The sequence below is a fragment of the Sphingomonas sp. 77B genome (assembly GCF_056497825.1).
The window spans coordinates 55,907-112,368 of record NZ_JBWMBY010000001.1; the positions used below are offsets into that span (position 1 = coordinate 55,907).

Below are 56,462 nucleotides of genomic sequence, written 5' to 3' on the forward strand. Positions count from 1 at the left end.
CGCCAGTCCGGCGATCGCGACAAAGGCGCCGCGATCGGCCCATTCGCCCCGACCGAGCATGAAGCTCTGTTCGGGCCATTGGATATATCCCAGGCCCTGACCGATCCATAATCCCCCCGTCAGCGCCAGCATGACGCCGATGGCGATCAGGATCGGCCGGACCCGGTTCATGGCTTAGCGCTTCTCGACGGGAACGTAGGAACGCTGCGTCGGGCCGGTGTACAGCTGACGCGGACGGCCGATCTTCTGGTCGGGATCGGTAATCATCTCGTTCCACTGCGCGACCCAGCCGACGGTGCGGGCGAGCGCGAAGAGCACGGTGAACATCTCGGTCGGGAAGCCGATCGCCGAGAGGATGACGCCCGAATAGAAGTCGACGTTCGGGAACAGCTTCTTCTCGACGAAATAATCGTCGTTCAGCGCGATCTCTTCGAGGCGCAGCGCGGTCTCGAACAGCGGATCGTTGACCTTCAGCGCGTCGAACACTTCGCGCACGGTCTTCTGCATCACAGTCGCGCGCGGGTCGTAGTTCTTGTAGACGCGGTGACCGAAGCCCATCAGGCGGAACGGATCGTTCTTGTCCTTGGCGCGCGCGATGAATTCCGGGATACGATCGGGCGTGCCGATCTCGCGCAGCATGTTGAGCGCGGCTTCGTTCGCGCCGCCATGCGCCGGACCCCAGAGGCAGGCGATGCCCGCCGCGATGCACGCGAACGGATTGGCGCCCGACGAACCGGCCAGACGCACGGTCGAGGTCGAGGCGTTCTGCTCGTGGTCGGCGTGCAGGATGAAGATGCGGTCCATCGCCTTTTCGACGGCCGGGTTCACCTCATACGGCTCGGCCGGAACGCCGAAGGTCATGCGCAGGAAGTTGCCGGTGTAGGACAGCGAGTTGTCCGGGTACAGGAAGGGCTGGCCCACGCTATACTTGTACGCCATCGCCGCGATCGTCGGGATCTTGGCGATCAGGCGGTGCGACGCGATCGTGCGCTGCACCGGGTCATGGATGTCGGTCGAGTCGTGATAGAAGGCCGACAGCGCACCGACGACGCCGCACATGATCGCCATGGGATGCGCATCGCGGCGGAAGCCACGGAAGAACGCCGCCAGCTGCTCATGCACCATGGTGTGGCGCGTGATGGTGGTGGTGAATTCCGACAGCTCGCCCTGGTTGGGCAGCTCACCGTTCAGCAGGAGGTACGCGACCTCCATGAAGCTGCTATTCTCGGCCAGTTCGCCGATCGGATAGCCGCGGTGCAGCAGAACGCCCTGATCGCCGTCGATATAGGTCAGTTCCGACCGGCACGAGGCGGTCGAGGTGAAGCCGGGATCATAGGTGAAGGCACCCGTCTGCGCATAGAGCTTGCGGATGTCGACCACGTCCGGGCCGATCGTGCCCGACATGACCGGATAGTCAAAGCCCTTGCCGCCGATTTCGAATTTCGCGGTGTCGCTCATACTCAATGATCCTTCCTATCTGCGGTCATCTGGTCCGCGATCCGCCCCAGGCTTTCTTCACGACCCAACACAGCGAGCACGTCGAAGATCCCTGGGGACGTCTTGCGTCCGGTCAAGGCAGCGCGGAGCGGCTGGGCGACCTGACCGAGCTTTACGCCCTCGGCTTCGGCCACCTTGCGTACCGCGTCTTCCAAAAGCTCCGTATCCCAGTTGTGCACCGCGTCAAGCGCGGTGTGAACGGAAAATAGAATGCCCCGTGCCTTTTCGTCGAGCAGGCCGGTGGCGGCGTCGTCCAGGCTCAACGGACGGGCGGCAAAAAGGAAGCGCGCGCCCTCTGCCAATTCGTTCAAATTCGCGGCGCGCGGCTTCAACGCGGGCATGGCGGCGGTCAGCAGCGCGACGTCCTCGACGCCCATCCGCTTGGCGGTCAGCTCGGCTAGGCGCGCGTCGTCGGCCTCGCGGATATAATGGCCGTTGAGGTTTTCGAGCTTCCTCAGGTCGAACCGCGATGGCGCCTTACCCACGGCCGACAGGTCGAACCACTTCACCGCCTCGTCACGCGTGATGATCTCGGCATCGCCGTGGCCCCAGCCCAGGCGAAGCAGATAATTGTCGAGCGCTTCGGGCAGGATGCCCATTTCATCGCGATAGGCTTCGATCCCGACCGCGCCGTGGCGCTTGGACAGCTTGGCCCCGTCCGATCCGTGGATCAGCGGGATATGCGCATAGATCGGCTCGGCCCAGCCCATCGCCTTGTAGATCGGCAATTGGCGGAAGGCGTTGTTCAGATGATCGTCGCCGCGAATCACATGGGTCACGCCCATGTCATGGTCGTCGACCACCACCGCCAGCATATAGGTCGGCGTGCCGTCCGAACGCAGCAGAACCAGATCGTCCAGCTCGGCATTCTGCACGGTGACGCTCCCCTGCACCCGGTCGTCGATCGTCACCGCCCCCTCACGCGGGGCGCGCAGTCGGACGACGAAGGGCTGGCCCTCCGGTGCGGTCGCCGGATCGGCGTCGCGCCAGGGCGAGCGGATACGCAGCGGCTGCTTGGCGGCCTGTGCCGCCTCGCGCTGCGCCGCGATCTCGTCCTGCGTCATGTAGCAGCGATAGGCATGCCCCTTGGCCATCATCTCGTGCGCCACTTCGGCATGGCGGTCGGCCCGCGCGAACTGGAACACGGCCTCGCCGTCCCAGTCCAGGCCCAGCCAGCGCATGCCGTCCAGAATCGCGTCGATCGCGGGCTGGGTCGAGCGGGCGCGATCGGTATCCTCGATGCGCAGCAGGAACTTGCCACCTTTCGCCCGTGCGAACAGCCAGTTGAACAGCGCCGTGCGGGCGCCGCCGATGTGGAGGAAGCCGGTCGGCGAGGGCGCGAAACGCGTCACGACCCCGTTGGCGGCGATATCATCTGTTGCGCTCAACCGCGCATACTCCCAATCATGAATTTCGATGGCCTATTCAGCCGCCGCAGCCCCTAGCATCAAGCGTCCGCGCCGCCAAATGCCGCGCCTTCGCCGGGCCGAACAATGGGTCGAAGCCGAGCGGAACCAGATTCCGCTATGGACGCCGGTGATGCTGGGGGCGGGGATCGCGGCGTGGTTCGTCCTGCCCGATCCACGGGCCTGGGGCGCATTGATGCTGGCCGTGGGCGGCGTCGGCCTGGCGGCGGCGACGCTGGCCGATGGCGGGCGGGTGATGCGCGCGCTCGGTCTGGCGGCGGTGTTGGTGCTGGCGGGGATATTGCTGGCCTGGGCGCGCGCCGAGTCGGTTCGCGCACCCGTTCTCGCGCGGCCGCTCATGGCGGACATGGTTGCCGAGGTCGATGCAGTGGAGCCGCTGGCGGCGCGACAGATCGTCCGGCTGATGCTGCGGCCGGTCGAGGCCCGGGACGGACGCGGGCGTGGGGTGCGCCTGCCGCCGCGTATCCGGGTGTCGCTGGCACAGAACGATGCGCCAGTCGGACTGGGGCGGGGTGCGCGGGTCCGATTGCGGGCCCGACTGATGCCGCCCGCCGGGCCGGTCGCGCCCGGCGGTTATGATTTCGCGCGCGCGGCCTGGTTTCAGGGGATCGGCGCCACGGGACGCGGCTTTGCGCCGGTGCAGGTGCTGCATCCGGCCGATCGAGCGCCCGGTTTGCGCCAGCGCCTGTCGCAGCGGATCACGACGCAGGTTGCGGGCAGCGCGGGCGGCATCGCGGCGGCGCTGGCCACCGGCGATGTCGGCGCGATTGCCCAGGACGATGCGGAGGCGATGCGGCGCGCGGGGCTGGCGCACCTGCTGTCGGTCAGCGGGCTTCATATCACGGCGGTCGTTGGGATCGTGATGATACTCACGATCCGGCTGCTGGCGCTCTGGCCGTGGCTGGCATTGCGGGTCCGGCTGCCCTTGCTGGGCGCGGCGGCGGGGGCGGTCGCGGCGGTCGGTTATACGTGGCTGACCGGGGCGGAGGTTCCCACGATACGGTCGTGCGTGGCGGCGATGCTGGTGCTGGTGGCGCTGGCGATGGGGCGCGAGGCGATGACGCTGCGGCTGGTCGCGGCGGGGGCGCTGATCGTACTGATCTTCCGGCCCGAGGCGCTGGTCGGTGCGAGCTTCGAGCTGTCCTTCGCCGCGATCACCGCGATCGTCGCGCTGCATGAGCATCCGGCGATCCGCCGCTGGCTGGGGCCGCATCCTGATTGGCGTTGGGCGGCGTTGCGGCATGTGGGCGCGTTGTTGCTGACCGGGCTGGTGGTCGAGGCGGCGTTGATGCCGATCGCCGTCTATCACTTTCACAAGGCCGGACTTTACGGCGCGCTGGCCAATATCATCGCCATTCCCTGGACGACCTTCATCGCGATGCCGCTGGAGATGATCGCCCTGCTGCTGGAGCCGATCGGGCTGGATGGTCCGTTCTGGTGGTTGCTGGGGCAGGCGCTGGGGTTGCTGTTGACGCTTGCCCATGCGGTGTCGTCCATGCCGGGGTCGGTGGTCGCGCTGCCGGTCGCGTCGGGATGGGCGTTCGGGCTGGCTGTTACGGGCGGTTTGTGGATCGCGCTCTGGCGGACCCGTTGGCGATGGTTCGGGGCACCTGCGGTGGTGATCGGCCTTCTCGTCATGCTGGCCGCGCCGACGCCCGACCTGATCGTCACCGGCGACGGTCGTCATGTGGGCATCGCGACGAGGCAGGGCGTGGCGCTGCTCCGCGACCGGGCGGGGGATTATATGCGGACCACCCTGTCCGAACTGAGCGGCACCGATGCCGAACCGCTCGCCCTGGCCGAGCAATCGGGCGCGCGGTGCGGGCGTGATATGTGCGTGACGGGATTGCAGCGAGGCGGGCGACTCTGGCGGATCGCCGCGACGCGGAGCGGCTATCCGGTACCGTGGGCGGCCTTGATCGCGCTGTGCGGGCAGATGGACATCGTCGTCGCCGATCGTCGACTGCCCAAGGCGTGCCGACCGCGCTGGTTGAAACTGGACAATGTCGCCTTGAAGCGGACGGGCGGTGTCACGATGCGGCTCGATCCGCCGACCGTAAGGATGGTCCGCGATCCCGGCGATCGTCACCCATGGTCGACCACGGAGCATCCGGGAGGGCGATAAGATCGGTGCCCATCCCCGAAGGGCCATACTTCATCGCGATCAAGCGGTATGGGCCTCGCTCGACTCGATGTGACGCGCCGGTTCGGGGAGCGCGTCGCATTCCTCATTCGTAGCGGCGTAGAATCCCCGAGAGCTTGCCCTGCACCCGAACCTGCGCGGGCGCATAACGCTGCGGATCATAGGCCCGGTTGGCAGGGTCCAGACGGACCATCGACCCTTCGCGCCGGAAATATTTCAACGTCGCCTCGCTATCGTCGATCAGCGCGACCACGATCTGCCCGTCACGCGCCACATCGGTGCGGCGGATCAGCGCATAGTCGCCGTCGAGGATACCCGCCTCGACCATCGAGTCGCCCGACACTTCCAGCGCGTAATGTTCACCCGAGCCGAGCAGGGCAGCCGGGACGGCCAGCATCGAGCTGCCCTCGAACGCCTCGATCGGAACACCGGCGGCGATCCGGCCGTGCAGCGGGATTTCGACCACGTCGTTGGCGGGTTCGGCCATCGGACGCGTCGCCGGGGGGCGGACATTGCCCGAGGCCGGTTCCGCCGCGACAGGCTTTTCGGGCCGGTCGGGCATCCGCAGCACCTCCAGCGCACGGGCGCGGTTGGGCAGGCGGCGGATGAAGTGGCGTTCCTCCAGCGCGGAGATCAGGCGATGCACGCCCGACTTGGACTTGAGGTCCAGCGCCTCCTTCATCTCCTCGAAGGACGGCGAGACGCCGGTTTCCTTCAAACGGTCGTTGATGAAGCAGACAAGCTCATGCTGCTTTGCGGTGAGCATCGCGATCCTCCGTCCAGAACAGACGTGGAACTTATATGGAACGTTTTGGCTTGCGTCAAGCGAGCATCAGGATTTCCGCCGAGTCGCCTATTGCGGCGGCGGGGGCGTGCGGCGGTCGGATGACAAGGCAGGTCGACCGCGCGAGGGTCAGCAGCATCGAGCTGTCCTGAATGGCCGCCGCATGCACCCGCCCGTCGATCATCGCCGCCCGCAGATAGTCGATGCGCGGGCCGTTGGCGGGCAGGTCCTCGCCCAACGTGGCAGGAATGGGCCTGGGCAGCGGATCGGCCGCGCCCGCCATCTGCGCGATCAGCGGGCGGACGAACAACGTCGCGGTGACGAAGGCGGAGACGGGGTTGCCGGGCAGGCTGAGGACGACCGTCTCGCCCAGCCTTCCGGCCATCATCGGCTTGCCAGGGCGAAGCGCGATGCGCCAGAAATCGACACTGCCTCCGGCCGCCTTGAGCGCAGGCTGGACGAGATCGTGATCGCCGACGGACGCCCCGCCGGTCGTCACCAGCAGGTCCGCCTCGATCGAGGCGAAGGCGTCGCGCAACGCCTCCAGCCTATCGGGAAGGATGCCGAGATCGATAATCTCGACCGGCAGATCGGCGAGCATTGCGGCGAGCATCACGCCGTTGGATTCGGGAAGCGCCGTGGGATCGACGCTGCCGGGGGGGACGAGTTCGTCGCCGGTCGCGGCGATCGCAACGCGGACGGCCCGGCGAACGGGCAGGGTCGCGTGGCCGCCCGTCGCCGCGACCGCGATCCGTGCCGGGGTCAGCCGCTGCCCGGCGGCGATCAACGTGGCGCCCTCCGAAAAGTCCAGTCCGCGCCGCCGCACATTGCGCCCGCGATGCGCCGGGCCTTCGCCGGCCAGCATCAGCATTGCGCCGTCACGCGCGGCTTCTTCTTGGATGAGAACGGTATCGGTTCCGTCGGGCAGCGCAGCGCCGGTGAAGATACGGGTCGCCTGTCCCGGGCCGACCGACCTGGTGAAGGGGCGTCCGGCCGCGCTTTCGCCGATGACCGTCCAAGGCCCCGGCATATCGTCGAACCGAATGGCATAGCCGTCCATCGCCGACAGATCATGCACGGGCTGGGTCCGCCGCGCGGCTACGTCGCGCGCTGCCCAGCGGCCCGCCGCCTCACGCAAGGGAAGGTCGATGACGGGGCGGGGGCTCGCCAGTGCTAGGAGGCGAGACTGGGCTTCGGGGACGGGGAGAAGAATGGCGGTCGCTCCTTTTGGCCCGAAAGACGATCTGGGGCCATGTCCGTTCCCCGCAATCAAAAGGTGTCAGGCGTGCCAGTCACCCGACTTGCCGCCGGTCTTGGCGATCAGGCGAATATCACTGATCGTCATTCGCTTATCGAGTGCCTTTGCCATGTCGTAGATGGTGAGCAGCGTCACCGACACGGCGGTCAGCGCCTCCATCTCGACACCCGTCTGCCCCGCCGTGGCGGCGGTGGCGGTGGCGGTCACACCCTGTTCGTCCAACGTCAGGTCGATCTCGACCTTGCTGAGCGGCAGGGGATGGCAAAGGGGGATGAGATCGCTGGTCTTCTTGGCGGCCATGATGCCTGCCACGCGCGCGACCGCCAGCACATCGCCCTTCTGGACGCTGCCCGCGCGGATCGCGGCGGCGGCCTCGCGGGTCATCGTGATGCGGCCCTGCGCCACCGCCTGTCGCGCCGTGATGGCCTTGGCGCCGACATCGACCATGCGGGCCGAACCCTCGTCATCGAGATGGGTAAGGCCGCTCATCCGATCAGCGCGCGGGTCGCCGCCTCCACGTCATGCTGGCGCATCAATGCTTCGCCGACCAGGAAGCAATGAATGCCATGCTCGGCCATCGCATCCAGATCGGCGCGGCTCGTCAATCCGCTCTCGGCGACGAAGGTGCTGCCCCTGGGAGCGTGCGCCACCAGTTCGTAGGTACGCTGAAAGTCGACGGTGAAGTCCCGGAGATCGCGGTTGTTCACCCCGATCAGCCGTGACTTCAGTCGGGCGGCGCGCTCCATCTCGGCGGCGTCGTGCACCTCGACCAACGCGTCCATGCCGCATTCGATCGCGGCCGCCTCGATCTCCTGCATCTGGGTGTCGTCGAGCGCGGCGACGATGATGAGGATCGCGTCCGCTCCCAGCGCGCGCGATTCATGGACCTGCCACGGATCGACCATGAAGTCCTTGCGCAGGACCGGGATCGATACGGCACCGCGCGCCTGTTCCAGGAAGATGTCGGCGCCCTGGAACCAGCGTTCGTCGGTCAGCACGGATAGGCACGCCGCACCCCCGGCTTCATAGGCGCGAGCATGGGCGGGGGGATCGAAATCCGCGCGGATCAGCCCCTTGGAGGGGCTGGCCTTCTTCACCTCGGCGATCAGCGCATGGCCGGTCTTGGCGTCGAGTGCGGCACGGAAGCCGCGCGGGGCGGAGACGGTGGCGATCTTGGCGTCCAGGTCGGCGTGCGACATGGTCGCCTTGCGCGCGGCGACATCGGCGCGCTTGGTTTCCAGGATGCGGTCGAGCATCGTCATCGGTAGGCAATCCATCGATCGAGAAGCGCCGCGGCCTCGCCGGTGTCGATCGCGCGGGCGGCGGCGACCGCGCCTTGCGCAAGGTCGGCGCTGTGTCCGGCGACCAGCAAGGCGGCGGCGGCGTTGAGGAGAACCGCGTCGCGATACGCGCCCGGCTCCCCGGTGAGAAGGCGGCGAAGCGCCTCGGCATTGTGCCGTGCGTCGCCGCCACGAATGGCGGTGATGGGATGGCGGGGCAGGCCCGCATCTTCCGGGGTGATGGTGGCGGGAGCGGTGATGTCGCCGACCGAAACTGCGATGCTCGGGCCTGCGCCGGACAGCTCGTCCAGCCCTTCCTCGCCCGACACGACCAGCGCAGCCTCGGCGCCCAACTGCTCCAGCGCCTCGGCATAGACGGTCGCATAGTCGGGACGTGCGATGCCGATCAGCTGTCGCCCGACATGCGCCGGATTGGCGAGCGGACCCATCAGGTTGAAGATCGTCCGCCGCCCGATCGCGCGCCGGATCGGGGTGATCCGCGCCATGGCCGGGTGGTGGTTGGCGGCAAACAGGAAGGCGATGCCGATATCGTTGAGGCTCGCCTGCGCGACTGCCCCCGCGCGCTCCATGTCGAGGCCGAGCACTTCCAGCGTATCGGCTGCCCCCGCCTTGGACGAGGCGGCGCGGTTGCCATGTTTGGCGACCGGCACGCCGAGTGCGGCGACGACCAGCGAGACGGCGGTCGACACGTTGAGCGTATGATGCCCGTCGCCCCCGGTGCCGCAGACGTCGATCGTACCCTGGGGAGCTTCGATCGGGATCAGCCGCTGGCGCATGGCGCGTGCGGCCTCGGCGATCTCGATCGAGGTTTCGCCGCGTTCAGTCAGGCCGATCAGGAAGGCGGCGATCGCCTCATCCTCGGCGCGGCCGTCCAATATGTCGGCGAAGGCCGCCGCTGCCGTCTCACGCGACAAGGGGCTGACGGGATCAGGAAGGAGCGCGATCGTCGTCACGCCGCATCCTCGACCGGCGGGCGAAGCCGCTCGGGCAGTTCATGCGCCACGCCCGCCTCGCGCAGGAAATTGGCGAGCATCGCATGGCCATATTCGGTGGCGATGCTTTCCGGGTGGAACTGGACGCCATGGATGGGCAGCGATGCGTGGCGGAAGCCCATGACCGTGCCGTCCTCGGCGCGAGCGTTGACGACCAGCGTGTCGGGCACGTCGTTGACGATCAGCGAGTGATAGCGCGTCGCGGTGAAGGGTGAGGGCAGGCCGCGGAACAGCCCGGTTCCGTCATGCAGCACCGGCGAGGTCTTGCCATGCATCAGGCCGCCCCGCTCGACCAGGCCGCCGAAATGCTGGCCGATCGCCTGATGGCCCAGGCACACGCCCAGCAGCGGCCGCCCCGCATCGGCAGCGGCGGCGACCAGGTCCAGGCTGACGCCCGCCTCGGTCGGCGTGCAGGGGCCGGGGGAGATGAGAAAAGCCTGCGCCCCCGACGAGAGCGCTTGGCCCGCCGAGATCGCGTCGTTGCGGACCACCTCTACCTCGCTGCCCAATTCCTGAAGATAATGGACGAGGTTCCAGGTGAAGCTGTCGTAATTGTCGACGACCAGGATCATGGGAACCGCCATAGCCGATCGCGCGAGCGGTGCAACGCCCCGTTCATCCGGGTTGCGCCGGGCGGGATGATGGCGGCGATGCTGGCATAAGACCCGATCATGCGACATAGCGCCGCAATTCCGCCGGAAATCGGCCTTGACCGGGCTCCGTTCAGCATGGAGCCATGCGGGGCGTCCGACGTTGTCAGACCTGAAGGAGTTTTCGTCGCCATGGTTCGAGCCGCTGTGATTGCCGCCCTGTTGCTGACCCCCGTCATGGCCCCCGGTGTGGCGTTCGCCCAGCAGGGGGTGCAGGTGGACCAGGAAGCACAGGCCACGACCGGACAGCCGCCGAAGCGGGTTCGCAACGTCACGCTGACCGGCGATCAGAAATGTCCGCCCAGCACGGCGGATGAGATCGTGGTCTGCGGTCGCGACGACGAACCCTATCGCATCCCCAAGGCCCTGCGCGACGACAAGCCCATCCCGCCGCAGAACCAGAGCTGGGTCAATCGCGCCGCGACCATCGATCAGGTCGGCCGCGTGGCGGGCGGCATCCCCGACACCTGCTCGCCGGTTGGCACGGGCGGCCAGAGCGGGTGCAGCATCATGTGGAACCAGCAATACCAGGCCGATCGCCGCGCGCGCCGGGCCGAGGCGACGCCGCCCGCGGCCGACGGGGAGTAAGGGGGGGCTGCCAGCTCTCCTACTGGATCGCAAGACCCTTGGTCGAGGTCGTTCTTGGCTCTTACCTCCGTTCAGCCTGAGCGAAGTCGAAGGCCAAGGGAAACCCTCCCAAAATGCGTAAGCGGCCCCAACCTGAGCGTGGCCTTCGACTTCGCTCAGGCTGAACGGAGGGATTGGCTGTTGGGAGAGCGATGGCGGCCCATGAGCCTCGATCTACTGCCCGAAGCCGCCTTCGCCCGCTCTAGCCACCGCATCCCGCGCGGCGGCGAGCATCGCGCCGGCCTTGGCTTCGCATTCGCGCTGCTCATAGGCCGGGTCGCTGTCGGCGACGATGCCCGCGCCCGCCTGGACATGGATGGTGCCGTCCTTGACCACCGCCGTGCGCAACACGATGCAGGAATCCATCGAGCCATCGGGCGAGAAATAGCCGACGCCGCCCGCATAGGCACCGCGCCGTTCCGGCTCCAGTTCGGCGATGATCTGGCAGGCACGGACCTTGGGCGCGCCGCTGACGGTTCCCGCCGGAAACCCGGCGAACAGCGCGTCGAGCGCGTCCTTGTCTTCGCCAAGCCGCCCGACGACGTTGGAGACGATGTGCATGACGTGGCTGTAGAACTCGACCGTATAGCTGTCCGTCACGCGCACGCTGCCCGCGGTGGCGGCCCGGCCGACATCGTTGCGGCCGAGGTCGAGCAACATCAGATGCTCGGCGCGTTCCTTCGGATCGGCGAGCAGGCTGTCGCGGTTGGCGGCGTCCTCCGCCCGCGTCTTGCCGCGCGGGCGCGTGCCCGCGATCGGGCGGATCGTCACTTCGTCATTGCGGACGCGGACCAGGATCTCGGGGCTCGAGCCGATCAGGGAAAAGCCCGGCAGGTCGAGGTGATAGAGGAAAGGCGACGGGTTGATCCGACGCAGGCTGCGATACAGCTCGAACGGCGGTAGCGTGAACGGTGCGGAGAAACGCTGCGCCAGCACGACCTGAAAGATGTCGCCCGCCACGATATAGTCCTTCGCCCGTGCCAGCATCTCGGCATAGCGGCCGGGGGCGAGGGCAGGCTCATAGGCGGGTTCGGGCAGCTCGGCGCGTACGGGCGCGGGCAGGGTCGCGGTGGCGAGGCGCGCGGCGGTGGCGTCCAGCCGATCCTCCGCTTCGGCGATCATCCGGGCGGCGTCGCGCGACGCATCGGGCCAGACGGGCGCGACAAGATAGAGCGCATCGGCCAGCCGGTCGAACACCAGGACCATCGTCGGCCGCACGAAGATCATGTCGGGCAAGCCGAGCGGATCGACCTCCGGCTGGGGCAAAGTCTCGACCAGCCCCACCGTCTCGTAACCGAAATAGCCGACCAGGCAGGCGAGCGCCGACGGCAGACCTTCGGGCACGTCGGCGCGGCATTCGGCGACCAGGGTGCGCAAAGCCGCCAGCGTGGGCAAGGCGCACGGCTCGAACGCGTCGCGGTTCGTGGCCCACTGGCGATTGATCGCGGCGGCGTGACCATCGGCGCGGAAGACGAGATCGGGGGCAAGGCCGATCAGGCTGTAGCGCCCGCGCGTCGCGCCGCCCTCGACCGATTCGAGCAGGAAGTCGCCACGCCCCGGCTCGATCAGCTTCAGCGCGGCGGCGACCGGCGTTTCGGTGTCGGCGATCTGGCGACGCCAGATCAGCTGCGGCTGGCCGTCCGCCAGCCGCTCAGCCGCGCTGCGCTCAGTTGCTCCCATTGTTCAGCAGCTCCGAGCGGACCTTGGCAATCGCCTTGGGGTCGGTCTTGACGACGACCGTGTCGCGAACCGCGCGTGCGAATTCCGAGACATATTCGCGGCCGATCAGGCGACCGATATCGCCGCGAGCGGCGCGGATCGCGGCGTCGTTGCCGGTTGCGTTGCCCGGTTCGATCTTGGTCACGCGGATGATGTACCAGCCTTCGTTCTGCGGCGCGGCCAGCGTCCGCGCCTTGTTCTGCGGCATCGAGAACAGCAGCGCGAGCGGCGCGGCGGCGGGCGTGTTCTGCGCGGCGGCCAGATCGCGGCGCGACGCGGCGATCGGGCGAACCGGCGGCACCGCCAGCCCGGTTTCCTTCAGTGCCTGCGCCATCGGCATGCCCTTGTTCACCTTGGCGAGCACGGCATTGGCCAGCTTGCGGGCGGCGGCGCGTTCACGGTCGGCGGTCAGGTCGGCGAGGACCAGGCTACGGACCTGCGCCAGCGGACGCGGGGCGGAACGCTGGATCTGGCCGACGCCGACGACCGCGAAGCCACCATCCTGGCCGATCGGCACGATCTGCGGCGCGTCGCCGTCCTCGGCGGTGAAGGCGGCCGTAATCATCGCGCGCTGTTCCGGCGTCGGCTGGAAGGCGGGTGCCTCGGGCGCGGCGCCCTGCGCGGTGACGGCCGGGGTCGTCTCCGCCTTCAGCTTGCGGTCGGCAACCACCTCGTCGAACGTGGCGTTGCCCGACAGCGAGTCCTCAATCGCATTGCGCATCTCGCCAAGCGCGGCGGCCTGCTTCTGCTTGGTCAGTTCGGCGACGATTTCGGGCCGCGCCTGGGCCAGCGTCTTGCCGGGAACCTGGGTGATCGCATCGACCTTCGCGACCACGAAGCCCAGCGTCCCGCGAACCGGACCGACGACCGCGCCTTGCGCAGCACCGAACACCGCATCGGCGACAGCGGCCGAGCTCTGCGTCGCATAGGCGGCCTTGTCGACGCCCTTCTGCACCGACGCCTCGAGCCCGGCGGCGCGCGCGGCATCGGCCAGCGAGGTGCCGCCCTTGGCCTTGGCCGCCAGCGCATTGGCGCCAGCCTGATCGGCGACGATCACCTGGGTCACGTCCCGCTTCTGGGTGGCGGCGTAGCGCGATTGGTTGCTCTGATAATAGCGCGCGATCTCCGCGTCACTCGGCACCGACTGGGCGGCGACGGCGGCGGGGTTGACGACCGCATAGCGGACGACCCGACGCTCCGGCAGCGTGTAGCGCTGGATGTTGCGGGTGTAGAAGGTCTGGACGTCGGCGTCGCTGGGCGCGGGGCCTGCGGGCACCAGGCGGGTCGGGATATAGCCGACCTCGCCCTGCCGCTTTTCGAGTAGCAGCGAGGCGTAGGGCAGGGCCATCTGCATCGCGAACTGCGTCGCGCCGATGGTCGGGATGGTCAGCTGCTGCGCGAAGGTCGAGCGCTCGATATCGGTGCGGACCTGCGCATCCGTCATCTTCCGCTGTGCCAGAAGCTGCTGGTAGAGCGCCGGATCGAACTGGCCGTTGGGGCCGCGAAACGCCGGGATCGAAGCAATCTGGCCGTCGACCAGACGGCGCGAGACGACCATGCCCTGCTGCTTGCCGAACTGTTCCAGGGCCAGGCCGGTAATCTCGCGCTGGAGCACGCCCTCAAACCCGCCCGCCGCGATGAACTGCGCCATGTCGAGGCCCGGCTGTTCCTGGCGATAGGCCGCAACCTCGTTCTGCGCGGCGGTGCGCAGGTCGTTGACGGTCACTTTCGCGTCGCCGACCTTGGCCACGTCGGCGCCGGTCAGGCCGCCCGCCATGCCCGCGATATTGGTGACGTCACCGGCCGCGAACGCGATCGCGATCACGCCAAGCACGATGAAGGTCACGACGACGCCGGCCTTGGAATTGATGATCCGGCGAAAGAAGCTGAGCATGGACGACCGATCGGCAAAGACAAAAACGTGTTCCGCTTTAGGGGCGAGGTGGCTCGGCATCAAGCTTGTGCGAAACCCACGATCCGCTATCGGTGTTGAACACGTATAACATGCGACTCATCGGGGAGCCTGATATGGCACGGCGCAAATTGGTGGCGGGCAACTGGAAAATGAACGGCTCGCGCGCGGCGCTGGCCGAGCTGGATGCCATCGCTAAGGCGGCGGAGGCTGCGCCGAACGTCGATGTGGCGGTCGCGGTGCCCTTTACCCTGATCGCCCCCGCCGCCGACCACGCCCCCGGCCTCGCTATCGGGGCGGAGGACGTCCACGAGAATGATTCGGGCGCGCATACCGGCTGTGTCTCGGCGGGCATGGTGAAGGAAGCGGGGGCCAGCTTCACCATCGTCGGACACTCCGAACGCCGCGCGGACCAGGGCGAAACCAGCCAGGACGCCTGGGCCAAGGCGGCGGCGGCGCATCGCCAGGGGCTGAACGTCATCCTGTGCTGCGGCGAGACCGAGGCGGAACGCAATGCGGGCCGCGCCGAGCGGGTGGTGCAGGCGCAGATCGAGAAGTCGGTGCCCGACAATGCGGACGGCAGCTGGTTCACGCTCGCCTATGAACCGCGCTGGGCGATCGGGACGGGGCGGACACCGACGGTGGACGAGATCGCCAGCATCCACGCGATCGCCCGCGCCAAGCTGCGGATGCTGATCGGCGATGCGGCGGATGGGGTACGGATTTTGTACGGCGGTTCGGTGACGGGGGAGAATGCCGCGACGCTGCTGGCGGTCGAGAATGTCGACGGCGCGCTGGTCGGCGGGGCCAGCCTGACCGCCGCGAAGTTCGTGCCGATCATCGAGGCGGCGGCGGGGTTGTGATCTTGGGGCGAGGTCGGGGCGTGCGCTTCGACTTCGCTCAGCGTGAACGGCTGTAGGGTATAATTCCCACCCCCCGTTCAGCCTGAGCGTAGTCGAAGGCCATGCTGAGACCTCGCCTCAGGCCCTGAAATACCGCCCCTTCAACATCGCATACGCCGCGCGAAGGGCATAGGCATCCCCCCCCTTGGGCCGCCCCGGCTTGCTCGAAGGCCGCCAAGCGAACACGTCCAGATGCGCCCAGGCCGTGTCCTTCGGCACGAAACGCCGCAGGAACAACGCCGCCGTGATCGCGCCCGCAAAGCCGCCATCGGGCGCATTGACCATGTCGGCGATGTCCGACTTGAGCATCTCGTCATAACCGTCCCAGAGCGGCATCCGCCACACGGGATCGTCCTCGGTCGAAGCCGCCGCCAGCAGGTCCGCCGCCAGCGCCTCGTCATCGGTGAACAGCGGCGGCAGATCGGGGCCGAGTGCCACGCGCGCTGCGCCGGTCAGCGTGGCGAAGTCGAGGATCAGTTCGGGCTTCTCCTCGCCCGCGCGGGTCAGCGCATCGCCAAGGATCAACCGGCCTTCGGCATCGGTATTGGTGTTCTCGACCGTCAGGCCTTTGCGCGTCTTCAGCACGTCGCCGGGGCGGAAGGATGCGCCCGACACCGCATTCTCGACCGCCGGGATCAGCAGGTGCAGCCGCACCGGCAACTCCGCCGCCATGACCAGGCTCGCCAGCGCCAGCGCATGCGCCGCGCCGCCCATGTCCTTTTTCATCAGCCGCATGCCCGCCGACGGCTTGATGTCGAGGCCGCCCGTGTCGAAGCATACGCCCTTGCCGACGATGGCGATGCGCGGATGGGCGGGATCGCCCCAGTGCAATTCGATCAGCCGGGGTGCCCGCTCGCGCGTGGCGGCCTGGCCGACCGCATGGATCATCGGATAGTCGCGGGCCAGCGCATCGCCGCCGGTCACCGTCAATTGCGCATGATGGGTGCGCGCGAGGGTTTCGGCCTCCGCTTCCAGTTCCGCCGGGCCGAGATCGCCAGCACCCGTATTGACCAGATCGCGAACCTGCGCGGTCGCGGCGGCGAGGCGGATCACCTCCTCCCGGTACGCGACGTCGCGGGTCAGCAGCACGCGCGCGCCGGTGTCTTCACCCTTGCGATAGCGGGTGAAGCGATACTGGCCAAGCAGCCAGCCGAGCGCGTTGGCGCCGACCTCCGCACCGTCGAGCCGGTAATGGCCCTCGGGCAGCGCTTCGGCCAGCCTGGCGAGCGCCCAGGGACTGTCGGCCCTGGCGACGCCCGCGACCACCGCCACCTCGCCGTCATGCGGTACCAGCAAATGCGTGTCCGGCTTCGCGGTGAAGCGCTGCGCCGTCGCCAGTGCACGGGTGGCCGCCGACTGGCGTGCAAGCCAATCGGTAAAGCCCTCGGCAGTCAGCAGCGTGATCGTCCGTGCGGGCTGGCCGCGATCGGGTTGGAGCAGGGGGGCGAAGTCGATCATTCGGCGGGGCTCACGAGGAATTGTTCGATCTTTCCGTTGCTGCCGGGCTCGGCATAGGTGCTGATCCGCAAGCTCCGGTTGGGATAGGTCACGCGGTAGTTGCGGTTGACGAAACCGCCGCGCAGCCGCGTCCGGCCTGCCTGCTCGATCCTGGTCGGCGTGCCCAGCGGCGACAGGCTGTTCCGATAGTCGGCAAGCGTCGTCGGGGTGAAGTAATAGGCCGCATCCTCGGTCAGCAGCGAACGGTCGAGCTGGCCCGCCTGCAACTGCGCATAGACGGCCTTGGTCCGGTCGAGTGCGGCCGTGTCGGCGTCGCCCGTCTTGGATGAAGGCAGGATGATGTCCGCGATACCCTTGGCGATCCGGTTCTGCGCATCAGCGAACCAGGCATTGACCTCGACCACGATCGCGGCCTTGTCTTCCGGATAGACGATGTTCTCGGTGAGGAAGCCTACCGCCTCGCCGCTATGCTCGACCATGCGGCGTCCATCGGTGACCGCGATTCCGACGCCCAGGCCATAGCCGGTGCTGGAGCCATCGGTCAGGTTCACCGGCGTTTCCTGCTCGGCCCAGTCCTTGGCCGGAAGCAGCGTGCGGTTCATCCGCGCGATATCCCATTTGGCCAGATCCTCGGCCGACATGGACAGCTCGCCCGCCGCATAGAGCCAGCCGGGGGCAGCGGGCTTTTCGACCCGCACGGGGCCGAGCGCGTGGCGCAGATACCCTTGCGGAAAGCCGGGACCGATGGCCTTGTCCTGATCCAGCGCGCGAATGCCGAGCGGCTGGAAGACATGGGTCTGAAGGAACCGGAGCAGCGGCTGGCCCGACACCTTTTCGACGATCATGCCTGCCACGACATAGCCGGTATTGGAATATTGCCACTGGGTGCCGGGCTTGAAGTCCAGCGGCGCCTTGGCCCAGCGGTCGACGATGCCCTGCGGCGTGGTCGGCGTCGCCATCGCCTTGAAGCTGTAATCCTGCGGCCAATAGTCGCGCAGGCCCGAGGTATGACTGAGCAACTGGCGGATGGTGATCTGGTCGCCATCGGTGATGCCGGGGATGTATTTCGAAACCTTGTCGTCGAGCGACAGCTTGCCTTCGTCGGCCAGCAGCAGGATCGCGGCGGCGGTGAACTGCTTGGACACCGAGGCGATCTGATAGGGCAGCTTGGGATCGGCCGGTCCCGTCTGCCCTTCGAACTGTTTGCCATAGGCTTTGGCGAGCACGATCTTGCCGCCGCGCACCACCGCGATCGAGGTGGAGGGGACGCCGGTATCGGCCAGCGTCTTCGTCACCAGCGCGTCGATCTTCCGGGTTTCCGCCGGGGTCAGCGCCTGGGCGAGCAGCGGGGCAGGGGCGACCAGCGCGATCGCCGCCAGCAAAGTGGGGTATCTCATGGGACTTAAGGAAGCAGGTTTGTGGGGACGGTGCAACGGGGTGATGCAGGTGTGGGGTGCGACTTCGCCGAGCTACAGCGGCTTTTGAAATATCGCCCATCCTCCGTTCAGCCTGAGCGAAGTCGAAGGCCACGCTCGTCTATCCGCCACGCTCGATCGACGGTCGTACGGAGAGTGGATCCCTTGGCCTTCGACTACGCGCAGGCTGAACGGAGGGCGGCGAGGAAGTATTTTTTTGACCCAGCCCGGCGGAGGCCGGGGTCCAGTTGCGATGCCTTGCGTTGCACAGGGCATCGCGCGCCTAGGAGCCGCGCGCAGCTGGACCCCGGCCTTCGCCGGGCTGGTATCGTAGAGGAAAAGCGCCATGACCACCGAACTGACCATCCTCGGCTGGTCGATCATCCTGCTGTTCGTGCACATCGCGCTGCAGTCGCAGATGGCGACGTTGGACCGCGGCATCGGCTGGAACGCGGGCGCGCGTGACGGGACGCCCGCGCCGCTGGGACGCTATGCCGGTCGGGCCGAACGCGCCTCGGCCAATTTCCGGGAAACCTGGCCGATCTTCATCGCGCTGGCATTGGGTCTGGCCGTCACCGGGCAGAGCGGCGGGATTGCGGCAACCGGCGCGTGGGTGTGGTTCCTCGCGCGGGTCGCCTATGTGCCGCTCTATATCTTCGGCGTCCGCTACGTGCGGTCGCTGGCCTATCTGGTGTCGATGGCCGGGATCGTGATGATGCTTATCCGTTTCCTGTGACGGGAACGCCGTACAGGTCGTGCTCGTCGGCATCCTCGATCTCGACCTTCACGATGTCGCCGACCGACAGATGCCCGGCATCGCGCAGGAAGACCTCGCCGTCGATCTCGGGCGCGTCCGCCTGGGATCGGCCGGTGGCGCCGCCTTCCTCGTCTACCGCGTCGATGATGACGGGCAGCGTGCGGCCCACCTTGGCGGCGAGCTTGGCGGCGGAGATGGCGGCGGTCTTTTCCATGATCCGCGCGTAACGCTCTTCCTTCACCTCCTCGGGGACGTGATCGGGCAGGGCGTTGGCGGCGGCACCTTCGACCGGCTCGAAGCGGAAGGCGCCGACGCGGTCGAGCTGGGCTTCGTCCAGCCAGTCGAGCAGATATTCGAAATCCTCCTCGGTTTCTCCGGGGAAACCGACGACGAAGGTCGAGCGGATCGCGATGTCGGGGCAGATGTCGCGCCACTGGTGGATGCGCTGCAGCACCTTGGCGTCGTTACCGGGGCGCTTCATCCGCTTGAGAACCGAAGGCGCGGCATGCTGGAACGGGATGTCCAGATAGGGCAGCACCAGCCCCTCCGCCATCAGCGGGATCACCTGATCCACATGCGGATAGGGATAGACATAGTGCAGGCGCACCCAGGGCGCGATCTTGCCAAGTTCGCGGGCGAGGTCGGTCATGTGCGGCACGACCTCCTGCCCCTTCCACATCCGCGGCTCGCGGCGGATGTCGATGCCGTACGCCGAGGTATCCTGACTGATGACCAGCAGTTCGCGCGTGCCCGCCGCGACCAGCTTCTCCGCCTCGCGCAGGATGGCGTCGGGGCGGCGGCTGACCAGGTCGCCGCGAAGCGACGGGATGATGCAGAAGCTGCACCGATGGTTGCAGCCCTCCGAAATCTTCAGATAGCTGTAGTGACGCGGCGTCAGCTTCAGGCCCGCATCGGGGATCAGGTCGATATAGGGTGACAGGTTGGCGGGCGCGGCGGCGTGCACGGCCTCGACCACCTGCTCATATTCATGCGCGCCGGTGATCGCGAGCACGTCGGGGAAGCGGGTGCGGATCGCCTCGGCTTCCTTGCCCATGCAGCCCGTCACGATCACGCGACCATTTTCCTTGATCGCCTCGCCGATCGCCTCCAGGCTTTCCTCCTTGGCGGAGTCGAGAAAGCCGCAGGTGTTGACCAGCACGACGTCCGCCCCGGCATAGTCGGGCGACATCTGATAGCCGTCTGCGCGGAGCTGGGTCAGGATGCGTTCGCTGTCGACCAGATTCTTGGGACAGCCGAGCGAGACCATGCCGACACGCGGCGGAGTGGGGAGTTTGGTTGCCATGGGATGGCCGCGCACATAGTCCAATATGCGACGCTTTTCCAGATGCGGGGTTCGATATGGTCGACAGGGGCCCGCGATCGCGGCATGACGCACGGGAAACTGGGTTAAAAGGTTACTGGGCGATGCTGGCGATCGGATTGATGTCGGGAACGTCGCTGGACGGCGTGGACGCGGCGCTGATCGAGACCGATGGCGAGGCGCTGGTCCGGCCTATCGCTTTTCGCACCGAGCCCTATTCCGACGGCGCGCGTGCCGAACTCGCCGAGGCGACCGCGCTGGCGCTGACCTTCGACCGGCCGCGGGCCAGCCCGCCGATCGTCGCGGCGGGCGAGCTGATCGTGCGGACCCATGCGATGGTCGTCCAGAAGCTGCTTCGCGATGCGGGTGTCGAGGCGGCGGCGGTCGACGTGATCGGCTTTCACGGCCAGACGGTCGCGCATCGCCCCGATCGCGGCTGGACCTGGCAGATCGGCGACGGACAGGCGCTGGCGGATGCGACCGGCATCGTGACCGTCTCCGACTTCCGCTCGGCGGATGTCGCGGCGGGCGGGCAGGGGGCGCCGCTGATTCCCGTCTATCACGCCGCCCTTGCCGCCGATCTCGAGAAGCCGGTCGCGATTCTCAACCTGGGAGGGGTTGCCAATATCACCTGGATAGGCCGTGACGGCGCGCTGGTGGCCTTCGACACCGGCCCCGCCAACGGCCTGATCGACAGCTGGATGGAGGCGGAGACCGGGCAGCGCTATGACGCGAACGGCGCGCTGGCGGGAAGCGGGCGGGTCGAGCCGACCGTGCTGGACACGATGATGGATAATGGCTGGTTCGACCTCGCGCCGCCCAAGTCGCTCGACCGCAACGACTTCACCATCCAGCCCGCAAGGGGCCTGTCCGCGGCGGACGGGGCGGCGACGCTGACCGCCTTTACCGCGCAGACGGTGGCACGGGCGCTCGATCATCTGCCCGAGCGGCCCCGGCGGCTCCTGGTCGCGGGCGGCGGGCGGCACAATTCCACGATGCTGGCGATGATCGCCGCCGCCACGGGACTGACGCCGGACCCGACCGATGCGCTGGGCTGGGACGGCGACGCACTGGAGGCGCAAGGCTTCGCCTATATGGCGGTGCGGCGGCTGGGCGAGCGGGCGATCAGTTTTCCGGGCACGACCGGCGTGCCGGAGGCGATGACCGGCGGTGTGATCCATCGGCCTCTGGCGAGCTGATCCCTTCCCCCCTTGCAGGGGAGGAACGACGTCAGGGTCGCCTTGCTTTCGTGCGGACCACGGCGGCGACCGGGCAGCCATCCATCACGCGAACCACGGCATATCGTGGCTCGGCGTCGGGCATTTCATTCAGTTTGCGGAGGCGCGGGGCGGGCTCGGATTGGCTCACCCGCGACTCCTTCTTCACACAGCGTTCTGGGGGCTGGCCGATGCTGGGCATGGTCGAAGGCGGCGTTCCGGGATCGGCGGACAGCATCAACAGCGCGAGCAACATCATCGATCGTCTCCCGTGAGAGGTGATCAGTCTATGTCAGCGGACCCGGCTCTGGCGATCAGCGCGCGACATAGGCGTCGATCAGCGCGCCGACATAATCGGGTTTGTCGCTGGTCAGCTCGGGCGCGGCATGGCCCTTGCCATAGATGAAGCCGTAAATGGGGTAGGTCGAGCTGCCCAGGCCTTCCGAGTCGCGGAACCAGACCTTCACCTCGCTCCAGTCATTGCCGGGCGATACGTCGAACAGCGTCACGTCCTGTTCGGCATGGCCGCGCTGGCCGTTCTGGATCGACCAGTTGGCATGGGTCAGCATCAGCACGCGGTCCTCGACCACGCGGCTGACCACCGCGACATGCCCCAGCGGCAGGCGGCTGGTCTTTTCGAAGACGACGACGGCCCCGACCCGGGGGGTGCGTCCACGCGGATACTTACCCTCGGCCTTGGACCACCAGGTCCAGGCATCGCCGTAGATCGCGATGCCCGAGGCCTGGCGCGCGAAGGGAACGCATTGCCCGACATAGTCGAGCAGCGAACGCGCATCGGCCGCCGGAATGACCGTCAGGGCGCAGAGCGATGCTATAGCTTTGGACACCATGCCTCTCATTCCGCCGAAGCTATCGGGATCGCGTAAATACCCAACTGTTCAACATAGTTAACGGGCTATTAGGGCGTTCGAACGACACATCCGCGCGATCAGTCGAGTGCCGTGCATGTTTCATCAGCCGCGCCGCGCGCTGGCCCGCGCCTCCAGCAGGTCCCACAGGCCGCGATGCTGGGTCAGAAGCTGGGTCGCGCCGAATCCGCGTGCTCGCGCCAGGCCGATGCTCGATTCGTCATCCTCCTCGTCGCCCAGCGGCTCGGGCATGTTGCCGGGGGCGGGCAGCAGGTCGAAGCGTCGCGCCGCCTGGTCCAGCACTTGGCGGATCGCCCGCCAGTCGAGGATCAACGCGGAGACGGCGCCGGTCGCACAGCCCCGCCGATCCGAATTGGCGAGCATCTCCAACGTATGGCGAAGCTGGGTCAGCGCCGCATCGGTCTGCGCCTGGCCGGGTGTGGAGGGCAGCGGGCCCGCCGCCGATGTCAGATTGGCCAGGAAAGCGCGTTCGAGGGAAAAGGCGTTGGAGGACTGGATAAGCCAGGGCAGCGTTTCGATCTGGACGCCGCGCGCCATGGCGTAATCGATCATGCACGGATGATTGCCATGCACCGCACACACCGCATGGACGGCATCGGTCAGGTCATGAAGCAGGACATGCGGCATCAATAGCGACTGGACATGCGGATGCCCGGCGCTGCCCCATCGCGCCAGGATCGCACGGATGTCGCCGCGTCGATCGTCCTGAATGTCCAAAGCGGTAATCGTCGCCATGTCTGATCCGATAATGGGCCGGGTACGGGCGGCAGAACCGTCGTTCGGTCGCCGCACCCGAACGAGTGGCCTAATCGAATTTCGTTAATGCCGGGTTTACGAAACCCGGAACGGATGCGTCATGATCGGAAACAGGCGTCGCGGGCCGCAGTTGCCGATCGCGCTTGCGGGATCGCGGCACCCTCGCGATAACGCCCGCCATAAGCCGGGTCGGACCCGGCGACGACAAGGTCTGGAGTGGTATGAATGCGCAAATGGGTGCTGGGTCTGGCGCTGGCTTCGGTCGGGGTGTCGATCATGGGCGGGATGGGAGCGTCGGCCATGGCCGCTGAGGCTCCGGCCAAGGCGGGGGAACTGACGCTCGACCGCGTCTTCGGCAGCCCCGACCTGTCGGGATCGCAGCCGCGCGGTCTTCGCCTCTCGCCCGACGGCACGCTGCTGACCGAACTGCGTCCCCGCGCCGACGAGCGCGAGCGGCTCGACCTCTGGGCGCGCGACACCCGGACGGGGGCGGAGCGGATGCTGGTCGATTCCAAGAAGGTCGGCTCGGGCGCGGAACTGTCCGAGGCGGAGAAGATGCAGCGCGAGCGTGCGCGCATCGGCGGGTCGAAGGGCATCGTCGCCTATGACTGGGCGCCCGACGGCAAGTCGATCCTGGTGCCGCTCGACGGCGATCTGTATCTTGCCAGCCTCGACGGGGCGGTTCGTCGCCTGACCAACACGCCCGGCGGCGAGTTGAACCCGATCGTCAGCCCCAAGGGCAGCTTCGTCAGCTTCGTGCGCAACCAGAATCTCTACGCCATGCCGCTGGCGGGCGGCGAGGCGCGCGCGCTGACCACCGAGGGCGGCGGCACCGTGCATTTCGGCGAGGCCGAGTTCGTCGCGCAGGAGGAAATGCACCGCTTCACCGGATATTGGTGGAGCCCCGACGAACGATATATCGCGGTCGAGCGCTTCGACGATGCCCCGGTCAAGGTCGCGGTTCGCGCCGCCATCGGTGCGGCGGGCACCAAGGTCTATGAACAGCGCTATCCGGCGGCGGGCACGCCCAATGCGCTGGTCGACCTCTATGTCATGAAGCCGGACGGGTCGGGCCGGGTGAAGGTGGACCTGGGCAGCAACCCGGATATCTATCTGGCGCGCGTCGACTGGACGCCCGACGGCAAGACCCTGTTGGTCCAGCGCGAAAGCCGCGATCAGAAGACGCTCGACATGCTGCGCGTCGATCCCGAGACCGGCAAGTCGAGCGTCCTGTTCACCGAGCGTTCGGGCGAGCGGAGCTGGCTCAACCTGTCCGACGCCTATCGGCCGTTGAAGGACGGCAGCCTGATCTGGCGGTCGGAGCGCGACGGTTATGGCCATCTCTACCGCTTCGCGAACGGCCAGTGGACGCAACTGACCAAGGGGCCCTGGGTCGTGACCGGCCTGGTCGGCGTCGACGAGGGCGCCAAAGGTACTGGGGGAAGGCTCTATTTCACCGGCCTGAAGGACGATGTGCTCGAACAGCATCTCTATGCGGTCGATATCGCCAAGCCGGACGTCATCACCCGCCTGACCGAGCGCGGCTATACCAACAGCGCATCGATGGATAAGTCCGCCAGCCGCTTCATCGTCTCGCGCTCCAGCCCCAGCCAGCCGACGCAAATCTATCTGGCCGACACCAGCGGCCAGCGGCTCAACTGGATCAACGAGAATGCGATCAAGCCGGGGCATCCCTATTACCCCTATCTGGCGGGCCACCGCGAGACGAAGTTCGGCACGATCAAGGCCGATGACGGCACGACGCTCTATTGGGAAATGATTACGCCCAAGATGGAGCCGGGCAAGCGCTACCCCGTCTTCTTCCAGCATTATGGCGGACCCGGCACCGGCCAGCAGGTCACGCGCGGCTGGCAGGGCGCGCTGCCGCAATATCTGGTCGATCAGGGCTGGATCTTCTTCCAGATCGACAATCGCGGCTCCTATAATCGCGGCAAGGCGTTCGAGGATGCCATCTATCATGCGATGGGCACCGTCGAGGTTGCCGACCAGCTGGCAGGCGCGAACTATCTGAAGACGCTGCCCTTCGTCGATCCGACGAAGATCGCGACCTATGGCTGGTCCTATGGCGGCTATATGTCGCTCAAGATGCTGGAGAAGACGCCGGGCGTGTACGCGGCCGCCGTGTCGGGCGCCCCCGTCACCGACTGGCAGCTTTACGACACCCATTATACCGAGCGCTATCTGGGCGATCCGCGCACCGATCCGCAAAGCTATGCTCAGGCCCAGGCGATCACCGCCGCGCCGAAGATCCGCGATCCGTTGATGCTGATCCACGGCATGGCCGACGACAATGTCTTCCTCGACAACTCGACCGCCTTCGCCGCCGAGATGCAGAAGACCGACACACCGTTCGAGATGATGCTCTATCCCGGCCAGACGCACCGCGTCGGCGGGCCCGGCGTGTCCCAGCATCTGTGGCACACGATCCTGAAATTCCTTGACCGGACGGTGAAGGATAAGCCGATCAAGAAATAGTCCCGTCATTCCTCCCCTGTAAGGGAGGGGGACCAGCGAAGCTGGTGGAGGGGTGTCGCCGCTGATGGTGACACCCCTCCGTCAGGGCTTCGCCCTGCCACCTCCCCTTGCAGGGGAGGAACGAAGAAGGCGGATCATGGCGTTCCTCAAAACCTTCCACCTCTGGCCGTTCCTCGACACCTTGGTCAGCTATCTGACCGCCTTCGTGCTGGGCACCGTGATCGGGGCAGAGCGGCAATATCGCCAGCGCACGGCGGGCCTGCGCACCAACGCGCTGGTCGCGATCGGCGCGGCGGCGTTCGTCGATCTGGGCCAGCGGCTGGGCGGCGATGTCGAGTCGATCCGCATCATCGCCTATGTCGTATCGGGCATCGGCTTCCTGGGCGCGGGCGTCATCATGAAGGAGGGGATGAATGTGCGCGGGTTGAACACCGCCGCGACCCTCTGGTGCTCGGCGGCGGTTGGATCGATTGCGGGTAGCGACATGGTGGCCGAGGCCATCCTGCTGACCGGCGTCGTCCTGCTCGCCAACACCGCGCTTCGCCCGCTGGTCGATGCGATCAACCGCATTCCGGTGGAGGGGCGTCATGTCGAGGCGACCTATTCGGTCAGCCTGACGACGACCGCCGCGCAGGCCGGGCGGGTCGGAGATCTGCTGGTCGAGCATCTGGAAGGCGCCGGGCTTCCGGTGGCCGAGCTGGAAACGGAAGAACTGGGCGAGGACCAGGTGACGGTCGAGGCCACCCTGACCAGCACCATCGTCGAGGCGGGCGAACTGGACCGCATCACCGACCATTTCCAGTCGGTCCACGGCATCGCGCACGCCACCTGGGCGGCCAGCACGCACGATTAAGGCCCGATCGGCCGCCGGGACTGTCGGCAGGCTGCCGGCTCGAAATTTATGTCAGCACTATGCGAAAGCGGGAAAACGCTCTCGCATTGCTACGCGTCCCGCGACTAGCCGCCAGCCTGTTGGAGGAGGTGGATATGGCGGGACGAACCATGACATGGCGGCACGGCTTGGCGCTTCGCCTTCTGGGCGTCGGGCTGTGCGTGCTCGCCTGGCGGGCGATCGCGCATCTGATCGTGATGGCGGGTCATGGCGGCCGCGCCGGTCTGTTGGGCTATGCATTGGCAACCGGCGGTTTTCTCTTTGCCAGCCTGGGCAGCGCGCTGGCGATCCTGGGCGAGCACCTGTTCGACGAGGTGCAGGTCAGCGCCCGCTGGCGCCGGATATGACCGACACTATGCGGGCACTATGCGATAGCGGGAAATCAGTCTCGAAACCCTATGGGGCGAGGCGTAGCTGATCCGGGCGGGCGATCGAATGCCCGTTCGGCAAAGGTGTACCCTGTTCATGCGTACCGATTTTCCCATCGAACCCGACCCGCAGGCGCGGCTTATCCCCGACCCGCAGCTGCGGCTTATCCCCGACCCGCAGCCGCGGCTAATCTATGTCGGTCAGGACCGCGCGGGTCACTGGCTGGTGCAGGATAGCGCAGGCCAACTGGAGGGGCGCTTCATCTCGCGTGGTGCCGCGATGCGCTATGCGGTCGAGGAGGCCGAAATCTACCATGCCAGCGTCGCGGTCGCGGACAAGGCGCTGACCCCGCTGGTGTCGTTCGATCCGGTGGCGGCCGACGCCCCCGTCCTGTCGCGCGCGGCATAAGGGGAGGGCAGGTCATGCAGATCGAGAGCAAATACCGCCACGACCCTCGCTGGCCCGCCGTCCAGGCGGCCCTTGGCGACCTGCGCGAGCGGCATCGCTGCGCGGTGCGGATCGTCGACGCCGATTGCGGCGCAGGCGGCTTCCTGATCGCCGTCGCCGAGCAGGCGCGGGCGATGGGCTTCACCGCGATCGAAGGCCGGGGGCTGGGTGGCTCGCCCGCATTGATCGGCCGGGCGCGTGCGGCGGCGAGACGGCATCGCCACGCCGCGATGGGGCTGGTGTTTGAGCGGATCGACCCCGCCCAGGCCCTGGCCGAGGAGCGTGATTTTCCCGCCGACATCCTGGTCTGTCATCGGTGCGGCGCTCAGATGCGCGCTGCGGCAACCTGCGTGATCGGCGATCCTGTTGAGGAGATGGCGGCATGAGCGGGCGGGACATGGCATGGCGGTCGCTGGGCGGCCTGATGACGCTGGGCGCGGTGGCGGCGACGCTGACCGGGCCTTCGGAATCGCTGCTGGCGCTGTTTTGGTTCTTCGTCGCGCTGGGCGGCGTCGTCCTGATGCTCAACGGCAAGCATTTGGTCCAGGCGGTGCGCGCGGAGCGGCGCGGGCATCCGTACACGGCCGAGGCCATCCATGCCGCGCGCATCCGCCGGGGGCGGCGGTCATGAGCCGCGACACGGGCTTTGCCCTGCGCGGCGGCACGCTCCATGCCGAGGGTGTCGCCCTGACCCGGATCGCACAAAGCGTCGGCACACCGACCTATGTCTATTCGGCGAACGCTCTTCGCGCGGCGGCAAGTCGGTTTCGCGAGGCGCTGTCGCCCATCCCGCGCAAGTCGCTGGCCTTTGCGGTCAAGGCCAACCCGTCGCTGGCGGTATTGTCGGTGCTGCGCGACGAGGGCTTTGGTGCCGATATCGTCTCGGGCGGCGAACTGACCGCGGCGCTCGCTGCGGGCATCGGCGCGGGCGACATCGTCTATTCGGGCGTCGGCAAGACCCCGGAGGAACTGGCACGGGCGCTACGTGCCGGGGTCGGCCATATCAATCTGGAGGGGGAGCGCGAAGGCGAGGTGCTGGCGGCGACCGCCGTCCGCCTGGGGCTGGCCGCGACCGCGCTGCTGCGGGTCAATCCCGATGTCGATGCGGGCACCCATGCCAAGATCACGACCGGGACCAGCGACAGCAAGTTCGGGGTGCCGATGGCGGATGCGATCGGCATCTATGACCGGCTTGCCGGTCGTCCCGGCCTGACGCTGCACGGTGTCGCGGTGCATATCGGCAGCCAGATTATGGACCTGGCGCCGCTGGAGGCCGCCTATCGTCGGATTGGAGAGCTGATCGCGGCATTGCGGGCGCGCGGACATGTCGTAACCCATGTCGACCTCGGCGGCGGGCTGGGCGTCGATTACCAGGGCGGTTCGGACGGCGATGTCATGGCCTATGCCGCCATGGTCGCGCGGGTGACGCACGAGTGGGACGTGACGCTGATGTTCGAGCCGGGCCGCTATATCGCCGCCCATGCCGGGGTGCTGCTGACCCGCGTGCTGTGGATCAAGCCGGGCGAGGAATGCCCCTTCGTCGTGATCGACGCGGGCATGAATGACCTGACCCGGCCCGCACTCTACGACGCCTGGCATGAGTTCGCGGCGGTAGCCCCGAACGGCGCGACGATGCGCGCGCATGTCGTCGGTCCCGTGTGCGAGAGCAGCGATCGGTTCGCCAAGGGCCGGTTGGTCGACCGGGTGAAGGAGGGCGACCTGGCGGTCCTGCGCGACGTCGGGGCCTATGGTGCGTCCATGGCGTCCTGCTACAACAGCCGGGCACTGGCGGCCGAGGTCATGGTCGAGGGCGATCGCTTCGCGGTCATCGCGCCACGCATCGATGCGGCGGCGATCCGGCCGCAGGGCGTGCCCGACTGGATGGGCGCCCCTCCGCTTCATCATGCGGCATGAGGCGGCAGGCGGGGGCGTGACAAACCCCCGCTTGGTCCGCTCAAACGCGCACTTTTCGCAAAGTTGGTGGACGCGTCCGCGCAATGACGCTACCGGCTCACGCTTCCGAGTGGAGGGTTGAATGGGTTATCGCGTGGTGGTCGCCGGGGCGACGGGCAATGTCGGCCGGGAAATGATCAACATCCTGGCGGAGCGGGAATTTCCGATCGACGAGCTGGCGGTCGTCGCCTCGTCGCGTAGCCAGGGCGACCAGATCGAATATGGTGAGACGGGCAAGATGCTCACCATCAAAAATATCGAGCATTTCGATCCCACCGGCTGGGACATGGCGCTGTTCGCGATCGGATCGGACGCGACGAAAATCTATGCCCCCAAATTCGCCGCCGCCGGGTGCGTCGTGATCGACAATTCGTCGCTCTATCGCATGGACCCGGACGTGCCGCTGATCGTGCCGGAGGTGAACCCGGACGCGATCGACGGCTACAAGGCGAAGAACATCATCGCCAACCCGAACTGCTCGACCGCGCAGATGGTCGTGGCGCTCAAGCCGCTGCACGACAAGGCGACGATCAAGCGCGTCGTCGTCGCGACCTATCAGTCGGTGTCGGGCGCGGGCAAGGCGGGCATGGACGAGCTGTTCGAGCAGAGCCGCAACATCTTCGTCGGCGACCCCGCCGAGCCCAAGAAGTTCACCAAGCAGATCGCCTTCAACGTGATCCCGCACATCGACAGCTTCCTGGACGACGGCTCGACCAAGGAAGAGTGGAAGATGGTCGCCGAGACCAAGAAGATCCTCGATCCCAAGGTCAAGGTGACGGCGACCTGCGTGCGCGTGCCCGTGTTCGTCGGCCATTCCGAGGCGCTGAACATCGAGTTCGAGAACGAGATCTCGGCCGAGGAAGCGCAGGACATCCTGCGCGAGGCGCCCGGCGTCATGCTGATCGACAAGCGCGAGGACGGCGGATACGTGACCCCGGTCGAATGCGTCGGTGACTATGCGACCTTCATCAGCCGCGTGCGCGAGGACTCGACGGTCGATAACGGCCTTTCGCTATGGTGCGTGTCGGACAACCTGCGCAAGGGTGCGGCGCTGAACGCGGTGCAGATTGCCGAACTGCTCGGCCGTCGTCACCTGAAGAAGGGCGACTGACCCCAAACTCCTCCCCGGCAACGGGGAGGGGGACCAGCGAAGCTGGTGGAGGGGGCTGTCCGCACGGGACGCCCTTTGTGGCGGCCCCCCTCCGTCAGCGCTTCGCGCTGCCACCTCCCCGTGCCGGGGAGGATTGATTTACCGCCCCATATACAGCCCCGGCCGGTGCCAGGCGAAGAGGATCAGGCTGATCGCCGCCGCGCTGATCGCCGACCACATCATCTGCGGGCCCGACACGACCGGGATCGCCAAGCCCAGGATGAAGACGTCCAGTGCAACCTGGGTCATGCCCATGTTCCAGCCGCGCTTGCGATAGAGCCAGATGGTGATGACGCCCGTGCCGCCGACCCCGGCCTGATGCCGGGCGAGCGCCAGGATGCCCATCCCGATCACCGTCCCGCCGACCAGCGCGGCGAAGGCGGGATGAACCGCATCGACATGCACCGACACCCGCGTGATCGCCGATGCCGCGCCGATACCGATATTGACGAGCACCGTCTTTACCGCGAACCGCGCGCCCATGACCTTATGCGCGAACAGGAAGAAGGGGATGTTGACCAGCGTGAACAGCACGCCCGCGGGCAGCGGGATGAGGTAGGACAGCAGCAGCGCGACGCCCGCGATCCCGCCGGTCACCAGCCCCGCCGCTTTCAGGAACACCAGTCCGACGATCAGCAGCGTGCAGCCGATGAAGATCGCATAGGCATCCTCAAGCAGGCTGTGCGGACGCCCGATCGGGCTGGGCGGCAGGGTTTCGGCGGGGGAGGCGGTCGCTGCGGTCATCGAGGGTCCGGATCAAGGGTCCGGCATCCGCTCCCGATTGGCCTGCTTCTTGGCGGCAGAGAACCGCCCCATATCGCAATCGTGGGAAAACGCCAATCGCCTGGCTCAGCCCAGGATCATCCAGCCCAGCGCGATCATCACCACCAACGCATAGACACCGCCCTTGGTGCGCAGCAGATAGCTTGCCCCCAGCACCCCCGTCGCAGCCAGCGCGCAGGCGGCTACCCGGTCGGCGGCGATCCATTCGAGGATGACGAACGCCCCCACCATGTTCGCCGCCGAATTGATCGCAATCCACAGATAGGAGGGGAAGGCGCCGATCGATCCGATGAGCGGGATCTTGATCGTCGCGAAGCCGCGCATCGTGCCGGGAAACAGATCGGCCGCCAGATGGAAGCCCACACCGAACCCCAGTCCCGCCGCGACCGGCCAAGTGCGCAGGTCGAGCGTCGCGACGTAGAAGGGCAGGACGCTGTGGACCAGCGCGCTGCGATGCTGAAGCTGGAGCGGCGTATCGAGATCGGGCAGCCGAGTCCCCGCCGCCGTCGCGGCCGCGACCGTTGCGATGAGCATCCACGGACCACCCCCACCGGCGAATGCCAGGATCACCGCCAGGAGAAGGAATAGGGACGCTGCCATGGGCGGCGGCTAACCGCTTGTACCCCTTTTGTCCATGTGTGCGACTCGCTCGGATTCACAAAAAAGCGCGGATTCCCGTCATTTTGTCACGAGCTGGTGAGAATGGGACTCAAGGTGCCTCGTTCGCGCGTACGGACGAGGTCAAGGTACAATTTTTTGAGGGTGGTCGGCGGGCGCGGCTCCGGCATAGTCGCCCCATGACCAAGCAGGCCAAAGCGGGTATCGACGCGCTGACCGACCGGGAGAAGCAGACGCTGCGCCTGATCGTGCGGGGGCACGACGCCAAGTCGATCGCGCGTGAACTCGACCTGTCGGTCCATACCATCAACGAACGCCTGCGCGACGCCCGCCGCAAGCTCGCGGCGTCGAGCAGCCGCGAAGCGGCGCGGATGCTGCTGGAGGTGGAGGATGCGCCACCGCACCCCGAATATGTGGGGGACATGAGGATCGGGGAGGACCGGCCCGACGCGGTGGCCGATGAAAGTCCGGCGCCGGTCGTCGGCGTGGAGGCCGGTATCCGCCGCCCCCGGATCATCATCGGAGCGATTCTCATGACCCTTGCCCTCGGCCTGCTTGCCCTTGGCGGCCTGACCCACATGACCTCCGCACCGCCGCCAACGGCGTCGACCGTGGTGAGCGATCCCGCAGCAGTCGAAGCGGCGCAGCGTTTCGTGCAACTGATCGACCAGAGCCGCTGGGCCGACAGCTACCGCCTGACCACGACCAGCTTCCGCAAGCTCAATACCGAACAGGTCTGGGCCGCGACCTCGGAACAGGTGCGGGCGCCGCTCGGCAAGACGGTGTCGCGGACCTTGCTCAGCGAGGACGACATCCCCGCGCCGCCCGCCGGTTATCGGATGGTGCGGTTCAATACGCGGTTCGGGACCTCGGCGCCCGTTGTCGAGACGGTGACGCTGGAGCGCGAGGATGGCGAGTGGCGGGTTGCCGGGATTTATGTGGGTTAGGAGGCCACCCTCACCCTTCCGGCGCTTCGCGCCTCCCTCCCCCTCCCGGCGGGAGAGGGAAGGGCCCCGCCCCCGTTAGCGGGTGGGAAGGGTGAGGGCCGCTTGGCCGGATGAGAGTTCCACATCCCGGGCGATCCGTATTAGGAGATGCTGCTACAGCTTGCCTTCTGGAGACCGAACCCTTGGCCGACACAGCCCCCGAAACCCGCTTCTTCGACAGCTTCGACGGCACCCCGATCGCGTGGCGCGAGATGGGGGAGGGGCGTGCCCTGGTGCTGATCCATGGCTATTTCTCCGACGCCTATACCAACTGGATCCGCTACGGCCACGCCGCCGCCATCGCGGCCAAGGGCTACCGGGTCATCATGCCCGACCTGCGCGCGCATGGGGAAAGCGGCAAGCCGCATGACCCCGCCGCCTATCCGAAGGACGCGCTGACCCGTGACGGCCATGCGCTGGTCGAGCATCTGGGGCTGACCGACTATGATCTGGGCGGCTATTCGCTGGGCGCGCGGACGGTCAGCCGGATGCTGGCGACCGGGGCGGAGCCGGGCAAGGCGATCTTTGCGGGCATGGGACTGGAGGGGCTGCTCCATACCGACCGGCGGGTCGCGCATTTCACCAATATCCTGACCCGGCTGGGCGAGCATCAGCGCGGTACCGCGGAATGGATGGCGGAGGCTTTCCTGAAGACCACCGGCGGCGATCCGGTGGCGCTGCTCCATATCCTCCAGACCTTTGCCGACACGCCGCTCTCGGCGATCGAGGGCTTCGACCTGCCGACGCTGGTCGTGGCGGGCGTCGACGACTTCGACAATGGCGCGGCCGTCGAGCTGGCCGAGGTGCTGCCGCGCGGGCGCTATGTCGAGATTCCGGGCAACCACATGGCCTCGGTGACCAAGCCCGAGCTGGGCGCGGCAATCGCGCAATTCCTCACCGCTTGACGGCGGCGGGCAAAGCCGCGCAACTGCGCGCCATCCGTCCCGTTTCGAGGACGATTCAGAACGTTAAGGGGGATAGCATGATCCGTTCCGCCGTTTCCGGCACCGTACTCGCCTTCTTATTGGCGGGTGCCGCTCAGGCCCAGACTGCCGCGCCTGCAACGCCCGTATCACAGCCGTCCGCGACCGTCGCCGGGGCGGATGCCTTCGTCGCCGAGGCGGAGAAGACGCTCGCCGAAAAGTCGGTCGGTGCGCAGCAGGTCGCCTGGGTCAACGCGACCTATATCACCGACGACACCGATGCGCTGGCCGCCGCGTCGGGTGCGGAGATGACCGACCTCGCCGTCCGCTATGGCCTGGGGGCGGCGCGTTATCAGGCGCTGCCGGGCCTGTCCTATGACACGAAGCGCAAGCTCGACCTGCTGCGCGGCGGCATCACGCTGCCCGCACCGACAACCCCGGGCGCCTCGGCGCAGCTGTCGATGCTGACCACGCGCATGTCCTCATCCTATGGCAAGGGCAAGGGCCTGCTGAACGGCCAGCCGATCAACGGATCGGATATCGAGGCCGCGATGGGCAGCGAGCGCGATCCCGCCAAGCTCAAGGAGATGTGGGTCAGCTGGCACGACAATGTCGGCGCGCCGATGCGGGCCGATTATGCCCAGATGACCGCGCTGGCGAACCAGGGCGCCAAGGAGCTGGGCTATGTCGATGCCGGGTCGCTGTGGCGCTCGGGCTATGACATGTCGCCCGAGCAGTTCGCGCAGGTCACGGACAAGATCTGGGGCGAGCTGGAGCCGCTCTACAAGGCGCTTCACACCTATGTCCGCTGGAAGCTGAACGAGAAATATGGCGATGCGGTGCAGGCCAAGACTGGCCCGATCCGCGCCGACCTGCTGGGCAATATGTGGGCGCAGGAATGGGGCAATATCTATGACCTCGTCGCGCCCAAGGGCGCGGGCGATGTCGGATACGACACCGGCGACCTGCTGAAGGCCAAGGGCTATGACCCGATCAAGATGGTGAAGGCGGGCGAGGGTTTCTATTCCTCGCTGGGCTTCGCGCCCCTGCCGCAGACCTTTTGGCAGCGGTCGCAGATCGTGAAGCCCGCCGACCGCGAGGTGATCTGCCATGCCTCGGCGTGGGATATCGACAATATGGACGATATCCGCATCAAGATGTGCACGAAGGTCAATGCCGACGACTTCGTGACCATCCATCACGAGCTGGGGCATAACTATTACCAGCGCGCCTACAAGAATCAGCCCTTTCTTTACAAGAACGGCGCGAATGACGGTTTCCACGAGGCGATCGGCGACACAGTCGCCCTGTCGATCACGCCCGATTATCTGGTGAAGATCGGCCTGCTCGATCCGGCCAAGGTGCCCAGCGCCGACAAGGATATCGGCCTGCTCCTCCGTCAGGCGATGGACAAGGTGGCGTTCCTGCCCTTCGGCCTGTTGATCGACAAATGGCGCTGGGGCGTGTTCTCGGGCCAGATTCCGGCCAGCCAGTATCAGGCGGGCTGGGACGCGCTGCGCCTGAAATATCAGGGCGTGGTGCCGCCGGTCGCGCGCGACGAGACGAAGTTCGATCCGGGCGCGAAATACCATATCCCGGCGGGCGTGCCCTATGCACGCTACTTCCTGGCGCGGGTGCTCCAGTTCCAGTTCTACAAGGCCGCATGCGAACAGGCCGGGTGGAAGGGGCCGCTGCACCGCTGTTCCTTCTACGGCAACAAGAAAGTCGGCGAGAAGCTGAACGCGATGCTGGCGATGGGCCAGTCCAAGCCGTGGCCGGACGCGCTGCAGGTCTTCACCGGCAGCCGCGAGATGTCGGGCAAGGCGCTGGTGGAGTATTTCGCGCCGCTGAAAACCTGGCTGGACCAGCAGAACAAGGGCAAGCCGCAGGGCTGGTGAAGCAGGAGCGTGTGGGGAGGGAGCTGCCCCTCCACCACTCGCTTTCGCGAGCGGTTCCCCTCCCCATCAGAGATGGGGAGGATGTGATCGAGGCATTCCTCCCCAAGCTTGCTTGGGGAGGGGGACCGCCGCGTAGCAGTGGTGGAGGGGCTTGTCGCCAGCGGCCATGACTTAGACCGTGATGACATGAGATTCACTCACCCCCGCCTTCAGGGGAGGGGCCGGGGGTGGGGCGCCTCCGCGAGCGTGCAGCCCGTGGCGAGGCCCCACCCCACCTCCTCCCCTGAAGAGGAGGGGCCCTCCTTGGTTCAACGCAACGTCATCATGGTCTAAGGCGAGCGGTGACACCCCTCCGTCAGGGCTTCGCCCTGCCACCTCCCCTTGCAGGGGAGGAATTGCTTGGGGGATTTGCGCGCTCATACCTGACCGCCGTTCCGCCTGAGCGAAGTCGAAGGCTAAGGGAAAACCCGTCCTCCAGGCCCATGTTCTTGCATGGGCTTCGACTTCGCTCAGCCTGAACGGCGGTCAGGCCTTATCGTCCTCATCATCCCGCTTCGCACTGCTGCCCTTGAGCGACAGCAGCGCCGCCGTCAGTCCGGCCGCCGCCGCCAGGCTGCCCAGGATCGATGCCACCCCCCATTTGCCGCCGACCCGGTCCAAGCCATGCTTTCCCAAGGCCGGAGCGGGCGCGGGCTTGATCGGGGCTGGTTTGCGGGGCGCAGTCTTGCGCGGCGTGGCGCGCTTGGTCGAGCGGGGCTTGGGCGGGGCCTTGGGCTTGGGCGAAGACTTTGCCGCCTCGACGTCCGCGCCTTCGGTCGACACCTCGGTGACGGGGGCCGCCGGATCAGTCTCCGACGCCTTGGGGGCGGGGCGCTTGCGTGGCGCGGGGGTGCCCGCCGCCTTGGGCGCGGCGCGGCGGCGGGGCGGGCGTGGTTTTTTCGGCTCGGTGGTATCGACCATGACGAAATCCCCCATTTCAACAAAGCAGCTTCGGTTCGTCACCGTAACGCTTCCACCCGCCCCCGGTTGCTTCCTCAGCGGAAGGGCGGCTCGTTGAACGCGCGCAGCTTGCGACTGTGCAGCTTATTGCCCTCGCGGCGGAGCTGTTCGCAGGTTTCGATGCCGATCCGCATGTGCTCGCTGATCGCGCGCTCATAGAAGCGGTTGGCCTGGCCGGGCAGCTTGAGTTCGCCGTGTAGCGGCTTGTCCGATACGCAGAGCAGCGTTCCGTATGGCACGCGGAAGCGATAGCCTTGGGCTGCGATCGTCGCCGACTCCATATCGATGCCGACCGCGCGGCTGAGCGAGAAGCGCAGCGCCGACTTGGAGTAACGCAGCTCCCAGTTGCGGTCGTCGGTGGTGACGATCGTGCCGGTGCGCAGGCGGCGCTTCAGTTCGTCGCCCGACTGGCCCGAGACGATCTCGGCCGCCTTGGCGAGTGCGACCTGCACCTCGGCGATGGCGGGCACCGGGATTTCCGGGGGCAGCACATCGTCCAGCACATGATCGTCGCGCAGGTAAGCGTGCGCCAGCACATAGTCGCCGATCCGCTGGCTGGGACGAAGCCCGCCGCAATGGCCGATCATCAGCCAGGCCTCGGGGCGCATGACCGCGAGGTGATCGCAGATCGTCTTGGCGTTGGACGGGCCGACGCCAATATTGACCAGCGTGATGCCGGTGCCGTCCTTGGCGACCAGGTGATAGGCGGGCATCTGGTGCCGCCGCCACGCGCTGTCGGTAACGATCTTGTCGACATCTTCCGGCCGCTCGATTACGACGCCGCCTGCGCCCGACAATGCCGTGAAGCGCGACCCTTCGCCCAGCTGCGACGCACCCCAGCGAACGAATTCATCGACATAGCGGTGATAGTTGGTGAACAGCACGAAGCGCTGGCAATGCTCGGGCGGGGTGCCGGTATAGTGGCGCAGGCGCGCGAGCGAGAAATCGGTGCGCAGCCCGTCGAACAGCGCCAGCGGCCGGTTGCCGTCGGCGGTCATCCAGAGGCCGTCGGCGATCTCGTCCCCGATATGGGCGAGTTCGGTCGCCGGGAAGAAGCGCGCCAGCTCGGCCGCCGACACCGTATCCAGGCTCAGCGCATGGCCGGGGTCGAGGACATAGGGGAAGGGGATTTCCTGGCGACCGGGCACCGCCTCGACCGAGACGTCGTAATCCTCGATCAGCAGGGTCAACTGCTCGACCAGATAGTCCCTGAACAGCGCGGGCTTGGTGACGCTGATCCGGTAGTCGCCCGGCGAGACAAGGCGGCCGAACGAGCGCATCGGGGCGGGGCGTCCGCCCTCACCGCGATAAATCAGCCGGATTTCGGGATAGGCGAAACAGCCATGCGCGCGATCTTCCAGCGTGGGTGCGGTACCGTCGCGCAGATACAGGGTCAGCGCATCCTTCAGACGCGTGACGGAGGCGGTGTAGAGGCGGTCGAGTTCTTCGACAATCTGGACAGCTTGAGTCATCGGACAGAGCTAAGCCGTGTCATCGGTTCTGGCAAGCGGGGCGAGATTGCAGTTCCGCAGCCTATATGGCCCAGGGGCCTAGCCCCCGTTCAGCCTGAGCGAAGTCGAAGGCCAAGGGAAGCATCGCTTCATACCCCGACTGGAGAGTATCGGGCGTGGCCTTCGACTGCGCTAAGGCTGAGCGGAGGGGGGCTCAATGTGACCAGGAAAGGCGCCCCAAACCCCACCCTGGGAGGGTTTGGGGCAAGCGGCTTCAGGCGCCCTGTGTCGAATTGTCATCGTCGGACGGGGCGCGCAACTTCGATGCGCCGAACGCCGCCCCGGCGACCGCCGCCGCTACGCCCGCCGCGATTCCGGCGGTGGCGTAGGGGTGTTCCTTCACCTTGCCACCGGCTGCCTTGGCGGCATCCTGAGCCTTTTCGGTGAAGCTCTTCGCCTGAGCCTGCTTCTCGGGGGGGACATAGGTGGTCATGGCCAAGCTCCTCTCGTTATCCGTGTCCGTGATGACCAAAAAACGCCGGAGCCTCCACCACTGTTCCACCCCCGATCCGACCGGCCGTGCGGCTTACCCGGTCAGAGGACGGAGAGGAGATGCTCGGCCGAGCTGACCTTGAACTCGCCCGGCGCCTCGACGAACAGCTGCTCGACCACGCCGTCATTGACCAGCATCGTGTAGCGCTGGCTGCGCGTGCCCATCCCAAATTTAGAGCCGTCCATCGTCAGGCCGACCGCGCCGGCGAAATCGGCATTGCCGTCGGCCAGCATGGTGATGTCGCCAGCATTGCTGGTCTGGCCCCACGCCTTCATCACGAACACGTCGTTGACCGAGGTGCAGACGATCTCGTCCACGCCCTTGGCCTTGATCGCGTCTGCCTGGGCGATGAAGCCCGGCAGGTGCTGGGCCGAGCAGGTGGGGGTGAAGGCGCCCGGCACCGCGAACAGCGCGACGCGACGCCCCGCGAAATATTCGGTCGTGCTGACCTGCTCGGGGCCTTCGGGCGTCACCTTGACCAGATTGGTGGCGGGCAGGCGGTCTCCGACCTTGATCGTCATCGTGCGGATCCTTCGGGAAATGGGCCACGGCACCGCGCCGGGCTTTGCCACGTTCATGGCGCAAACGGCATTTGGATTTCAAGCATGGCGAGGCGGGGCGGCGATGCCTATAGTCGGTGGCGTGCATCAACTGACCTATCTTTCCGGCCAATTCCTGCTGGCGCTGCCCGGCATGGGCGATCCCCGTTTCGAACATGCCATCATCGCGATGTGCGCACATGACGAGGGCGGCGCGCTCGGCATCGGGCTCGGGACCACGATCGACGGCATCGGCTTCCATGCGCTGCTCGACCAGTTCGAGATCGCGCATGGCGATATCCCCGACGCGCCGGTCCATTATGGCGGCCCGGTCGAGCCGCGGCGCGGCTTCGTGCTGCACAGTCATGACTGGCAGGGACAGGACAGCGTCGATGTCGGCGGCCGCTGGGTCCTGTCGAGCACGGTCGACGTGCTGCGCGCCATCGCCGAGGGCACCGGGCCGAAACGGTGGATCGTCGCATTGGGCTATGCCGGATGGGATGCGGGCCAACTGGAGCAGGAATTGCGCGAGCCGGGATGCTGGTTCAACGTCGGCGGCGAGCCGGAAATCCTGTTCGACGTGGCCGCCGAGGATCGCTGGCAGGCGGCGTTCGGCGTCGCGGGCGTCGATCCCAGGCAATTGGTGACGGGCGGCGGTACGGCCTGACGAGCGAAGAGCGTCTTCGCCCGACACTGAATGATATAAAGATATCTTTATATTTGATCCCTAAGGCGATCGCCGCTAAGGCGTCGGCCGTGCCGATCGGCGTGTCCTCGCGTCTTGGTCGGCCCCATTTTGCACGGAGTTTCGTCGTGTCCACGACTGCTGCCACCAAGAACGATTACGTCATCAAGGACATCAGCCTCGCTGATTTCGGCCGCGCCGAGATCAAGATTGCCGAGACCGAGATGCCCGGCCTGATGGCCCTGCGCCAGGAATTCGGCGCTTCGCAGCCGCTGAAGGGCGCGCGCATCACCGGCTCGCTGCACATGACGATCCAGACCGCCGTGCTGATCGAGACGCTGACCGCGCTCGGCGCGGACGTGCGCTGGGCGACCTGCAACATCTACTCGACGCAGGACCATGCCGCCGCCGCGATCGCCGCAGCGGGCATCCCCGTCTTCGCCGTCAAGGGCGAGACGCTGGCCGAATATTGGGACTATGTCGGCGACATCTTCGACTGGGACAAGAATGGTGACGGCACCACCGCCAACATCATCCTGGACGACGGCGGCGACGCGACCATGTTCGCGCTCTGGGGCGCCAAGCTGGAAGCCGGTCAGAGCTTCGGCGAGCCCGAGAACGAGGAAGAGGTCGAGTTCCAGCGTTCGGTCAAGGCGTTCATCGCCAAGAAGCCGGGCTATCTGACCCAGACCGTCAAGAACCTGAAGGGCGTGTCGGAAGAGACGACGACCGGCGTTCACCGCCTGTACGAGATCGCGAAGAAGGGCGAGCTGCCTTTCCCGGCGATCAACGTCAACGACTCGGTCACCAAGTCGAAGTTCGACAATCTGTACGGCTGCAAGGAATCGCTGGTCGACGCGATCCGTCGCGCCACCGACGTCATGCTGGCGGGCAAGGTCGCCGCGGTCGCCGGTTTCGGCGACGTCGGCAAGGGCTCGGCCCAGTCGCTCCGCAACGGCGGCGCGCGCGTGCTCGTGACCGAAATCGACCCGATCTGCGCACTGCAGGCGGCGATGGAGGGCTTCGAGGTCGTGACCATGGATGAGGCCGTGAAGCGCGCCGACATCTTCGTGACCGCGACCGGCAACGCCGACGTCATCACCGCCGATCACATGAAGGCGATGAAGCCCATGTCGATCGTCTGCAACATCGGTCACTTCGACTCCGAGATCCAGATCGCGGCGCTGTCGAACTACAAGTGGACCGAAGTGAAGCCCGGCACCGACCTGGTCGAGTTCCCGGACGGCAAGCAGATCATCGTGCTGGCCAAGGGCCGCCTGGTGAACCTGGGCTGCGCGACCGGCCACCCGTCCTTCGTGATGTCGGCCTCGTTCACCAACCAGACGCTCGCCCAGATCGAGCTGTGGACCAAGGGCGAGAACTACAAGAACGAAGTCTATGTGCTCCCGAAGCACCTGGACGAGAAGGTCGCCGCGCTCCACCTCGAAAAGCTGGGCGTCCAGCTGTCGAAGCTGAGCGAGAAGCAGGCCGCCTATATCGGTGTGCCGGTCGAAGGCCCGTTCAAGCCGGATCACTATCGCTACTGATCCCGCTTTCGGGCTTAGGCGCGAGACAGAAGGGCCGTCCGAAAGGGCGGCCCTTTTTCTTTGTCCTTCGTTATGGCGCATCGCGTGTCGATCGGGCTAGAGATGGGCCGATGCAGCGTTTCGGCATGGCCTTTCCCGGATGATAGCGATCGGTGATACCGAGGCGGTCCTGTTGGGTGCCGGGGCCTGCGCCCTCATCATTGTCGCCATGGTCCTGCTCTATCTCGGCGTCCGCGCACGGGCCGAGGCGTCGACGGTGCGGCTGGAGCGCGACCGGCTCGATGCGATGCTGCGCGCCGGGCCTGCCCAGGCGATGGTGATGCGCAGCGACGGGCGGATCGAGATGCCCCGACGACTGGCCGACTGGCTGGGCCTCGCCGATGTCGCGCGCTTCCTCGAAGAGCTGACCTATGACGAGGCGGGGCTGACGCCGGAGGACCAGTCGCTCCTGGCCGCCGATCTGAACGCAGCGCAGAAGACCGGCCGTCGCTTCCGCCGGATTGTCCGGCCGCAGGGCTCGGCTCGCACCCTGCTGTTCGACGGGGCCCGCGCGCCCGCGCATCAGGGCGCCGCCGGAGAGGTCGTCATCTGGGTCTTCGACATGACCGAGACGCAGGACGAAATCGTCCGGCTGGACGGCGAGGCGCGGCGGCTGGGCGATGCGTTTCAGGCCCTGACCGGGCTGATCGAAGCGGCGCCGCTGCCTATGTGGTATCGCGGCCCCGATCTGCGTCTCGCCATGGTCAATTCCGCCTATGTCGAGGCGGTCGAGGGCCGCGATGCCGCCGATGTCGTCGGGCGCGGTCTGGAACTGGTCGAGGGGTCGGGGCGCGGCGGCCCGCTCGCGGGGGCGGCGGCGGCCCGCGATAGGGGGCAGCCGCATGAGCAGGTGCTGCCCGCGACTATCGACGGCGCCAGGCGCGCGCTGCGTATCTTCGACGTGCCGCTGCCGACCGGCGGGATCGCCGGGTTCGCCGTCGATATCGAGGATCTGGAACAGTCGCGCGCGGGCGCCAAGCGCTTTGCCGAGGCACAGCGCGCGATGCTCGACCGGCTGTCGGCGGCGGTCGCGCATTTCGGGCCTGATCGGGGCCTCGTCTTCTGCAACCAGCCCTTCCGCCGCATGTTCGCGATGCGCGCCGAATGGCTGGCGGACCACCCGGAGTTCGACCGCATCCTGGAGCGGATGCGCGAGGCCAATCGCAGCCCGGAGGTCCGCGACTTCCCCGGCTGGAAGGCCGAGCGGGTCGGCTGGTTCCGGCAGGCGAGCGGCGGGATCGAGGAGCAGTGGCATCTGCCCGGCGGCACGCATCTGCGCGTCGTGGCGCAGCCGCTGCCCGATGGTGGCCTGCTGATGATCTTCGAGGATCGAACCGAGGAAGTGCAACTGGCCTCCGCGCGCGACACGCTGCTGCGCGTGCGCACCGCGACCTTCGACAATCTGTTCGAGGCGCTGGGCGTGTTCGCCGCCGATGGCCGGTTGCAGTTGTGGAACAACCGTTTTCGCGCGCTCTGGGGTCTGGAGGAGGATTTCCTGACCAGCCATCCGCGCGTCGATGCCTTTGCGGATCGCGTGGCGGAGCGGCTGGCGACACCGGGCCGCTCCGCCCTGATCGTCGACCTCGTCCGTTCGGCGACGATCGAGCGGCAGCAGCGCGGCGGGCGCGTCGCCTTTGCCGATGGGCGGCATTTCGAGTTTGCGGGCGTGCCGCTGCCCGACGGCAATGCGCTGTTCACGCTGCTCGACATCACCGACAGCAGGCGGGCGGAACAGGCCTTGCGCGACCGGGCCGATGCGCTGGAGGCGGCGGACAAGGTCAAGACGGCCTTCGTCGCCAATATGAGTTATGAACTGCGCACGCCGCTCACTTCGATCAGCGGATTTGCCGAGATGCTGCACGGCGGGTTCGCCGGGCCGCTGCCCGAAACGGCGACGGGCTATGTCGAGGCGATTCTGGAGTCGACCGAGCGGCTGGGCCTGCTGGTCGACGATGTGCTCGACCTGACCCGCGACCAGGCGGATGGCGGGATCGCGCGGGAAGACGTCGAAATGGCCCGTGTCGCACGCGCCGCCGCCGATACGATCCGGCCGATCGCGGCGCGGCGGAAGCTGGACTTCGCGGTCGAGATGCATCGTTCGCTCGGCCGCGTCACCGGCGACCGTCGTCGATTGCAGGAGACGATCGAGCATCTGCTGCGCCACGCGGTCGAACAGACGCCGGAGGGGGGGCGTATCCTGCTCCACGCCGATGGCGATGCGGTGCGCGCGCGGATCGTCGTGTCCGATGACGGGCAGGGCATGGACCGGGAGGCGGTGGCCCGTGCCTTCGATCGCTTCGCCGAACCGGGCATCAAGGCGACGGGTGAACGCGCGCTGGGTCTGGGCCTGCCGCTGGCCAAGAAATTCGTCGAGGCGCATGGCGGCGCCATCACCCTGTTGTCCGAACCGGGCGAGGGCACATTGGTCACGGTCGAGCTGCCCCGGCGCGTGGTGGAGAAGGACAAGTCATGACGATCCGGCTGGCCGACGCCGCCGCGACCGAGGATTTCGGACGGCGGCTGGCGGCGCATATCCGCCCCGGCGATGTGGTGACGCTGACCGGCACGTTGGGTGCTGGCAAGACCAGCCTGGCGCGCGGGTTGCTCGCCGCGCTCGGCCTGCCCGGCGAGGCCCCTTCGCCCAGCTTCGCGATCGTCCAGCCCTATGCCCCGCCGGAAACCACGATCCCTGTTCTGCATGTCGATCTCTACCGTCTCGACGGGCCGGAGCAGATGGAGGAACTGGGGCTCGACGAGGCGCTGTGGGACTCGGCGCTGGTCGTCGAATGGCCCGACCGGGCAGGCGAGGGGGCATGGCCGCAGGCGCTCGCGCTGACCCTGGAAATGGATCCGGCGGGCGGACGTATCTTGACAGCGAAGATACCCTCGGGCTGGGAAAACCGATGGCCGATATGACCCCTCCGGCGGATGCGCCCGCCTTTCTGACGATGCTGGGTTGGGAGGGGGCGACGATCGCCCCGCTCGCCGGAGACGCGTCGTTTCGCCGTTATTTTCGGGTGACGTTGGCAGAGCGCCGCGCTGTGCTGATGGATGCGCCGCCGCCGCATGAGGACCCGCGCCCCTTCATCGCGATCGCGCGCTGGCTGCTGGCCAAGGGCTTTGCCGCGCCCGCCATCCTGGGCGCGGACGAGGAACGTGGCCTGGTCCTGATCGAGGATTTCGGCGACGACCGGATGCGCGAGGCGATCGAGGCCGATCCCGAGGCGACCGTCCAGCTGTACAGCGATGCGGTCGACCTGCTCGCCGCGCTGCGCAACCATGCGCCCGAGGGACTGGCATCCTATGACACCGCCGTCCTCCACCGCGAGGCGGCACTGCTCCCCGAATGGTACGCGCCCGCGGTCGGCCTGCATGTCGATGTCGAGGGGTATCGCGCCGCCTGGGACCGGGTGTTCGCCCATGCGCTGACCGACAAGCCCGTTACCGTGCTGCGCGACTATCATGTCGAGAACCTGATGCTGGTCGGGCCGGGGCGTACGCTCGGTCTGCTCGACTTTCAGGACGCGCTGGCCGGGCATCCCGCTTATGACCTCGTGTCGCTGCTCCAAGATGCGCGGCGCGATGTCGAGCCATCGATCGAAGAGGCGATGCTCAAGCGCTATCTGGCGGCTACCGGCGAGGGCGATGCGTTCCTGAACGCCTATCATGTGCTGGGCGCGCAGCGGAACGCCAAGATCATCGGCATCTTCACCCGCCTCTGGAAGCGTGACGGCAAGCCGCGCTACGCGGCCCTTTGCCCGCGTGTCTGGGCCTATCTGGAGCGGGATCTGTCGCACCCGGTGCTGGCGCCGGTGGCGGCCTGGTTCGACGACAATGTGCCGCCCGAGCTGCGCGGCGATCCGCAACGTCTGGCGGAAGGACAGGGGGAATGACCCGTCAACTCGCGCTTCGCCCGACCCCTGCGGGCCGGGTCCCGCACACCGCGATGGTGATGGCCGCCGGGCTGGGCAAGCGGATGCGCCCGTTGACCGCCACCCGGCCCAAGCCGCTGGTGTCGGTGGCGGGCAAGCCGCTGATCGATCATGTCTTCGACCGGCTGATCGCGGCGGGGGTCGAGCGCGCGGTGGTCAATGTCCATTACCTTGCCGACCAGCTGGAGGCGCATCTGAAGGATCGCTTTCCGGGGATCGAGGTCATCATCTCCGACGAGCGCGAGCAACTGCTCGAAACCGGCGGCGGCCTGGTCAAGGCCAAGCCGTTGCTCGGCGACGATCCCATCCTGGTCGTCAACAGCGATAATCTTTGGATCGACGGGCCGGTCGATGCGATCCGTCTGCTCGCCTCGCGCTGGGACGCGGGTGTCATGGATGCGCTGCTGCTGATGGTGCCGCTGGCGCGCGCGCATAATCACAATGGCCATGGTGATTTCTATCTGGGCGCGGATGGCCGGATTACCGAGCGGCGACAGCCCGGCCGGGTCGCGCCCTTTTCCTATACCGGCCTCCAGATCCTGCACCCGCGCCTGATCGCCGACGCGCCCGAGGGGCCGTTTTCGACCAACCTGTTCTGGAACCGCGCGATCGAGGCGGGGCGCGCCTTCGGGCAGGTCCATCAGGGACTGTGGTTCGATGTCGGCACCCCGCGTGCGATCCCGCAGACGGAGCTGATCCTCGCGGATGGCTGAACCCCGCCGCCCGAGGCTGCATACCATTCCGGCGCATCGCGGCTTTGCCGATGCGCTGGTCGCCGGACTGATGCGGCGCAGCGGCGGCGATCCGCTGACGCTGGCGCAGGGTATGATCCTGCTGCCGACCAATCGCGGTGTCCGTGCCGTGACCGAGGCGTTCGTACGCGCCAGCGGCGGAGGCCTCATCCTGCCGCGCATGGTCGCGCTGGGCGACCCCGAACTGGGCGAGGCGGCGGGCTCCGCGCTCGACCCGGCCGATGCCGAGGCACCCCCGCCGCCTGCCGTCGCGCCGTCCGCACGCCGTATGATCCTGGCCCGGCTGGTCGAGCAGGAGCGGCAGCGGGCGGGCCAGCCCGTGACGGCGGCCGAAGCCGTTCGGCTGGCGGGCGATCTGGCGCGCACCCTCGACCAGATGCTGGTCGAGGAGGTCGACCCAGCCGAACTTGGCGCACTCGACCTCGGTCCTGAACTGACCGAGCATTGGCAATCGGCGCTGGCGACCTTCTCGGTCGTGCTCGATCGCTGGCCCGCCGTGCTGGCGAAGATGGGACGGATCGACGCGGCGCGGCGACGGACCTTGCTGCTCGACCGTACCACCCGGCGCTGGGCCGAGGCGCAGCCCGCCGGGTTCGTCTGTGCCGCGGGCGTGACCGATACCGCGCCCGCCGTCGCACGACTACTGCGCTGCGTGTCGGAAATGCCGGGCGGATCGGTGGTCTTCGCCGGGCTGGACCTGACCATGCCCGACGATGAATGGGATGCGCTGGGACCCCACAAGCCCGACCCCGAGACGGGGCGGACACGCCGCGCGATCGAGACCCATCCGCAATATGCGATGAAGCTGTTGCTCGACCGGATGGGCGTGGGCCGGGGCGAGGTGACCGTGTGGCGCGGCGGCGGCGACTATGACGCGGGCGCGGCGCGGGGCCGTGCCATCGCCAACGCCATGGCCCCGGCCGACTTCACCGGCAAATGGACCGACCTGCCCGCCGAGGATCGGCGGTTGTCGGGCGTGTCGACGATCGAACTCGCAACCCCGGCGGAAGAAGCGCAGGCGATCGCGCTGGCGCTGCGCGAGGCGATCGAGGAGCCCGGCCGCACCGCCGCGCTGGTCACGCCCGACCGGGCGCTGGCGCGGCGGGTGGCGGCGCATTGTCGGCGCTGGAACATCCTGATCGACGACACGGCGGGGCGGCCTCTGTCGATCCTGTTGCCGGGCACCTTCCTGCTGCAACTGGCCGAGGCGGCGGCGCAGCATTTCGCGCCGCTGCCGCTGCTGGCGCTGCTCAAGCATCCGCTGATTCGGGGCGAGATGGAGCGGGTGGAGTGGCTGGACGGCGTTCGCGCGCTGGACAGGGCGTTGCGTGGGCCCCGTCCGGCACCGGGACTGGACGGCATCGCCGCGCATGTCGCGGACGAGCCGACGGCATCCGCCTTCTGGGCCAGGGCCGCACCGATGCTGAAGGCGGTCGGCCGCACCTTCGGCGACGGGCCGCAAGGGCTGCGCAGCCTGCTCGCCTGTCTGCGCGAATGCGGGCAGACCCTCTGCGGCGATGCGCTGTGGACCGGCCCGGCGGGCCGTGCGGCGGCGGAGTTCCTGGCGGGATATGAGGAAGAGGCCGATCATGGCCCTGCGCGGGTCGATCCGGCCGAGCTGCCCGGCTTGCTGCGCAGCCTGTTCGACGAGATCGCGGTGCGCGCCATCCCGCGCGAGGGGCAGCATCCGCGTCTTGCCATCTATGGCCCGATCGAGGCGCGTCTCCAGACCGCCGACCTGATGATTGCGGGCGGCCTGAACGAGGGTGTCTGGCCGGGCCGCCCGGCGCCCGACCCGTGGCTGGCGCCGCGTATCCGGTCGCTCTTGGGGCTGGTCGGGCTGGAGCAGCGAATCGGCATCGCCGCGCACGATCTGGCGCAGGCGATGGGTGCGCCGCACGCGATCCTGACGCGGGCGCGACGTGACGCCAGCGGGCCGACGCTCGCCTCGCGCTTCTGGCTGCGGCTGCAGGCGATGGCGGGCGAGCGGTTTGAGGCGCATCCAACCTTGGCGCGCTGGGCGGTCGAGCTGGATCGGCCGGAGGATTACACCCCCGCCGACCGGCCCGCGCCCAAGCCGCCCTCTGCGTTGCGCCCGACCGTGATCTCGGTGACCGAGGTCGATCGGCTCAAGGCCGACCCCTATGCCTTCTACGCGCGCCGGGTGCTGCGCCTATCGCCGCTCGACCCGGTCGATGCCGATCCCAGCGCGGCGTGGCGCGGCACCGCCGTCCACGACATCCTCGAGATGTGGTGGAAGGAGGACCGTTGCGACGTCGAGGCGCTGCGTCCCCGTGCGCTCGCGATGCTGCGCGACCAGAACACCCATCCGATGATGCGCGCGCTGTGGCAGCCGCGCCTGATCGAGGCGATCGACTGGATCGCCGCCGAGGTCGCCGCCAAGGCCAGCGAAGGCCGCCATGTCCTGAGCGCGGAAGGCAAGGGCAAGGTGGAGCTGGCGGGCGTGACGCTGACCGGCCGGTTCGACCGGATCGACAAGGCGGCGGACGGATCGCTGGTGGTGATCGACTATAAGACCGGCAAGCCGCCTTCGACCACGGCGGTGCGCGAGGGGTTCAGCCTTCAGCTGGGTCTGCTCGGCCTGATCGCCGAGCGGGGCGGGTTTGAGGGCGTGGCGGGCAAGGCGGGCGGTTTCGAATATTGGTCGCTGGGGCGCGGACGCGAAGGGCTGGGCTATATCGCCACGCCGGTTGACCCGGACGGCAAGCGCGAGCGGATACGAACCGACGAGTTCGTGTCGATCGCGGCGGCGAACTTCGCCGAGGCGGCGGGCCAGTGGCTGACCGGCGATGCGCCGTTCACCGCCAAGCTGGTGCCCGAATATGCGCCCTATGCGGAATATGACCAGCTGATGCGGCGGGATGAATGGTATGGCCGTGATCGGTGATGTTTTCCCTTGGCCTTCGACGTCGCTCAGGCTGAACGGGGTGTGGGGATTGTCTACAACAGCCGTTCACGCTGAGCGAAGTCGAAGCGCATGGGGTGCCGGTCGTCAGGAGCCATTGGCATGAGCGCCCGCCCCATGGCGAACCTGCCCCCGCTGAAGGGTGCGCAGGCCGCCGCCAGCGACCCCAAGACCCATGTCTGGCTGTCCGCCTCGGCGGGCACCGGCAAGACGCAGGTGCTGGCCGCCCGCGTGTTCCGCCTGCTGCTCGCGGGTGTCGCGCCCGAGGCAATCCTGTGCCTGACCTTCACCAAGGCGGGCGCGGCGGAGATGGCGCAGCGGATCAACGGCCGCCTCGCCGCCTGGGTGCGGATGCCCGAGACCGAGCTGTTCGCCGACCTGCGCGCGCTGGGCGAGATCGCGACGCCGGAGCTTCGCGAACGGGCTCGGACGCTCTTCGCGCGCGTGCTCGACGCGCCCGGCGGGGGCTTGCGCATCCAGACCATTCACGGCTTCTGCCAGGGGTTGCTCGCGGCCTTTCCGGTCGAGGCGGGGCTGGCCCCCGGTTTCCGCCCGTTGGAGGCACGCGAAGAGGCAGTGCTGGCGCGCGAGGCGCTGGCCCGGATGCTGGAAGACGCCGAGCGCGAGGGCCGGGTCGGCCCGGTCGAGACGGTCGGCGCGCTGTCGCTGCGGCTGGGTGAGGGCGGGGCGGAGGGCTTCCTGGCCGCTTGTGCCCGTGCGCCCGGTGCGCTGGAAGCGCTGCCGACCGGCATCCAACCCTGGTTGCGCCGCGCGCTCGATCTGCCATCGGGCGATATCGACGCGGCGATCGCCGAGGGTGTCGAGGATATCGACGAGGATGCGGTCGTCCGGCTGGCGGGCGCGAACCGTGCCTGGGGCACTGCGACCGGCGACAAGGCCGCGGCGGTGCTGGAGCGCTGGATCGGCAGCGACCGGGCGGGGCGGGTGGCGCTGCTCGAAGAGCTGATGGGCACGGTCTTCACCGCCAAGGGCGAACCGCGCAAGGCGTCCAAGAAGCTGACCGACGCCGATCCCGATTATGAGGACATGGCGCGCGAGCTGGGCGAGGCGTGCCGCCATCTGCTGGGCCTGGCAGCGCGGGCGCGTCATGCCGATCTGCTGGCCGACGCGCTGACCGTCGGACGCGACTATGCGCGCGCCTATACGCTGTCGAAGCGCGCGATCGGGGCGGTCGATTTCGACGATCTGATCCGCACCACCGTCGAACTGCTGGAGCGGCCGGGCATTGGCGAATGGGTCCGCTACAAGCTCGATCAGGTGACCGAGCATGTCCTGATCGACGAGGCGCAGGATACCAATGCCCATCAGTGGCGGATCGTCCGCGCGCTGGCCGACGAGTTCTTTGTCGGGCGCGGTCTCTATGCGCCCTCGACCCGCACGCTGTTTACGGTCGGCGACCACAAACAGGCGATCTTCGGCTTCCAGGGCACCGACCCGATCAACTTCCAGGCGGCCGAGCTGCACTTTTCGCGCCGCGCGGACGAGGTGGCGGGCGATGACGACTGGCCGCCCGAGGAGCGGGGCCTGCCCTTCAACCAGTTGTCGCTGACCCACAGCTTCCGCTCGACCAGCCCGATCCTGGAGTTCGTCGACGCCGCGATCGAGGTGCTGGGCGAACCCGGCATGGGCATGGGCCACGCGGTCGAACGCCATGCCAGCGAGGTGAAGGGCCCCGGCCGCGTCACGCTCTGGCCGCCGGTGGTGGCGGGCGGCAGCGACGAGGATGAGGAAGGCTGGATCGACGATGCGGTGCGCAAGGTCGCGACCGATATCGCCCGCGCCGTCCGTCGCTGGCTGGATGACGGCGTTATGCTGGAGAGCAAGGGACGTCGTCTCGAGCCGCAGGACATCATGATCCTGGTCAAGCGGCGCGGCGACCTCGCTTCGCTGATCGTCGCGCGGCTCTATGCCGAGGGGGTGCCGGTGGCGGGCGTCGACCGGCTGCGGCTGAATGCGCCGCTGGCGGTGCAGGATCTGCTGGCGACGGTGCGGTTCGCGCTCCAGCCAGAGGATGACCTGTCGCTGGCCTCGCTGCTGGTGTCGCCGCTGATCGGCTGGTCGCAGGATCGGCTGATGACGGCGGGGCACCGGGCACGCGGATCACTCTGGGCGCATCTGACGCGGACCTTGCCCGCCGACGACCTCGCCCCGCTGCGCCAGATGCTGGCCCGCGCCGACGTGTCGACGCCCTACCAGTTCCTGGAGGAATTGTTGTCCGGGCCGCTCGACGGGCGGCGCAAGCTGATCCGGCGGCTGGGGACCGAGGCGCGCGATCCGATCGAGGAGTTGCTGGGCGCCGCTTTGACCTTCGAAAGTACGACGACGCCCTCGCTCCAGCGCTTCCTCGACTGGTTCGATCGCGGCGATGTCGAGATCGTGCGCGATCCCTCCGCGCCGCTCGATGCGGTTCGGGTGATGACCGCGCACGGCTCCAAGGGGTTGCAGGCGCCGCTGGTGATCCTGGCCGACGCGACCGCCGACCCGACCGCCGCGCCCCGCTCGATCCTGCGCTGGACGCCCGAGCCCGGTGCCTTGCCCATCCCCGTCTTCCCGCCGCGCGCCGACGAACGCGGCGGGCCGCTGGATGCCGTCGCCGCCGAGATCGCGGCGCGCGAGCTGGCCGAGCATTGGCGGCTTTTCTATGTCGCCGCGACGCGGGCCGAGGAGCAGCTGGTCGTCACCGGCGCGCTGGGCAAGCGAGCGGCGGGCGTGCCGCCGATGCACAGCTGGTACGCGACCTGCGCGCGCGCGATGACCGCGCTGGGCGTGGCCGAGGTCGAGTTGGGCGACGGCCGGTCGCGTATCTTCCTGGGCATGCGCCCGCAGGAGCCGGTCGCGCCGCGTGCCGGGGCCGCCATCCCGGCCAAGCCGGAGGCGATCGACCTGCCCGTTTGGGTGCACAGGCCCGCGCCGCAGGAATCGCGCCCGCCGCGCCCGCTTGCCCCGTCGTCGCTGGGCGAGGACATGGTCGCCGATCCGCCGCCGACCCCGGCGATGCGCGCGGCGGCGGAGCGCGGGCGGCTGATCCACTGCCTGCTCGAACGCCTGCCGCCGGTCGCGCCCGACCAGCGGGGCGGCGCGGCGGAGCGCTGGCTGACCCTGGCGGCGGGCGTCGATGATGCAGCCCTGCGCGCCGATGTGACGGGGGCGGTCTTTGCGATCCTCGACGATCCGGTCTTCGCGCCGCTGTTCGGGCCGGGCTCGCTGGCGGAGGCGCCGATCGCGGCGACGCTCGCCAACGGACTGGTCGTGTCGGGGCGCGTCGACCGGCTGCTGATCGGCGCCGACGAGGTCCGCCTGATCGACTATAAGACCGGACGGCGCGCGCCGGGCGGGATCGACGACGTGCCGGTGTTCCATCTGGCGCAGATGGCGGGCTATGCCGCCGCGCTGGAGGTGATCTTTCCGGGACGCCGTGTGTCGGTCGCACTCCTCTACACCGCTGGTCCGCGCCTCATCCGCGTGCCCGACGCCGTGCTGGCCGCGCACAAGCCCGGCTATCGCGACCGGGAGCAAAGCTTGCGGCTCGGTGGTTGAGCGACTGAGCCCGGCATCCTAGATGGATGACAATCCAAGGAGTATTGAGACTATGGCAACCAAGCAGATCACCGACGCCAGCTTCGAAGCGGACGTCCTGAACTCCGACAAGCCGGTGCTGGTCGATTTCTGGGCCGAGTGGTGCGGACCGTGCAAGATGATCGGCCCGTCGCTGGAAGAGCTGTCCGAGGAACTGGGCGAGCAGGTGACGATCGCCAAGCTGAACATCGACGACAATCCCGATGCGCCCGGCCGTTACGGCGTGCGCGGGATCCCGACGATGATCCTGTTCAAGGGCGGTGCCGCCGCCGCGACCAAAGTCGGTGCCGAGCCCAAGGGCCGGATCAAGGCTTGGCTCGAAGGCGCGCTGTAAGGCGGCCATATCGTACGCCCCTCCCGTAGACGGGAGGGGTTGGGGGAGGGCAAGGAGTCTCACAGAGACCTTCGCTCTGCGGCCTCTCCCTCCCCAAACCCCTCCCGCCTGCGGGAGGGGCTTTTTTATGCCGGTTGCGTTGGACTGAACACACCCCTCCCGCTTGCGGCGGGGGTTTTTATGCCGGGTGCGTCGGGCTGGGCACGCCCCTCCCGCAGGCGGGAGGGGATGGGGGAGGGCAATGTCTCACCGAGACCATCGACCCCGTCACTCAACTCAGCGGAATCATCACCACATCACGAAACGGCGCACGCTCCTGCAACGCCGCATACCACCGCTCCATATTCGGCCGCGAAGGACGCTCGACCGGCAGCTGGAACCAAGTATTGGCGTAGGCCGCGACCGGGATGTCACCGATCCCGAAATCATCCCCCGACAGCCATTCCTGCCGCCCCAGCACATCGTCGAGGATCGCGGACAGCTCCGCCGCCCGCGCCACGCTCCGCTCGATTAGCGCGGTGTCGCGCTTTTCGAGCGCCGTGCGCACCATCTGAAAGAAGATCGGCCGGATGGCATCGGCCCAGGTGAAGTTCCAGTCCATCCACCGCTCCGCCGACGCGCGCGCCTGCGGGGAGACAGGATAGAAAGCCTCGCCGCCATGCGCCGCCGCCAGATAGCGAAGGATGCTGTTCGACTCCCACAGGACGAAGCCGTCATCCTCGATCGTCGGGATCAGCGCATTGGGGTTAAGCGCGCGATAGCCCGCGTCCATCCCGAACGGCCCGCCGACATCGCGTCGGTCATAGGCCAGCCCCATCTCTTCGGCCAGCCAGACGACCTTCTTGACGTTGTGCGAGTTGATCCGCCCCCAGATGGTCAGCATGTGCCTCAGCTCCGATAATCGGCGTTGATCGAGATATAGCCGTGGGTCAGGTCGCAGGTCCAAACCGTGGCGACGCCGTCGCCCAGGCCCAGGTCGACGCCGACCGCGATCTCCTGTCCCTTCAGATGCGCGGCGACCGGGGCCTCGTCATAGCCCTCGACTGCCAGGCCCTCGCGGGCGACGAGCGTGTCGCCGAAGCGGATCGACAGCTTGTCGCGCTCGGCCGGTTCGCCCGCCTTGCCGACCGCCATGACGACGCGGCCCCAATTCGCGTCCTCGCCTGCGATCGCGGTCTTCACTAGCGGCGAGTTGGCGATCGACATAGCGATGCGATGCGCCGAGCGGTCGCTCTCCGCCCCCTCGACGCGGATCTCGATCAGCTTGGTCGCGCCCTCGCCGTCGCGCACGACCAGCAGCGCCAGCTGGTGACACAGATCGGCCAGCGCCGCACGAAAGGCGTCCGCCCCGTCGCTGTCGTCGTCGCTCAGCACCGCATTGCCCGCCTTGCCCGTCGCGAAGGCGAGCACCGTGTCGCTGGTCGAGGTGTCGCCATCGACCGTGATGCACGAAAAGCTGCGGCCATTGGCGGCGCTCAACGCAAGTTGCAGGAATTCGGGCGACACGGCGGCGTCGGTGAAGATGAAGCCGAGCATCGTCGCCATGTCCGGCGCGATCATGCCCGACCCCTTGATGATGCCCGCCAGCGTCACCGTGCGGCCATCGACGACAGCGGTCGTCGTCGCACCCTTGGCAAAGGTGTCGGTGGTCATGATCGTCGCCGCGGCTTCTTCCCAGGTGCACGGCTCGGCGGTGAAGGCCGCATCGAGACCCGCTTCGGCCTTGTCGATGGGCAGCGGCACGCCGATCACGCCGGTCGAGGCGACGAACACGTCCGAGGGCTGGCACTCCATCGCGCCGGCGGTGCGGGCAGCGATCGCTTCGACGGCGGCGCGGCCCCGGTGGCCGGTAAAGGCGTTGGAATTGCCCGCATTGACGACCAGCGCACGCGCCTGACCCAGCACCAGCGCCTGGCGGCACCATTCGACTTCGGGGCTGGGGCATTTGCTGGTGGTCAGCACGCCCGCCACGCTGGTCCCCTCGGGCAGCGTCACGAAGGTCAGGTCGGTCCGATCCCACTTTTTATACTGCGCACGGGCGACACGCAGCGTCACGCCGTCGATGGCGGGAAGAGCGGGGAAGGGCTGGGTGAGGGGGGAGGTGGCGGTGCTCATGGCCCCGTGCTTTGCCGCTTGCGCGCGCGCGCTGCAACGGGTGTGATAGGAGGCAAAGCGATTTTGGTAGGGGGAATCGAGATGGCGATGTGGGCGCTGGGCCTGATGATGCTGGGGCAGGGCGTGCCGGGGCAGGCGGCCGATGCGCCCCGGCCCGAACTGGTAGGCGACATCGCCGTGGTCTTCGGTCCCGACCATTATCCGCCAGCCGCGATCCGCGCGCGCGAACAAGGGCGCGTCGTCGTCGATCTGGCGGTCGATCGCCAGGGGCGGGTGACCGATTGCCGCGTCATCGAAGCCGCGGCGGCATCGCTGGCCGAGCAGACCTGCCGTCTTGCCGTATCGAGCCCCGGACTGTTTCGAGCGGCCTGGGATCGTCGGGGCGCGACCGTGCAGAGCCATTATCAGCTTCGCATCCGTTGGCAGTTGCCCGATGACGACGAAGCGCCCGATGCGGGCATGGCACCGGGCCACCTGATGCCCGCCGCGATGACCGTGACGGTCGAACCCGATGGCCGGGTCGTTAGCTGCGAGGGTGGCTTGCCGAACCAGTCGCACGCCTTGCCACTGGACCATGCGGTCTGCACGGAATTCGCCCGCCAGACGGTCGCGGCCTTCGTCCGTCATAATCGCAAGCCACCCGCCCAGCAGCTGGAGGGGCGTTTCGTGATGGACTATGCCCTAAGCCCGACCACTCATGGGATCCCGGCTTGGCCCCGCGATATCGTCCTGCTGAACGACATGAGCATTCGATACACCGTCACGCCCGATCAGAAGCGGGTCAATTGCAAGTCGGAGGTGCGGCTCTGGGACGAGGGTATCCCGAAACTCGCGCCGTGTAAGGACGCGGCGGCCATTCCGGTCGATCCGTCATGGCCCGTTGTCGATGCGCTTTTTCGGATGGGCTATCGTGTCATCGGCCGCGACTAAACCCATCCCATTCTGCGCGATGCTGCAACGGATGGACGCGCCGCGCGTATCTGCCTAAGACAAGCCTCGCATGAACCTGCTTCTGCTCCTCTCTGCCCTGTTGTCCGCGCTGACCGGCGTGGGGGCGAGCGCGCGTGGGCAGGAGGCGCGGGGCGTCGTTGCCGAGCGCTGCATCGTGGCGGCCGCCAAGGAGGCCGCCGTCGCCCGTGCCGCGACCCGGCCGGTGCAGGCGCTCGCCACGCTGGCGGCCAGCGCATCGCCGCTGGCCCTGTTCCGTGCCGAGACGCCGCGCCCGATCACCGCGATCTTTACGGGCCGTCGGCGCGAATAGGCTCCGGCGTCGGCCTGCTCGCCGACCCGCCTCCCTTATCCTTTCCCGTTGCGCGCGCCTTCGCCCGAAGGACTCTGCGCCCGTCTCACGATATTTCAGTCAGGAAATCGCTTATGTTCGGCGGCCTCGCCAAGTCCCTGTTCGGTTCGTCCAACGACCGCTACGTCAAGTCGCTCAAGCCGATGATCGCC

The 56,462-nt window shown here is 67.6% G+C and carries 53 protein-coding genes (2 of these 53 running past the window's edge); 28 read left to right on the forward strand and 25 right to left on the reverse strand.

Going from position 1 to position 56,462, the window contains the following annotated elements; genetic code table 11:
• The 3 genes in view from AC1GI4_RS00290 to gltX are tightly spaced (at most 3 nt apart) and all read right to left on the reverse strand, a layout consistent with a single transcriptional unit that may run on beyond the window.
• Positions 1-171, reverse strand: partial view of a hypothetical protein gene (locus AC1GI4_RS00290; protein ID WP_479628130.1) — the 5' portion only. 42 nt of this gene lie to the left of the window's left edge; 171 of the gene's 213 nt are visible here — the first part of the coding sequence; its start codon is at positions 169-171; the stop codon falls past the left edge of the window.
• Positions 172-174: 3 nt separating this feature from the next.
• Positions 175-1,458 (reverse strand): citrate synthase, encoded by a 1,284-nt coding sequence (locus AC1GI4_RS00295; protein WP_479628131.1) that lies wholly within the window; start codon positions 1,456-1,458, stop codon positions 175-177.
• A 2-nt stretch (positions 1,459-1,460) separates the two neighbouring features.
• Positions 1,461-2,849, reverse strand: coding sequence for a glutamate--tRNA ligase (gene gltX / locus AC1GI4_RS00300; protein WP_479628132.1), 1,389 nt, complete (start codon positions 2,847-2,849; stop codon positions 1,461-1,463).
• Between the two features lie 115 nt (positions 2,850-2,964).
• Here gltX and AC1GI4_RS00305 point away from each other — a divergent pair, with 115 nt between their 5' ends.
• Entirely contained in the window at positions 2,965-5,049 is a 2,085-nt protein-coding gene (locus tag AC1GI4_RS00305; RefSeq protein WP_479628133.1) for a ComEC/Rec2 family competence protein, read from the forward strand.
• 103 nt (positions 5,050-5,152) lie between these two features.
• On the opposite strand, the gene lexA is transcribed toward AC1GI4_RS00305, so the two are convergent.
• The 6 genes from lexA to AC1GI4_RS00335 form a co-directional block, all read right to left on the reverse strand.
• Complete coding sequence (lexA, locus tag AC1GI4_RS00310; RefSeq protein ID WP_294275430.1) at positions 5,153-5,833, reverse strand: transcriptional repressor LexA; 681 nt, start codon at positions 5,831-5,833, stop codon at positions 5,153-5,155.
• A gap of 55 nt (positions 5,834-5,888) precedes the next feature.
• On the reverse strand, positions 5,889-7,064 hold the full coding sequence (locus AC1GI4_RS00315; protein WP_479630315.1) for a molybdopterin molybdotransferase MoeA: 1,176 nt from the start codon (positions 7,062-7,064) through the stop codon (positions 5,889-5,891).
• A 66-nt stretch (positions 7,065-7,130) separates the two neighbouring features.
• Complete coding sequence (gene moaC, locus AC1GI4_RS00320) at positions 7,131-7,598, reverse strand: cyclic pyranopterin monophosphate synthase MoaC (RefSeq protein ID WP_294275037.1); 468 nt, start codon at positions 7,596-7,598, stop codon at positions 7,131-7,133.
• A complete protein-coding gene (trpC, locus tag AC1GI4_RS00325) occupies positions 7,595-8,371 on the reverse strand; it encodes an indole-3-glycerol phosphate synthase TrpC (RefSeq protein ID WP_479628134.1) in 777 nt (258 codons plus the stop codon). The genes moaC and trpC overlap by 4 nt, the downstream gene beginning before the upstream one ends.
• A complete protein-coding gene (trpD, locus tag AC1GI4_RS00330) occupies positions 8,368-9,363 on the reverse strand; it encodes an anthranilate phosphoribosyltransferase (protein ID WP_479628135.1) in 996 nt (331 codons plus the stop codon). The genes trpC and trpD overlap by 4 nt, the downstream gene beginning before the upstream one ends.
• Positions 9,360-9,974, reverse strand: coding sequence for an anthranilate synthase component II (locus AC1GI4_RS00335; RefSeq protein WP_433910316.1), 615 nt, complete (start codon positions 9,972-9,974; stop codon positions 9,360-9,362). Before AC1GI4_RS00335 ends, trpD begins: the two co-directional genes overlap by 4 nt.
• Before the next feature lie 210 nt (positions 9,975-10,184).
• On the opposite strand from AC1GI4_RS00335, the gene AC1GI4_RS00340 reads away from it, so the two are divergent.
• On the forward strand, positions 10,185-10,640 hold the full coding sequence (locus tag AC1GI4_RS00340) for a hypothetical protein (RefSeq protein WP_479628136.1): 456 nt from the start codon (positions 10,185-10,187) through the stop codon (positions 10,638-10,640).
• Positions 10,641-10,853: 213 nt separating this feature from the next.
• On the opposite strand, the gene trpE is transcribed toward AC1GI4_RS00340, so the two are convergent.
• Positions 10,854-12,359: an anthranilate synthase component I gene (gene trpE / locus AC1GI4_RS00345; RefSeq protein WP_479628137.1), complete on the reverse strand. Its 1,506-nt coding sequence runs from the start codon at positions 12,357-12,359 to the stop codon at positions 10,854-10,856.
• Positions 12,346-14,292: a peptidylprolyl isomerase gene (locus AC1GI4_RS00350; protein ID WP_294275399.1), complete on the reverse strand. Its 1,947-nt coding sequence runs from the start codon at positions 14,290-14,292 to the stop codon at positions 12,346-12,348. The genes trpE and AC1GI4_RS00350 overlap by 14 nt, the downstream gene beginning before the upstream one ends.
• Positions 14,293-14,426: 134 nt before the next feature.
• Between AC1GI4_RS00350 and tpiA the strand changes: the two genes are divergently transcribed.
• Positions 14,427-15,173: a triose-phosphate isomerase gene (gene tpiA, locus AC1GI4_RS00355; RefSeq protein WP_479628138.1), complete on the forward strand. Its 747-nt coding sequence runs from the start codon at positions 14,427-14,429 to the stop codon at positions 15,171-15,173.
• Positions 15,174-15,290: 117 nt separating this feature from the next.
• On the opposite strand, the gene AC1GI4_RS00360 is transcribed toward tpiA, so the two are convergent.
• Both AC1GI4_RS00360 and AC1GI4_RS00365 read right to left on the reverse strand, forming a co-directional pair.
• On the reverse strand, positions 15,291-16,670 hold the full coding sequence (locus tag AC1GI4_RS00360; protein WP_479628139.1) for a leucyl aminopeptidase family protein: 1,380 nt from the start codon (positions 16,668-16,670) through the stop codon (positions 15,291-15,293).
• Positions 16,667-18,067: a serine hydrolase domain-containing protein gene (locus tag AC1GI4_RS00365; RefSeq protein WP_479628140.1), complete on the reverse strand. Its 1,401-nt coding sequence runs from the start codon at positions 18,065-18,067 to the stop codon at positions 16,667-16,669. Before AC1GI4_RS00365 ends, AC1GI4_RS00360 begins: the two co-directional genes overlap by 4 nt.
• Before the next feature lie 364 nt (positions 18,068-18,431).
• Between AC1GI4_RS00365 and AC1GI4_RS00370 the strand changes: the two genes are divergently transcribed.
• The gene (locus AC1GI4_RS00370) at positions 18,432-18,821 is read left to right on the forward strand and encodes an MAPEG family protein (RefSeq protein ID WP_294275403.1); all 390 of its coding nucleotides are present in this window, start codon (positions 18,432-18,434) and stop codon (positions 18,819-18,821) included.
• Here AC1GI4_RS00370 and rimO read toward each other — a convergent pair.
• Positions 18,805-20,145 (reverse strand): 30S ribosomal protein S12 methylthiotransferase RimO, encoded by a 1,341-nt coding sequence (gene rimO / locus AC1GI4_RS00375; protein WP_294275404.1) that lies wholly within the window; start codon positions 20,143-20,145, stop codon positions 18,805-18,807. The genes AC1GI4_RS00370 and rimO overlap by 17 nt on opposite strands.
• Before the next feature lie 122 nt (positions 20,146-20,267).
• Between rimO and AC1GI4_RS00380 the strand changes: the two genes are divergently transcribed.
• Entirely contained in the window at positions 20,268-21,362 is a 1,095-nt protein-coding gene (locus AC1GI4_RS00380; protein WP_479628141.1) for an anhydro-N-acetylmuramic acid kinase, read from the forward strand.
• Between the two features lie 31 nt (positions 21,363-21,393).
• Here the strand turns inward: AC1GI4_RS00380 and AC1GI4_RS00385 are convergent, their stop codons facing one another.
• From AC1GI4_RS00385 to AC1GI4_RS00395, 3 genes are all read right to left on the reverse strand, one after another.
• Complete coding sequence (locus AC1GI4_RS00385; RefSeq protein ID WP_294275406.1) at positions 21,394-21,639, reverse strand: hypothetical protein; 246 nt, start codon at positions 21,637-21,639, stop codon at positions 21,394-21,396.
• Positions 21,640-21,694: 55 nt separating this feature from the next.
• Positions 21,695-22,240: a CHAP domain-containing protein gene (locus tag AC1GI4_RS00390; RefSeq protein WP_294275407.1), complete on the reverse strand. Its 546-nt coding sequence runs from the start codon at positions 22,238-22,240 to the stop codon at positions 21,695-21,697.
• A gap of 114 nt (positions 22,241-22,354) precedes the next feature.
• Positions 22,355-23,005, reverse strand: a complete 651-nt coding sequence (locus AC1GI4_RS00395) for a DUF6975 family protein (RefSeq protein ID WP_294275408.1) — start codon at positions 23,003-23,005, stop codon at positions 22,355-22,357.
• A 246-nt stretch (positions 23,006-23,251) separates the two neighbouring features.
• Between AC1GI4_RS00395 and AC1GI4_RS00400 the strand changes: the two genes are divergently transcribed.
• The 8 genes from AC1GI4_RS00400 (at position 23,252) to AC1GI4_RS00435 (ending at position 30,294) form a co-directional block, all read left to right on the forward strand.
• Complete coding sequence (locus tag AC1GI4_RS00400; RefSeq protein ID WP_479628142.1) at positions 23,252-25,522, forward strand: S9 family peptidase; 2,271 nt, start codon at positions 23,252-23,254, stop codon at positions 25,520-25,522.
• 136 nt (positions 25,523-25,658) lie between these two features.
• On the forward strand, positions 25,659-26,375 hold the full coding sequence (locus AC1GI4_RS00405) for an MgtC/SapB family protein (RefSeq protein WP_294275409.1): 717 nt from the start codon (positions 25,659-25,661) through the stop codon (positions 26,373-26,375).
• Between the two features lie 134 nt (positions 26,376-26,509).
• Positions 26,510-26,761, forward strand: a complete 252-nt coding sequence (locus AC1GI4_RS00410) for a hypothetical protein (RefSeq protein ID WP_294275410.1) — start codon at positions 26,510-26,512, stop codon at positions 26,759-26,761.
• Positions 26,762-26,879: 118 nt separating this feature from the next.
• Complete coding sequence (locus tag AC1GI4_RS00415) at positions 26,880-27,191, forward strand: hypothetical protein (RefSeq protein ID WP_479628143.1); 312 nt, start codon at positions 26,880-26,882, stop codon at positions 27,189-27,191.
• Between the two features lie 14 nt (positions 27,192-27,205).
• Positions 27,206-27,616 carry an SAM-dependent methyltransferase gene (locus tag AC1GI4_RS00420; RefSeq protein ID WP_479628144.1) on the forward strand — a complete coding sequence of 137 codons (411 nt, stop codon included), beginning with the start codon at positions 27,206-27,208 and terminating at the stop codon, positions 27,614-27,616.
• Positions 27,613-27,861 carry a hypothetical protein gene (locus AC1GI4_RS00425; protein ID WP_433910330.1) on the forward strand — a complete coding sequence of 83 codons (249 nt, stop codon included), beginning with the start codon at positions 27,613-27,615 and terminating at the stop codon, positions 27,859-27,861. The genes AC1GI4_RS00420 and AC1GI4_RS00425 overlap by 4 nt, the downstream gene beginning before the upstream one ends.
• Positions 27,858-29,144, forward strand: a complete 1,287-nt coding sequence (gene lysA, locus AC1GI4_RS00430) for a diaminopimelate decarboxylase (RefSeq protein ID WP_479628145.1) — start codon at positions 27,858-27,860, stop codon at positions 29,142-29,144. Before AC1GI4_RS00425 ends, lysA begins: the two co-directional genes overlap by 4 nt.
• Before the next feature lie 121 nt (positions 29,145-29,265).
• Positions 29,266-30,294 carry an aspartate-semialdehyde dehydrogenase gene (locus AC1GI4_RS00435; RefSeq protein WP_294275415.1) on the forward strand — a complete coding sequence of 343 codons (1,029 nt, stop codon included), beginning with the start codon at positions 29,266-29,268 and terminating at the stop codon, positions 30,292-30,294.
• Positions 30,295-30,432: 138 nt separating this feature from the next.
• On the opposite strand, the gene AC1GI4_RS00440 is transcribed toward AC1GI4_RS00435, so the two are convergent.
• Both AC1GI4_RS00440 and AC1GI4_RS00445 read right to left on the reverse strand, forming a co-directional pair.
• On the reverse strand, positions 30,433-31,077 hold the full coding sequence (locus tag AC1GI4_RS00440; RefSeq protein ID WP_294275892.1) for a YitT family protein: 645 nt from the start codon (positions 31,075-31,077) through the stop codon (positions 30,433-30,435).
• 105 nt (positions 31,078-31,182) lie between these two features.
• Complete coding sequence (locus tag AC1GI4_RS00445; protein ID WP_294275894.1) at positions 31,183-31,716, reverse strand: hypothetical protein; 534 nt, start codon at positions 31,714-31,716, stop codon at positions 31,183-31,185.
• Between the two features lie 197 nt (positions 31,717-31,913).
• Here AC1GI4_RS00445 and AC1GI4_RS00450 point away from each other — a divergent pair, with 197 nt between their 5' ends.
• The 3 genes from AC1GI4_RS00450 (at position 31,914) to AC1GI4_RS00460 (ending at position 35,541) form a co-directional block, all read left to right on the forward strand.
• The gene (locus AC1GI4_RS00450; RefSeq protein WP_433910332.1) at positions 31,914-32,681 is read left to right on the forward strand and encodes a helix-turn-helix domain-containing protein; all 768 of its coding nucleotides are present in this window, start codon (positions 31,914-31,916) and stop codon (positions 32,679-32,681) included.
• A gap of 182 nt (positions 32,682-32,863) precedes the next feature.
• Positions 32,864-33,625: an alpha/beta fold hydrolase gene (locus tag AC1GI4_RS00455; protein ID WP_479628146.1), complete on the forward strand. Its 762-nt coding sequence runs from the start codon at positions 32,864-32,866 to the stop codon at positions 33,623-33,625.
• A 77-nt stretch (positions 33,626-33,702) separates the two neighbouring features.
• Complete coding sequence (locus tag AC1GI4_RS00460) at positions 33,703-35,541, forward strand: M2 family metallopeptidase (RefSeq protein ID WP_479628147.1); 1,839 nt, start codon at positions 33,703-33,705, stop codon at positions 35,539-35,541.
• 525 nt (positions 35,542-36,066) lie between these two features.
• Here AC1GI4_RS00460 and AC1GI4_RS00465 read toward each other — a convergent pair.
• The 4 genes from AC1GI4_RS00465 to AC1GI4_RS00480 all read right to left on the reverse strand — a co-directional run bounded on the left by AC1GI4_RS00465 (position 36,067) and on the right by AC1GI4_RS00480 (position 39,065).
• A complete protein-coding gene (locus AC1GI4_RS00465) occupies positions 36,067-36,501 on the reverse strand; it encodes a hypothetical protein (RefSeq protein WP_479628148.1) in 435 nt (144 codons plus the stop codon).
• A 74-nt stretch (positions 36,502-36,575) separates the two neighbouring features.
• On the reverse strand, positions 36,576-38,012 hold the full coding sequence (locus AC1GI4_RS00470) for an AMP nucleosidase (protein ID WP_433910334.1): 1,437 nt from the start codon (positions 38,010-38,012) through the stop codon (positions 36,576-36,578).
• Positions 38,013-38,265: 253 nt separating this feature from the next.
• Complete coding sequence (locus AC1GI4_RS00475; protein WP_294275905.1) at positions 38,266-38,484, reverse strand: hypothetical protein; 219 nt, start codon at positions 38,482-38,484, stop codon at positions 38,266-38,268.
• A 101-nt stretch (positions 38,485-38,585) separates the two neighbouring features.
• Complete coding sequence (locus AC1GI4_RS00480) at positions 38,586-39,065, reverse strand: redoxin family protein (RefSeq protein WP_479628149.1); 480 nt, start codon at positions 39,063-39,065, stop codon at positions 38,586-38,588.
• Between the two features lie 121 nt (positions 39,066-39,186).
• Between AC1GI4_RS00480 and AC1GI4_RS00485 the strand changes: the two genes are divergently transcribed.
• The 9 genes from AC1GI4_RS00485 (at position 39,187) to trxA (ending at position 52,895) form a co-directional block, all read left to right on the forward strand.
• A complete protein-coding gene (locus tag AC1GI4_RS00485; protein WP_294275917.1) occupies positions 39,187-39,750 on the forward strand; it encodes a YqgE/AlgH family protein in 564 nt (187 codons plus the stop codon).
• A 146-nt stretch (positions 39,751-39,896) separates the two neighbouring features.
• Positions 39,897-41,315 carry an adenosylhomocysteinase gene (gene ahcY, locus AC1GI4_RS00490; RefSeq protein ID WP_479628150.1) on the forward strand — a complete coding sequence of 473 codons (1,419 nt, stop codon included), beginning with the start codon at positions 39,897-39,899 and terminating at the stop codon, positions 41,313-41,315.
• A 139-nt stretch (positions 41,316-41,454) separates the two neighbouring features.
• Positions 41,455-43,827, forward strand: coding sequence for a sensor histidine kinase (locus AC1GI4_RS00495; protein WP_433910339.1), 2,373 nt, complete (start codon positions 41,455-41,457; stop codon positions 43,825-43,827).
• Positions 43,824-44,270 (forward strand): tRNA (adenosine(37)-N6)-threonylcarbamoyltransferase complex ATPase subunit type 1 TsaE, encoded by a 447-nt coding sequence (gene tsaE / locus AC1GI4_RS00500; protein ID WP_479628151.1) that lies wholly within the window; start codon positions 43,824-43,826, stop codon positions 44,268-44,270. The genes AC1GI4_RS00495 and tsaE overlap by 4 nt, the downstream gene beginning before the upstream one ends.
• Positions 44,267-45,247 (forward strand): aminoglycoside phosphotransferase family protein, encoded by a 981-nt coding sequence (locus tag AC1GI4_RS00505; protein ID WP_479630317.1) that lies wholly within the window; start codon positions 44,267-44,269, stop codon positions 45,245-45,247. Before tsaE ends, AC1GI4_RS00505 begins: the two co-directional genes overlap by 4 nt.
• Positions 45,244-45,999, forward strand: coding sequence for a nucleotidyltransferase family protein (locus AC1GI4_RS00510; RefSeq protein WP_479628152.1), 756 nt, complete (start codon positions 45,244-45,246; stop codon positions 45,997-45,999). Before AC1GI4_RS00505 ends, AC1GI4_RS00510 begins: the two co-directional genes overlap by 4 nt.
• Positions 45,992-48,946 (forward strand): PD-(D/E)XK nuclease family protein, encoded by a 2,955-nt coding sequence (locus tag AC1GI4_RS00515; RefSeq protein ID WP_479628153.1) that lies wholly within the window; start codon positions 45,992-45,994, stop codon positions 48,944-48,946. The genes AC1GI4_RS00510 and AC1GI4_RS00515 overlap by 8 nt, the downstream gene beginning before the upstream one ends.
• A 120-nt stretch (positions 48,947-49,066) precedes the next feature.
• Positions 49,067-52,522, forward strand: a complete 3,456-nt coding sequence (addA, locus tag AC1GI4_RS00520; protein WP_479628154.1) for a double-strand break repair helicase AddA — start codon at positions 49,067-49,069, stop codon at positions 52,520-52,522.
• Between the two features lie 52 nt (positions 52,523-52,574).
• Positions 52,575-52,895 carry a thioredoxin gene (gene trxA, locus AC1GI4_RS00525; RefSeq protein ID WP_007404159.1) on the forward strand — a complete coding sequence of 107 codons (321 nt, stop codon included), beginning with the start codon at positions 52,575-52,577 and terminating at the stop codon, positions 52,893-52,895.
• A gap of 271 nt (positions 52,896-53,166) precedes the next feature.
• On the opposite strand, the gene AC1GI4_RS00530 is transcribed toward trxA, so the two are convergent.
• Together AC1GI4_RS00530 and argJ are read right to left on the reverse strand one after the other, a co-directional pair.
• Complete coding sequence (locus AC1GI4_RS00530; RefSeq protein WP_479628155.1) at positions 53,167-53,778, reverse strand: glutathione S-transferase family protein; 612 nt, start codon at positions 53,776-53,778, stop codon at positions 53,167-53,169.
• A 5-nt stretch (positions 53,779-53,783) separates the two neighbouring features.
• Positions 53,784-55,010 carry a bifunctional glutamate N-acetyltransferase/amino-acid acetyltransferase ArgJ gene (argJ, locus tag AC1GI4_RS00535; RefSeq protein ID WP_479628156.1) on the reverse strand — a complete coding sequence of 409 codons (1,227 nt, stop codon included), beginning with the start codon at positions 55,008-55,010 and terminating at the stop codon, positions 53,784-53,786.
• Between the two features lie 81 nt (positions 55,011-55,091).
• On the opposite strand from argJ, the gene AC1GI4_RS00540 reads away from it, so the two are divergent.
• The 3 genes from AC1GI4_RS00540 to secA all read left to right on the forward strand — a co-directional run.
• Positions 55,092-55,940: an energy transducer TonB gene (locus AC1GI4_RS00540; RefSeq protein WP_479628158.1), complete on the forward strand. Its 849-nt coding sequence runs from the start codon at positions 55,092-55,094 to the stop codon at positions 55,938-55,940.
• Positions 55,941-56,010: 70 nt separating this feature from the next.
• Entirely contained in the window at positions 56,011-56,271 is a 261-nt protein-coding gene (locus AC1GI4_RS00545; RefSeq protein WP_479628159.1) for a hypothetical protein, read from the forward strand.
• Between the two features lie 113 nt (positions 56,272-56,384).
• Positions 56,385-56,462, forward strand: the beginning of a protein-coding gene (gene secA / locus AC1GI4_RS00550; RefSeq protein WP_479628160.1) for a preprotein translocase subunit SecA. It continues 2,667 nt past the right edge of the window; the window shows 78 of its 2,745 coding nt (coding positions 1-78); the start codon lies at positions 56,385-56,387; its stop codon lies beyond the right edge, outside the window.

Coding starts and splice junctions, on each gene's coding strand:
- trxA (WP_007404159.1), top strand. CDS start 52,575: ATGGCAACCAAGCAGATCACCGACGCCAGCTTCGAAGCGGACGTCCTG.
- AC1GI4_RS00385 (WP_294275406.1), bottom strand. CDS start 21,639: ATGATGTTGCTCGCGCTGTTGATGCTGTCCGCCGATCCCGGAACGCCG.
- AC1GI4_RS00495 (WP_433910339.1), top strand. CDS start 41,455: ATGATAGCGATCGGTGATACCGAGGCGGTCCTGTTGGGTGCCGGGGCC.
- AC1GI4_RS00450 (WP_433910332.1), top strand. CDS start 31,914: ATGACCAAGCAGGCCAAAGCGGGTATCGACGCGCTGACCGACCGGGAG.
- AC1GI4_RS00295 (WP_479628131.1), bottom strand. CDS start 1,458: ATGAGCGACACCGCGAAATTCGAAATCGGCGGCAAGGGCTTTGACTAT.
- AC1GI4_RS00370 (WP_294275403.1), top strand. CDS start 18,432: ATGACCACCGAACTGACCATCCTCGGCTGGTCGATCATCCTGCTGTTC.
- AC1GI4_RS00540 (WP_479628158.1), top strand. CDS start 55,092: ATGGCGATGTGGGCGCTGGGCCTGATGATGCTGGGGCAGGGCGTGCCG.
- argJ (WP_479628156.1), bottom strand. CDS start 55,010: ATGAGCACCGCCACCTCCCCCCTCACCCAGCCCTTCCCCGCTCTTCCC.
- AC1GI4_RS00340 (WP_479628136.1), top strand. CDS start 10,185: ATGGTTCGAGCCGCTGTGATTGCCGCCCTGTTGCTGACCCCCGTCATG.
- AC1GI4_RS00305 (WP_479628133.1), top strand. CDS start 2,965: ATGCCGCGCCTTCGCCGGGCCGAACAATGGGTCGAAGCCGAGCGGAAC.
- rimO (WP_294275404.1), bottom strand. CDS start 20,145: ATGGCAACCAAACTCCCCACTCCGCCGCGTGTCGGCATGGTCTCGCTC.
- trpE (WP_479628137.1), bottom strand. CDS start 12,359: ATGGGAGCAACTGAGCGCAGCGCGGCTGAGCGGCTGGCGGACGGCCAG.
- AC1GI4_RS00410 (WP_294275410.1), top strand. CDS start 26,510: ATGGCGGGACGAACCATGACATGGCGGCACGGCTTGGCGCTTCGCCTT.
- AC1GI4_RS00475 (WP_294275905.1), bottom strand. CDS start 38,484: ATGACCACCTATGTCCCCCCCGAGAAGCAGGCTCAGGCGAAGAGCTTC.
- AC1GI4_RS00510 (WP_479628152.1), top strand. CDS start 45,244: ATGACCCGTCAACTCGCGCTTCGCCCGACCCCTGCGGGCCGGGTCCCG.
- AC1GI4_RS00445 (WP_294275894.1), bottom strand. CDS start 31,716: ATGGCAGCGTCCCTATTCCTTCTCCTGGCGGTGATCCTGGCATTCGCC.
- AC1GI4_RS00380 (WP_479628141.1), top strand. CDS start 20,268: ATGCTGGCGATCGGATTGATGTCGGGAACGTCGCTGGACGGCGTGGAC.
- AC1GI4_RS00390 (WP_294275407.1), bottom strand. CDS start 22,240: ATGAGAGGCATGGTGTCCAAAGCTATAGCATCGCTCTGCGCCCTGACG.
- AC1GI4_RS00335 (WP_433910316.1), bottom strand. CDS start 9,974: ATGATCCTGGTCGTCGACAATTACGACAGCTTCACCTGGAACCTCGTC.
- moaC (WP_294275037.1), bottom strand. CDS start 7,598: ATGAGCGGCCTTACCCATCTCGATGACGAGGGTTCGGCCCGCATGGTC.
- tsaE (WP_479628151.1), top strand. CDS start 43,824: ATGACGATCCGGCTGGCCGACGCCGCCGCGACCGAGGATTTCGGACGG.
- AC1GI4_RS00400 (WP_479628142.1), top strand. CDS start 23,252: ATGCGCAAATGGGTGCTGGGTCTGGCGCTGGCTTCGGTCGGGGTGTCG.
- AC1GI4_RS00435 (WP_294275415.1), top strand. CDS start 29,266: ATGGGTTATCGCGTGGTGGTCGCCGGGGCGACGGGCAATGTCGGCCGG.
- lysA (WP_479628145.1), top strand. CDS start 27,858: ATGAGCCGCGACACGGGCTTTGCCCTGCGCGGCGGCACGCTCCATGCC.
- AC1GI4_RS00515 (WP_479628153.1), top strand. CDS start 45,992: ATGGCTGAACCCCGCCGCCCGAGGCTGCATACCATTCCGGCGCATCGC.
- AC1GI4_RS00465 (WP_479628148.1), bottom strand. CDS start 36,501: ATGGTCGATACCACCGAGCCGAAAAAACCACGCCCGCCCCGCCGCCGC.
- AC1GI4_RS00365 (WP_479628140.1), bottom strand. CDS start 18,067: ATGAGATACCCCACTTTGCTGGCGGCGATCGCGCTGGTCGCCCCTGCC.
- addA (WP_479628154.1), top strand. CDS start 49,067: ATGAGCGCCCGCCCCATGGCGAACCTGCCCCCGCTGAAGGGTGCGCAG.
- AC1GI4_RS00350 (WP_294275399.1), bottom strand. CDS start 14,292: ATGCTCAGCTTCTTTCGCCGGATCATCAATTCCAAGGCCGGCGTCGTC.
- AC1GI4_RS00470 (WP_433910334.1), bottom strand. CDS start 38,012: ATGACTCAAGCTGTCCAGATTGTCGAAGAACTCGACCGCCTCTACACC.
- AC1GI4_RS00440 (WP_294275892.1), bottom strand. CDS start 31,077: ATGACCGCAGCGACCGCCTCCCCCGCCGAAACCCTGCCGCCCAGCCCG.
- trpC (WP_479628134.1), bottom strand. CDS start 8,371: ATGACGATGCTCGACCGCATCCTGGAAACCAAGCGCGCCGATGTCGCC.
- lexA (WP_294275430.1), bottom strand. CDS start 5,833: ATGCTCACCGCAAAGCAGCATGAGCTTGTCTGCTTCATCAACGACCGT.
- AC1GI4_RS00420 (WP_479628144.1), top strand. CDS start 27,206: ATGCAGATCGAGAGCAAATACCGCCACGACCCTCGCTGGCCCGCCGTC.
- AC1GI4_RS00460 (WP_479628147.1), top strand. CDS start 33,703: ATGATCCGTTCCGCCGTTTCCGGCACCGTACTCGCCTTCTTATTGGCG.
- AC1GI4_RS00395 (WP_294275408.1), bottom strand. CDS start 23,005: ATGGCGACGATTACCGCTTTGGACATTCAGGACGATCGACGCGGCGAC.
- AC1GI4_RS00480 (WP_479628149.1), bottom strand. CDS start 39,065: ATGACGATCAAGGTCGGAGACCGCCTGCCCGCCACCAATCTGGTCAAG.
- AC1GI4_RS00415 (WP_479628143.1), top strand. CDS start 26,880: ATGCGTACCGATTTTCCCATCGAACCCGACCCGCAGGCGCGGCTTATC.
- tpiA (WP_479628138.1), top strand. CDS start 14,427: ATGGCACGGCGCAAATTGGTGGCGGGCAACTGGAAAATGAACGGCTCG.
- AC1GI4_RS00405 (WP_294275409.1), top strand. CDS start 25,659: ATGGCGTTCCTCAAAACCTTCCACCTCTGGCCGTTCCTCGACACCTTG.
- AC1GI4_RS00545 (WP_479628159.1), top strand. CDS start 56,011: ATGAACCTGCTTCTGCTCCTCTCTGCCCTGTTGTCCGCGCTGACCGGC.
- AC1GI4_RS00425 (WP_433910330.1), top strand. CDS start 27,613: ATGAGCGGGCGGGACATGGCATGGCGGTCGCTGGGCGGCCTGATGACG.
- AC1GI4_RS00530 (WP_479628155.1), bottom strand. CDS start 53,778: ATGCTGACCATCTGGGGGCGGATCAACTCGCACAACGTCAAGAAGGTC.
- AC1GI4_RS00360 (WP_479628139.1), bottom strand. CDS start 16,670: ATGATCGACTTCGCCCCCCTGCTCCAACCCGATCGCGGCCAGCCCGCA.
- AC1GI4_RS00505 (WP_479630317.1), top strand. CDS start 44,267: ATGACCCCTCCGGCGGATGCGCCCGCCTTTCTGACGATGCTGGGTTGG.